Source organism: Sulfitobacter sp. (genome assembly GCF_036960155.1).
Taxonomy (GTDB): Bacteria; Pseudomonadota; Alphaproteobacteria; order Rhodobacterales; family Rhodobacteraceae; genus Sulfitobacter.
Genome location: NZ_JBALWB010000003.1, coordinates 249,612 through 289,985 on the forward strand (window position 1 = coordinate 249,612; position 40,374 = coordinate 289,985).

General features: G+C 53.7%; 39 protein-coding genes, 1 tRNA gene and 2 pseudogenes (1 of these 42 cut by a window edge). 20 read left to right on the forward strand and 22 right to left on the reverse strand.

The window, feature by feature from the left end; genetic code table 11:
* The 3 genes from rlmB to V7775_RS11220 form a co-directional block, all read left to right on the forward strand.
* Window positions 1-258, forward strand: the final stretch of a protein-coding gene (rlmB, locus tag V7775_RS11210; protein ID WP_335751979.1) for a 23S rRNA (guanosine(2251)-2'-O)-methyltransferase RlmB. Its footprint begins 519 nt before the window's first position; only the last 258 of its 777 coding nucleotides appear in the window; its start codon lies beyond the left edge, outside the window; it ends in the stop codon at window positions 256-258.
* A gap of 170 nt (window positions 259-428) precedes the next feature.
* Window positions 429-575, forward strand: coding sequence for a hypothetical protein (locus V7775_RS11215; RefSeq protein WP_335751980.1), 147 nt, complete (start codon window positions 429-431; stop codon window positions 573-575).
* 210 nt (window positions 576-785) lie between these two features.
* The gene (locus tag V7775_RS11220; protein WP_335751981.1) at window positions 786-1,253 is read left to right on the forward strand and encodes a CoA-binding protein; all 468 of its coding nucleotides are present in this window, start codon (window positions 786-788) and stop codon (window positions 1,251-1,253) included.
* A gap of 115 nt (window positions 1,254-1,368) precedes the next feature.
* On the opposite strand, the gene V7775_RS11225 is transcribed toward V7775_RS11220, so the two are convergent.
* The 3 genes from V7775_RS11225 to hisA form a co-directional block, all read right to left on the reverse strand.
* Entirely contained in the window at window positions 1,369-1,674 is a 306-nt protein-coding gene (locus tag V7775_RS11225) for a phosphoribosyl-ATP diphosphatase (protein ID WP_335751982.1), read from the reverse strand.
* Entirely contained in the window at window positions 1,671-2,432 is a 762-nt protein-coding gene (gene hisF, locus V7775_RS11230; RefSeq protein ID WP_335751983.1) for an imidazole glycerol phosphate synthase subunit HisF, read from the reverse strand. The genes V7775_RS11225 and hisF overlap by 4 nt, the downstream gene beginning before the upstream one ends.
* Before the next feature lie 371 nt (window positions 2,433-2,803).
* The gene (gene hisA / locus V7775_RS11235) at window positions 2,804-3,523 is read right to left on the reverse strand and encodes a 1-(5-phosphoribosyl)-5-[(5-phosphoribosylamino)methylideneamino]imidazole-4-carboxamide isomerase (RefSeq protein WP_335751984.1); all 720 of its coding nucleotides are present in this window, start codon (window positions 3,521-3,523) and stop codon (window positions 2,804-2,806) included.
* A 133-nt stretch (window positions 3,524-3,656) separates the two neighbouring features.
* Here hisA and V7775_RS11240 point away from each other — a divergent pair, with 133 nt between their 5' ends.
* Window positions 3,657-4,040 carry a DUF2147 domain-containing protein gene (locus tag V7775_RS11240; protein WP_335751985.1) on the forward strand — a complete coding sequence of 128 codons (384 nt, stop codon included), beginning with the start codon at window positions 3,657-3,659 and terminating at the stop codon, window positions 4,038-4,040.
* Window positions 4,041-4,136: 96 nt separating this feature from the next.
* Here the strand turns inward: V7775_RS11240 and hisH are convergent, their stop codons facing one another.
* On the reverse strand, window positions 4,137-4,775 hold the full coding sequence (gene hisH / locus V7775_RS11245) for an imidazole glycerol phosphate synthase subunit HisH (protein ID WP_335751986.1): 639 nt from the start codon (window positions 4,773-4,775) through the stop codon (window positions 4,137-4,139).
* Complete coding sequence (gene hisB / locus V7775_RS11250; protein WP_335751987.1) at window positions 4,776-5,363, reverse strand: imidazoleglycerol-phosphate dehydratase HisB; 588 nt, start codon at window positions 5,361-5,363, stop codon at window positions 4,776-4,778.
* A gap of 126 nt (window positions 5,364-5,489) precedes the next feature.
* Between hisB and V7775_RS11255 the strand changes: the two genes are divergently transcribed.
* Both V7775_RS11255 and V7775_RS11260 read left to right on the forward strand, forming a co-directional pair.
* Window positions 5,490-5,729, forward strand: coding sequence for an Lrp/AsnC ligand binding domain-containing protein (locus V7775_RS11255; RefSeq protein ID WP_335751988.1), 240 nt, complete (start codon window positions 5,490-5,492; stop codon window positions 5,727-5,729).
* Window positions 5,729-6,061: a hypothetical protein gene (locus V7775_RS11260; RefSeq protein WP_335751989.1), complete on the forward strand. Its 333-nt coding sequence runs from the start codon at window positions 5,729-5,731 to the stop codon at window positions 6,059-6,061. Before V7775_RS11255 ends, V7775_RS11260 begins: the two co-directional genes overlap by 1 nt.
* Here V7775_RS11260 and V7775_RS11265 read toward each other — a convergent pair.
* The 6 genes and pseudogenes from V7775_RS11265 to V7775_RS11290 all read right to left on the reverse strand — a co-directional run bounded on the left by V7775_RS11265 (window position 6,054) and on the right by V7775_RS11290 (window position 12,099).
* Window positions 6,054-6,737 carry a hypothetical protein gene (locus V7775_RS11265; protein ID WP_335751990.1) on the reverse strand — a complete coding sequence of 228 codons (684 nt, stop codon included), beginning with the start codon at window positions 6,735-6,737 and terminating at the stop codon, window positions 6,054-6,056. The genes V7775_RS11260 and V7775_RS11265 overlap by 8 nt on opposite strands.
* Window positions 6,734-8,047, reverse strand: coding sequence for a TRAP transporter large permease (locus tag V7775_RS11270; protein WP_335751991.1), 1,314 nt, complete (start codon window positions 8,045-8,047; stop codon window positions 6,734-6,736). The genes V7775_RS11265 and V7775_RS11270 overlap by 4 nt, the downstream gene beginning before the upstream one ends.
* Window positions 8,044-8,757: a TRAP transporter small permease gene (locus V7775_RS11275; protein WP_335751992.1), complete on the reverse strand. Its 714-nt coding sequence runs from the start codon at window positions 8,755-8,757 to the stop codon at window positions 8,044-8,046. The genes V7775_RS11270 and V7775_RS11275 overlap by 4 nt, the downstream gene beginning before the upstream one ends.
* Window positions 8,758-8,815: 58 nt before the next feature.
* Window positions 8,816-9,805, reverse strand: coding sequence for a TRAP transporter substrate-binding protein (locus tag V7775_RS11280; RefSeq protein ID WP_335751993.1), 990 nt, complete (start codon window positions 9,803-9,805; stop codon window positions 8,816-8,818).
* Window positions 9,806-9,829: 24 nt separating this feature from the next.
* Entirely contained in the window at window positions 9,830-11,071 is a 1,242-nt protein-coding gene (locus V7775_RS11285; RefSeq protein ID WP_335751994.1) for an NAD(P)/FAD-dependent oxidoreductase, read from the reverse strand.
* A 69-nt stretch (window positions 11,072-11,140) separates the two neighbouring features.
* Window positions 11,141-12,099: pseudogene (locus V7775_RS11290) on the reverse strand (LacI family DNA-binding transcriptional regulator).
* Here V7775_RS11290 and V7775_RS11295 point away from each other — a divergent pair.
* The 7 genes and pseudogenes from V7775_RS11295 (at window position 12,059) to V7775_RS11325 (ending at window position 17,787) form a co-directional block, all read left to right on the forward strand.
* Entirely contained in the window at window positions 12,059-12,217 is a 159-nt protein-coding gene (locus V7775_RS11295) for a hypothetical protein (RefSeq protein WP_335752025.1), read from the forward strand. The pseudogene V7775_RS11290 and the gene V7775_RS11295 sit on opposite strands and share 41 nt — an antisense overlap.
* Before the next feature lie 188 nt (window positions 12,218-12,405).
* Window positions 12,406-13,713 carry a histidinol dehydrogenase gene (gene hisD, locus V7775_RS11300; protein WP_335751995.1) on the forward strand — a complete coding sequence of 436 codons (1,308 nt, stop codon included), beginning with the start codon at window positions 12,406-12,408 and terminating at the stop codon, window positions 13,711-13,713.
* Window positions 13,706-14,467, forward strand: a complete 762-nt coding sequence (locus V7775_RS11305; protein WP_335751996.1) for an SDR family NAD(P)-dependent oxidoreductase — start codon at window positions 13,706-13,708, stop codon at window positions 14,465-14,467. The genes hisD and V7775_RS11305 overlap by 8 nt, the downstream gene beginning before the upstream one ends.
* The gene (locus V7775_RS11310; RefSeq protein ID WP_335751997.1) at window positions 14,464-15,441 is read left to right on the forward strand and encodes an alcohol dehydrogenase catalytic domain-containing protein; all 978 of its coding nucleotides are present in this window, start codon (window positions 14,464-14,466) and stop codon (window positions 15,439-15,441) included. The genes V7775_RS11305 and V7775_RS11310 overlap by 4 nt, the downstream gene beginning before the upstream one ends.
* 176 nt (window positions 15,442-15,617) lie before the next feature.
* The gene (locus tag V7775_RS11315) at window positions 15,618-16,124 is read left to right on the forward strand and encodes a thiamine pyrophosphate-binding protein (RefSeq protein WP_335751998.1); all 507 of its coding nucleotides are present in this window, start codon (window positions 15,618-15,620) and stop codon (window positions 16,122-16,124) included.
* Entirely contained in the window at window positions 16,121-16,675 is a 555-nt protein-coding gene (gene comE / locus V7775_RS11320; protein ID WP_335751999.1) for a sulfopyruvate decarboxylase subunit beta, read from the forward strand. The genes V7775_RS11315 and comE overlap by 4 nt, the downstream gene beginning before the upstream one ends.
* Window positions 16,676-17,787: pseudogene (locus V7775_RS11325) on the forward strand (alpha-hydroxy acid oxidase).
* Here the strand turns inward: V7775_RS11325 and V7775_RS11330 are convergent.
* From V7775_RS11330 to V7775_RS11340, 3 genes are all read right to left on the reverse strand, one after another.
* Window positions 17,784-18,899, reverse strand: coding sequence for an aminodeoxychorismate synthase component I (locus V7775_RS11330; protein WP_335752024.1), 1,116 nt, complete (start codon window positions 18,897-18,899; stop codon window positions 17,784-17,786). The pseudogene V7775_RS11325 and the gene V7775_RS11330 sit on opposite strands and share 4 nt — an antisense overlap.
* Before the next feature lie 17 nt (window positions 18,900-18,916).
* Window positions 18,917-19,210 carry a Dabb family protein gene (locus V7775_RS11335; protein ID WP_335752000.1) on the reverse strand — a complete coding sequence of 98 codons (294 nt, stop codon included), beginning with the start codon at window positions 19,208-19,210 and terminating at the stop codon, window positions 18,917-18,919.
* Between the two features lie 368 nt (window positions 19,211-19,578).
* Window positions 19,579-20,730 carry a ferredoxin--NADP reductase gene (locus tag V7775_RS11340; protein ID WP_335752001.1) on the reverse strand — a complete coding sequence of 384 codons (1,152 nt, stop codon included), beginning with the start codon at window positions 20,728-20,730 and terminating at the stop codon, window positions 19,579-19,581.
* A 146-nt stretch (window positions 20,731-20,876) separates the two neighbouring features.
* On the opposite strand from V7775_RS11340, the gene V7775_RS11345 reads away from it, so the two are divergent.
* On the forward strand, window positions 20,877-21,194 hold the full coding sequence (locus V7775_RS11345; protein WP_335752002.1) for an antibiotic biosynthesis monooxygenase family protein: 318 nt from the start codon (window positions 20,877-20,879) through the stop codon (window positions 21,192-21,194).
* Window positions 21,195-21,318: 124 nt separating this feature from the next.
* A complete protein-coding gene (locus tag V7775_RS11350) occupies window positions 21,319-21,705 on the forward strand; it encodes a MarR family winged helix-turn-helix transcriptional regulator (RefSeq protein WP_443070116.1) in 387 nt (128 codons plus the stop codon).
* A gap of 80 nt (window positions 21,706-21,785) precedes the next feature.
* Here V7775_RS11350 and V7775_RS11355 read toward each other — a convergent pair whose 3' ends face one another.
* Complete coding sequence (locus V7775_RS11355; protein WP_335752004.1) at window positions 21,786-22,244, reverse strand: Lrp/AsnC family transcriptional regulator; 459 nt, start codon at window positions 22,242-22,244, stop codon at window positions 21,786-21,788.
* 114 nt (window positions 22,245-22,358) lie between these two features.
* Between V7775_RS11355 and V7775_RS11360 the strand changes: the two genes are divergently transcribed.
* Window positions 22,359-23,564, forward strand: a complete 1,206-nt coding sequence (locus V7775_RS11360) for a methionine gamma-lyase (RefSeq protein ID WP_335752005.1) — start codon at window positions 22,359-22,361, stop codon at window positions 23,562-23,564.
* Window positions 23,565-23,576: 12 nt separating this feature from the next.
* Window positions 23,577-25,952, forward strand: coding sequence for a 1-deoxy-D-xylulose-5-phosphate synthase N-terminal domain-containing protein (locus V7775_RS11365; RefSeq protein WP_335752006.1), 2,376 nt, complete (start codon window positions 23,577-23,579; stop codon window positions 25,950-25,952).
* 361 nt (window positions 25,953-26,313) lie between these two features.
* On the opposite strand, the gene V7775_RS11370 is transcribed toward V7775_RS11365, so the two are convergent.
* The 3 genes from V7775_RS11370 to V7775_RS11380 form a co-directional block, all read right to left on the reverse strand.
* Window positions 26,314-26,388 (reverse strand) — tRNA-Gly (locus tag V7775_RS11370).
* Window positions 26,389-26,467: 79 nt separating this feature from the next.
* Window positions 26,468-26,857, reverse strand: coding sequence for an MAPEG family protein (locus tag V7775_RS11375; RefSeq protein WP_335752007.1), 390 nt, complete (start codon window positions 26,855-26,857; stop codon window positions 26,468-26,470).
* Window positions 26,858-26,860: 3 nt separating this feature from the next.
* Entirely contained in the window at window positions 26,861-30,301 is a 3,441-nt protein-coding gene (locus V7775_RS11380) for a pyruvate carboxylase (RefSeq protein WP_335752008.1), read from the reverse strand.
* Window positions 30,302-30,546: 245 nt separating this feature from the next.
* Between V7775_RS11380 and V7775_RS11385 the strand changes: the two genes are divergently transcribed.
* Window positions 30,547-31,098, forward strand: a complete 552-nt coding sequence (locus V7775_RS11385) for a hypothetical protein (RefSeq protein ID WP_335752009.1) — start codon at window positions 30,547-30,549, stop codon at window positions 31,096-31,098.
* A gap of 5 nt (window positions 31,099-31,103) precedes the next feature.
* Here V7775_RS11385 and V7775_RS11390 read toward each other — a convergent pair whose 3' ends face one another.
* Entirely contained in the window at window positions 31,104-32,249 is a 1,146-nt protein-coding gene (locus V7775_RS11390; RefSeq protein ID WP_335752010.1) for an alpha-hydroxy acid oxidase, read from the reverse strand.
* Window positions 32,250-32,370: 121 nt separating this feature from the next.
* Here V7775_RS11390 and V7775_RS11395 point away from each other — a divergent pair, with 121 nt between their 5' ends.
* Window positions 32,371-34,797, forward strand: coding sequence for an ATP-dependent helicase (locus V7775_RS11395; protein ID WP_335752011.1), 2,427 nt, complete (start codon window positions 32,371-32,373; stop codon window positions 34,795-34,797).
* A gap of 258 nt (window positions 34,798-35,055) precedes the next feature.
* Here the strand turns inward: V7775_RS11395 and V7775_RS11400 are convergent, their stop codons facing one another.
* Window positions 35,056-35,274 (reverse strand): DUF1127 domain-containing protein, encoded by a 219-nt coding sequence (locus V7775_RS11400; RefSeq protein ID WP_335752012.1) that lies wholly within the window; start codon window positions 35,272-35,274, stop codon window positions 35,056-35,058.
* A 510-nt stretch (window positions 35,275-35,784) separates the two neighbouring features.
* On the opposite strand from V7775_RS11400, the gene V7775_RS11405 reads away from it, so the two are divergent.
* Window positions 35,785-36,858: an Mrp/NBP35 family ATP-binding protein gene (locus V7775_RS11405; protein WP_335752013.1), complete on the forward strand. Its 1,074-nt coding sequence runs from the start codon at window positions 35,785-35,787 to the stop codon at window positions 36,856-36,858.
* A gap of 3 nt (window positions 36,859-36,861) precedes the next feature.
* Here the strand turns inward: V7775_RS11405 and V7775_RS11410 are convergent, their stop codons facing one another.
* Complete coding sequence (locus tag V7775_RS11410) at window positions 36,862-37,638, reverse strand: hypothetical protein (protein ID WP_335752014.1); 777 nt, start codon at window positions 37,636-37,638, stop codon at window positions 36,862-36,864.
* 224 nt (window positions 37,639-37,862) lie between these two features.
* Entirely contained in the window at window positions 37,863-40,022 is a 2,160-nt protein-coding gene (locus V7775_RS11415; protein WP_335752015.1) for a calcium-binding protein, read from the reverse strand.
* Between the last annotated feature and the right edge of the window lie 352 nt (window positions 40,023-40,374).

Consider the following 40,374-nt stretch of genomic DNA (forward strand, 5'->3'; position numbering starts at 1 on the left):
ATCCGAGAACTGCAAAATATGGGGTATCTGGTGCTGGGGCTAGACGGTGATGCAGACATCACCATCGAAACGGCGGTTGAAGGTAAACGGGATCGCGCCGTGGCGCTTGTGCTGGGAGCTGAAGGGCCCGGTTTGCGCGAAAAGACGCGTGAGACTGTGGACGCACTGGTACGTATTGACGCGGGTGCTGATTTTGGCTCTCTCAACGTCTCAAATGCTGCTGCAATCGGCCTATATGCTACTAGGGACCACAAATAGGGAGTAGGGCCATAGCCCATCCGACAAAGATTGCGACCTGCTGTCATTGCGGCACGCGGGCAGTACTGCGCCTTGATGCGGGGCACCATACGTTGACCTGTGGCGCGTGTGGTGCGCCGCTCAGCAAACTTAAGGCAATGCCTGTGGCGGCGCGCGAAAGGCCTGATGCCGTGACGCATCAACCAGCGGTACGCAAAACGCGCAAATTGACCAAGGCTAAATCTAAGAAACCGGTGAAGCGGCCCAAGAAGCGCAAAAGCCTGTTTCGTAAGTTTGCAGAAGAAGCGTTTGATCTGGTTGAAGATATCTTTGATTGAGTTTTATCTTCGGCGATATTTAGCTCATGGCTGGGCTGGATTTCGGTTGGACATTTTGTCGCTCTGTTATCCGTGCGCATCGCACCTATATTCAATTCAACGGGTTTGGTTTGGAACATCCAGCCCGCGTTTTGTCCCTGTTCCCACTTTTAACCTCTCGGCATTGTCCGAGAGGTTTTTTTATTGCCCACAGCCTGTTAGGGGTATGGCATGAATTATTCCGATACCTTTCTAAAAGACATTCTCAAGCGCATGAAGCGGGTCGCTGTTGTGGGTGTTTCTGACAACCCAGTGCGTGCGAGTTATTTTGTGGCGCGGTATCTGTCGCTGCGTGGGGTGACGATTATCCCTGTGAATCCCAAGCTGACGGGCCAATCGCTGTTCGGGTCTGTGGCTGTTGGATCTCTTGCCGAGATTGAGGGGCCAGTGGATATGGTGGATATTTTTCGCCGTTCTGAGGCCGTGCCAGAGATCGTGGACGAGGCACTTGAGCATTTGCCGGATCTACGAACAATCTGGATGCAGATCGGTGTTGAAAATGCGCAAGCAGCAGCAACGGCTGAGGAACGCGGCATTGATGTTGTGCAAAACCGATGCCCCAAGATTGAATACCAGCGCCTGTTTGGTGAATTGCGCATGGGCGGCTTTGCGACGGGCATTATTTCAAGCAAGCTGTGATCTGGCAAACTGTGATCTGATCGACGCGCGAACGCGCGATCACATGATTTGGGTCCGCAAGTTTCAACGAATTAGTCCGCAAGCGGTTTAGGCGCTTGTCGTGCCGTTTAATGCCTTAACGGCTTGCTTTTTCAGCAACGCCAGATTGGGATTGACGGCGGGATAGCTCGTCCATGACATCCGAAAAAGGCACATCACGAGCGGCGAGCATGACCAGCAAGTGATAAAGCACATCAGCTGCTTCATCTGTTAGGCCCGCCTTGTCATCTTTGACGGCTTCTATGATCGCCTCAATGGCTTCTTCGCCGAATTTCTCGGCGCATTTTTCGGGGCCTTTATCCAATAACTGTGCTGTCCAGCTGGAGGTTGGATCAGCGGATTTGCGGGCTAGGATGGTTTGGTACAGATCATCAAGGGTCATGTGAGCCTCATCGGGATGCCGGCCTCGGCCATGTGTTGTTTGGCCTGACCAATTGTATATTCGCCAAAGTGGAAGATGGACGCGGCAAGGACTGCGGATGCGCCACCCTCGATAACTCCGTCAACAAGGTGATCTAGATTGCCAACGCCGCCTGACGCGATCACTGGCATGGTTACGGCATCAGAAATGGCGCGGGTGAGGGGCAGGTTAAAGCCCTGTTTTGTGCCATCACGGTCCATAGAGGTGAGCAGGATTTCACCTGCGCCTTTTTCCATCATGGTGATTGCAAATTCAACGGCATCGATACCTGTGGATTTGCGGCCACCGTGCGTGAAGATTTCCCACTTTCCGGGGCTGACTGTTTTTGCATCAATCGCGGCGACGATGCATTGGCTGCCGAATTGATCTGCGGCCTCGGCGACAACATCGGGATTGGCGACTGCGGCGGAGTTGAAGCTGACCTTGTCAGCGCCAGCGAGCAGAAGGGCGCGCACGTCTGCGGGGGTACGCACGCCGCCGCCTACAGTGAGGGGGATATAGCAATGTTCCGCCGTGCGGCGCACCAGATCAAACATGGTGCCACGGTTCTCATGGGTGGCGTGAATGTCGAGAAAGCACAGCTCATCCGCGCCAGCGGCATCATAGGCGATGGCGGCATCCACAGGATCGCCTGCGTCACGCAGGCCGACGAAATTCACACCTTTGACCACACGGCCATCGGCGACATCTAAGCAGGGAATGATACGTGTTTTTAACATGAATGCGGTGTAGCGGGGGATTGGGTGTTGGGCAAGGGATCAGGTGATGTTGCGCCGAGAGAGGTACTCCCTAAAGCAAGCTACGATCAAAAGAGGAATACCCGCGAGCGGGATTAGAATTTGACCGAGCAACAAAGGTAGGCTTAGTGCGTTCCCGATTTCCGCCAGAAAGGTCGGGCTACAATTCACGAGCCCTTTAAGCACGCTGCCACTACATCGTAAGTCAAAAAGCGCCAATGGAAAGGCCCAGAAAAAGAAAAATGAACAGGCCCACTTCAGGATTAACCTTGCATATGAATCACGCGCTTGGCCTGAAAGTAGATTGGCTAGTCCAAAGACAAATAGAAGACCGATCCACATATTCGAAAGGGTCACTTATTCAGTGCTTTGAGTGCCTCACCTAAATCAATTGCACCATCATAAAGTGCGCGACCTGAGATCGCGCCGCTGATTACCCCTGTGGCTTTGAGTGCGGTCAAATCTGCAAGTGAGGACACGCCGCCCGATGCTATGATGGGGATGTTGACTGCGCGGGCCAACGCGGCAGTCGCGTCAATGTTGGGTCCGCCCATCGCGCCGTCGCGCATGATGTCGGTGTAGATGATCGCGGCGACGCCTGCGTCCTCAAATGATTTGGCGAGGTCCGTGACCATCACGTCGGTTTCTTCGGCCCAGCCTTTGGTGGCCACGCGGCCATTGCGGGCATCGATTCCTACTGCAACTTGGTTTGGGAAGGCGCGGGCGGCTTCGCGTACCAGATCGGGGTTTTCGACTGCGATTGTGCCCAAGATTACGCGGGCGAGGCCTTTGTCCAGCCAAGCCTCGATTGTGGCCATGTCGCGGATACCGCCGCCCAGTTGTGCGGGTACTTTGCACTGCTTGAGGATCGCCTCAACAGGGGCTGCGTTCACGGGGGACCCTGCAAATGCGCCATTTAGATCAACAAGATGCAACCATTTACATCCTGCATCGACAAATTCCTGCGCTTGGGCGGCAGGGTTGTCGTTAAACACGGTTGAACGCTCCATGTCGCCGTGGACAAGGCGTACGGCTTGGCCGTCTTTGAGGTCAATTGCGGGATAGAGGATCATGGCATGCACCCTTTGTAAAAGCTTGGGGGCGGTTTTGCATGGAATGGCGCGATGTGCAACGCGACCTAAGGTTAACCTTGCCTGAACGCGTGTGGCTGGGCATGCTGTTGCGCAGTTCTAGGGAGGAACCACGATGAGGATGATTTTGACTGCAGCTTTTGCTGCGATTGCGTTTGCAGGTGCCGCTTGGGCGGACCCGGCATTGGGGACGTGGAAGACGCAGGTCGACGATGGCGCTTATGCACATGTGAAAATGAGCAAGTGCGGCCAAGCCCTGTGTGGTACAATTGCGCGTACTTTCAATAGTGACGGCGAGTACAAGTCCAAGAACCTTGGCAAGAAGCTGGTTTGGGATATGGCCCCGTCTGGCGGCGGTTCGTATAAGTCAGGCAAAATCTGGCAGCCGTCCACTGACAAGACGTATAAGTCAAAGATGTCGCTGTCAGGCAATATATTGAAAGTGTCTGGTTGCGTTGGGCCGATCTGCAAAAAACAGACGTGGAACCGCGTGAACTAAAACGCCGCCATTATTGTAACTTGGATTGATAAACGCGGGTGCAGTGCGCATCCGCGTTTTCTGGTTTGATCTGGAAATATGTCAAAGCAACCTAGGTTAGGGTGCCCATTTCAGGAAGTTGGATATCATCCGCAAGCCTGTTCCTTGGCTCTTTTCGGGGTGGAACTGCATGCCGATCATGTTGTCACGCCCAATGATGGCGGTGACTTCACTGGCGTAATCTACATGCGCCAACCGTTGTGCGGGGTCTGAAACGGCCATGTGGTAGCTGTGTACAAAATAGGTGTGATCGCCCGTCTTGATCCCATCAAAAACAGGGTGGGGGGCATCGAGCACCAGATCGTTCCAGCCCATGTGCGGGACTTTTAGGCTTTTGTCAGTAGGCGCGATGCGGGTGACTTCGCCAGCGACCCAATCAAGGCCTTTGGTATCCTCATACTCACGCCCCCATGTCGCCATGAGTTGCATTCCGACACAAATCCCAAGGAAAGGCCGTCCTTTTTCTTCAACGGCTTCGATCATCGCAGCGTAGATGCCGCTTTTACCTTTTAGTTCGGACATGCAGGCGGGAAATGCGCCGTCACCGGGCAATACAATGCGATCCGCGCGCGCGATGACATCCGCATCAGCGGTTACAGTTACTTCGCCAGCATCCGTTTCGCGGGCCATACGCTCAAACGCTTTGTGGGCCGAGTGTAGATTGCCGCTTTCGTAGTCGATAATTGCGGTGAGCATTTAGAGCATACCTTTGGTCGACGGGATTGCGTCTGATTTGCGCGGGTCGCTTTCCAATGCGTCGCGCAACGCGCGGGCAACGGCCTTGAAGGCAGCCTCGGCGATGTGGTGGCTGTTGAGGCCATGCAACTGATCAACGTGCAATGTGATGCCGCCGTGTGTTGCAAAAGCTTGGAAGAATTCGCGCACCAATTCGGTGTCAAACGTGCCGATCTTTTGGGTAGGCAGATCAACGTTCCAAACAAGGATAGGGCGCGCAGATAAATCAAGTGCTGCGCGCACCAATGCATCATCCATCGGCAACAAGCAGGAGCCGTAGCGCACAATACCGCGTTTGTCGCCAACGGCTTGCGTCAATGCCTGACCCAGCGCGATGCCTACGTCCTCAACAGTGTGGTGATCGTCGATGTGCAGATCGCCTGTGCAGCGTACGGTCATATCAATCAGCGCATGACGCGAAAGCTGGTCCAGCATGTGGTCAAAAAAGCCCACGCCAGTCTCGTTGTCATAGATGCCTGTGCCATCGAGGTTTATCTCAACGCTGATATTCGTCTCGGCGGTTGTGCGGGTGATCTTGGCCTTACGCATGGGAATGCTCCGTTGACGTGTTTGTGCCCTTATAACAGGGCATAACCCAACGCCAAGGGGCGATGGGGGATTGCAGGCAATGTGGCTTCGTGCCAGCCTAGGGTACAGCCACTTCAGGAGCTTTTCATGAGCACATGTGTTTTTATCCAGATCCGCTGCAGACCCGGTACAACCTATTCGGTTGCTGATGCGATTGCCCAGCGTGAGATCCATTCCGAGCTTTATTCAACGTCGGGCGATTTTGATCTGTTGATGAAGGTTTATATCCCCAAAAGCGAAGATGTCGGTGTGTATATCAACGACAATCTGCTGGACATTGATGGGATTGAACGATCACTGACTACGATGACATTTAAGGTATTTTGATGCGTGCCTTAGCCCTTGTACTGCTGATGGCGGCCTCGGATGTGTCCGCTGCACAGCGCGTCTATGAGGGCGACGAAGCGGCGGCCATTCGCTGTGCGAATATGATGGCCATGACGGGTGTCACGTTGAATGCCGCTGGATTGATGGATGATCCGGAAAAGAACGTCTTGGTAGGCATTTCTGTGCTGATCCTAGAGCGTCACGTGAGCGGCAACTGGAATAGCAAAAAACGCGCAATGGCTGCCATGCGTGACCGCCGCGATGTGGTTGAGACATTGGCTGATTACCAGCGCAACGCGCCGGGCTGCCTTAAGCGGTTTCCGATCAACTAGGCGGTTTTTGTGCAAATCTAGGTGCAACTGCACCCGGACAGGTTGCCTCGATCCTTGTTAGAATATCTGTAACAGGCAGGCCCGTAGCCGCCTTGATCGCCTCGCGGTAGGGCGGCAGATTGGTGCATTCTAGTAGGATGTGCTGGTGTTTGGCTGTCTGGGTTTTCGTCAATAATTCGGTGATTTCTGTAGTTGCTTGCGCGCGGTTCAAGGTCGTCAGGTTTTTTGAAATAACCTCTCGCAAGTGATGCGCAGGGGGCAAACCTATGATGCTTTGGGCATACTCAGGGTGATCACCCAAATGCAAAGGACCAAGGCGGGCGGCATCAAATGTAGTGATGCGCAATGCCTCAGGTGCGTGTATCTGCGTCAGATCCTTAAGTGCTGTCAAAGACGAGCTGATAAACGGGCGGTCCGTCAGCGCAGCAAGGTGGTCCTGCCAGTAGGACAGAAACCCGCAAGACGTCACAATGATATCGCCCTGCGCGCGCTGCAAGGCTTCCTCAAAGGGGGTGATGTCGATGTCTTGGGGCCGTCCAGTAACAATGCGTCCTACAGACGCCCCTGCAATTTTGATGATCTGTGGCGCGCGTGCGTAGCTTTCAATGGCACCGACATCCCCCGCGATGCGGGGAAAATCGGTGTCCAATTGTAAAACCGTAACGCGGGGTGTCATCTGGCCTGATTGGCGCTGATTTTGTCAGGCAGCCACGTCGCCAATTCGGGGAAGGCGACAAGGATCACAACCATCAACAGCATTAGCCCGACCATGGGCAGCGCAACCTTTGAGATGTAGGAAATCTCGTGTTTGGTCATGCCTTGCAGGACAAACAGGTTGAAGCCGATAGGGGGCGTGACCTGCGCCATTTCAACAACAACCACGATGAAGATACCAAACCAGATCACATCAATGCCTGCTTGGCGGATCATGGGTTCAACAATTGCCATGGTCAAAACCACCGACGAAATACCATCAAGGAACATGCCAAGGATGATGTAGAACACGGTCAACGCAGCGATCAAAACGATTGGTGACAGGTTCATCTCGTCAATCCACGCAGCCAAAGCACGCGGCAGGCCTGTAAAGCCCATGGAAAGGGACAAAAACGCAGCACCCATCAGGATCAAGGCAATCATTGCAGATGTGCGCGTGGCCCCCATGAGGCTTTCAAGGAACGTGTTAAAGCTAAGAGAACCTTGGAACAGCGCAAGGATGAGCGAGCCAAGAACACCGACAGCCGCGGCTTCGGTCGCTGTGGCCCAGCCAAAATACATCGACCCGATGACGGCAAAAACCAGCATGAGCACAGGGATTAAAAAACGGCTTTCGGCCAGCATGGTGCCGAAAGACATTGGCGGTTCGGGCGGGGGCCGCTGATCTGGCTTCACAAAGTGCCACACAGCAATATAACCCATAAACAGGCTGGCGAGAACCAGACCGGGGATAATGCCAGCCATAAACAACTTGATGATGCTCTCATTGATCGAAACGCCGTACACAATTAGCGTTAGGGAAGGCGGGATCATCAGACCCAATGTAGCCGCACCCGCAAGCGTGCCAATGATCATGTATTCGGGATAGCCGCGTTTGCGCAGCTCGGGGATACTCATCTTGCCAACGGTTGTTAGGGTTGCAGCAGATGACCCTGAAACGGCAGCGAAAATGGTGCAGGCCGCGATATTGGTGTGCAGCAACCCACCCGGTAGCCAGCGCATCCAAGGCGCGAGGCCGCGAAACATGTCTTGGGATAAGCGCGTTCGATACAGGATTTCACCCATCCAAATAAACAGGGGCAGTGCGGTCAGTGTCCAACTGCTGCTTGAGGTCCAGATGGTGGTAATCATGGCGTCCCCGGCAGGGCTGTTGGTGAACAGCTCTAGGCCGACCCACGCGACCCCCATTAGGGCTAGACCAATCCAGATCGAGGACCCCAGCAAGGTGAACAGGACAAACAGAAAGACAACGGTTGCATAGGCTTCGGTCATTCCACGCCCTCCGATACGATGGGGTTCTTGCCCGTTATGATGGTGCGGTACAGGGTATCCCACAGCGCAACGGCCAGAAGGATTGCGCCCACTGACATGGCCAGTTGGGGAATCCAGACAGGTGTATAAACCAACTTGGAAGATGCGCTGCCCATCGCACTGCCCCAATCGCCAATCGGCGTTGCAGGGAGGCTCAGGAAGGTTACAACCCATTCGGGGATTTGATCCTGTCCTTGGGTGCGATCATTGATCATTTCAGACAAGATGGTGGTCTTGACCGCAAAGCGGGCAAAATAGGTGGCGATTACAGCTGCGCCAAACACGGCAAACAGATCAAGCCAGCGCGATGTGTGGCGGTTCCAATTGAGGATAATCGAAACACGGATATGTGCGCCGCGCGTCAGTGCATGGCACAGCGCAAAGAATGAAGTGGCGGCCATGGCGTAGCCTGCAAATTCGGTTGTGCCGGGAAGGGCGACATTGGTCCAGCGTGCCACCATCTGCGCGACGATCAGCAAAAGAATCGTGACCATGAAGCACGCAGCAATGGCGCCGGAGGCAAAATAGACGCCATCCAATATGCGCCAGATCGGGCGCATCACGCGTTCTAATCTAGGGCGGGCGAAAAAACAGATAAACCCGAATAGGGATGGCAAAATAAACAGCCATACCCACAAGGGCAGGCCCAGCACTGGCGACCAGTCACGCATGGAAAATCCTTTGAGTGTTGTTTGGCGCGCCTGAAACCCTCAGACGCGCCAGTGTCGCTTAGTTGGCGGCGTTATATGCGTCGAGGATGGCCTGACCATCAGCGCCCGCAGTTTCCAACCATTCGGCGGTCATTTTTGCGCCAATAACTTTCAGCTCGGCAAGGAATTCTGGCGAAGCATCCGTAACGGTCATGCCGTTTTTGGACAGCTCATCAAAGTAGAAGCTGGACAGTTCAGCAGACTTTGCACCGCATGATGCGGCTGTTTCGTCTGCGGCTTTCATAACGCCAGCTTGAGTTGCCTCATCAAGACCGTCCCACGCCTGCTTATTTGCAACAACGTAGTTGCGCGGCAGCCATGCGTTGACCTTGTAATAGTGGCTCAAGTGCTCCCAAACCTTGCGGTCATATCCAGTAGAACCCGAAGAGATGAACGCTGATGCCACACCAGTTGCCAATGCTTGGGACAGTTCTGCTGCTTCGATCTGAACTGGGATCATGCCCAGTTCTTCGGCGAAGGTTGCAGTGGCCGAGTTATACGAGCGGAACTTGACGCCTTGGGTATCAGCCGAAGAGTTTACTTCTTTGTCAAAGTAGAAACCCTGACCTGGCCAAGGGCAGGTATAAAGCGCAACCAAGTTAAGATCGGAAAGCTGTGCGTTTACAATGTCTTTTGAGACGTCCCACAGTTTTGCATTGTCTTCATAGCTGGTGGCAAGGAAGGGCAGGTTGTCCCAGCCCAGCAGGGGTGCTTCGTTTGCGTGCGCAGACATGAAACGTTCACCGATGTTGACCTGACCGGTCTGAACGGCACGTTTGATATCACCGCCACCGAACAATGAACCGCCCGCATGAACTGTGATGTCGATTGCGCCTGATGTGTACTCGCGCACTTTATCAGCAAAAATCACACCCTGTTCCGAGTGGAAATTGCTGGCCGCGTAGGCCATTGGCATGTCCCACTTTTGTGCGTGGCCATCTGCAAAGGCTGCGCCAGCCATCAGTGCTGTGGCTGCGACTGTTGTTCCAAGTTTTGTAAATGTATTCATTGTGGTCTCCCGGTTATGGTGGCTCTAACGGCCTTTGTATTTTGAGGGGTCAAAGGGGCGCAGATCGATATTGGGGGAGCGCTCCGATATTAGCTCAGCGATGATCCGACCCGTTTTTGGTCCGCCTGTCAATCCGACGTGTTGATGGCCGAAGGCGCTGTAGCTGAGACCTTTGCTATCATTGGCGCCGATAATTGGTAGGCTGTCGGCGGGGGCAGGGCGGTGACCCATCCATTCGATGATCTCGTCATACGCTATGTCCGGCAGTAGTTTTTTGACCTGTCGGCGTAGCATTTCAAGGGGGCCACGGGATGCGGGCGCATCCAAGCCGCCAAATTCGATCACGCCAGCAGCACGCAGGCGGCCCTCCATCGGCGTTAGGACAAACTTTCCAGAAGCAACCATCATCGGCGCACGTGGCATGATAGAGGGGTTGGTTAATTCGATGTGATAGCCACGTTCACTTTCAAACGGGACTTTTACGCCCAATTTATGGGCGATTTCGCGCGACCATGGGCCCATGGCAAAGACGATTCTATCTGCGCTTAGGCGGCCGTCATCTGTTTCCAGTGCCGTAACTGCGCCATCGTGCATTTTGATGTCGTTGATTTGGGTTATCTGTAACTGGCCGCCCTGCGCGACAAAATGATCTGCCAAGGCGGTTACATATGCACCGGGGTCGCTGATGCGGCCATGGTTTTTGCACCTGACAACCGTTTCAAATGCATCACCAAAAACAGGGTCATACGCGGCGTACTCAGCGCCATTTACCACGTCATATTTGACGCCCTGCGCCTCGCGTTTGCCCCAGCCGTAGCTGTCGGCATCAAAATCGTACCGTTTTGCGTAGCCGAAACAATAGTCTTCTGTTGAAATGTATCTGGCCGCCGGAGTGTCAGCCGCCAGTGCTTGATGTTGCTCAACCGTATCATGCAAGAGCATGGCCATAGATTTGGCGTAGTGATCAACGTGGGCATCATTTGCGTAAGACAGATAGCGTCTCAAAAACGGGATCAGGCGGGGCAGATAGGACCAACGCAAAAACAATGGTGCGTCGCGGTCAAGCAGCATACTAGGCGCTTTGAACGCCAAGCCGGGTGTTGTGACTGGAACAACAGCACCGGCAGCCAGAACGCCCGCATTGCCATGGCTGGTGCCACTTGCTGGGCCTGCGCGGTCTACCACAACCACATCATGACCCGCGCGCTGCAGCCAGATTGCCGTTGAAATCCCTACGATCCCTGCGCCAGCTACCAGTATTTGCATTTTGATTTCACCGCCCCAAATCATGTGTTTCAGCGTAACTTGGGCAAAGCGGAGGGTATTGTCACGCCTCTAATTGGTTGGGGCGGGCCCAAGGGATTCGCGGATCTTCACAGATATCTGAAGCTTGACCGGGCCAATGCTCTGGTTGCCTTTGACAAGGTCGATGAGGGTACAGGCCGCTTTTGTGCCCATTTCCCCGTGAGGGACATGCACGGTAGTCAGACTTGGAGTTACAATTCGCGCCAGTTCAATGTCGTCAAAACCCGTGACTGAAACATCGCGAGGGGCTTCGAGACCCAACGCTTTGGCGCCGCGCATGGCACCCACGGCCAAAACGTCATTCCCACACATCACCGCAGTGGGCGGATTTGGGGCGCTCATCAATGCCTTCATGGAGGCTTCGCCGTTGTCGAACCCATAAGATGTTTGAATGACGGGCACATCATCTGCAGATAGGCCGTTATCATTCAGCGCGTCTGTGTTGCCAGCCAACCGATCGGTTGCGCGGTCGTTGCCTTTGGTCACAGCTGAGATCATACCGATTCGGTGGTGACCACGGTCGATAACCTCCTGCGCGAGTAATTTCATAGATGCATGATTATCAAAGCCAATGGCAGGTCGTTCGACCAGGGGAGAGTAGGCCCAAGCAATTAGGGCGGGAACGCCTTGCTGCTCCAGATAGCTGTAAATCTCTGGCGCGCGATCATAACCAATTAGCAATAAGCCGTCAGCGCCCCGCGAAATCAATGCGCGAATTTGTTCTTCTTCTCTGTCGGGGCGATAGGCGGTGCTGGACACAAGAAGAGTGTAGCCTTGTTCGTGTAATTCTTCCTGAAAAGGCTGCAAGCTACGGGCAAAATTGCATTTTCCATCGTCGGAATAATTGCGCCAATTGTAAATGTCCTTTTGGCTGCCATCACCCTTGCACCAAAATTTGGTGTGTATTCCAAAATTTCTACCGCCTTCAAAACCTTTTTACGGGTGGATTTGACAACGCGATCCGTTGAATTCAAGCACCGCGAAACCATCGCCGTGGAAACGCCAGCAGTCTTTGCGACGTCATCCAGCGTAGGTGTTGATCGGTTTGAGGTCATCGTCTCTCTTTTCCGCTTTTTGGATATCACAATGAAGGTAAATGGAAGATAATTAAAGTTCAGGTAATCGGAGGATTGTTCAATGTAAGCGCTTGTATGATCGAGATGTAAGCGCTTACAATGGTTTCTAACACAGCCATTTGAAAGGCTTCGCGTTGGGGCAGGGTAGGTATGCCACACGTGGAGTGCATGCCATTTCATTTGGTCTGTTGCTTGGGATTTAAAATTAGGACCTGATCCATGACACGTGAATACCTTAAGAAAGCCACGCTCACCCCTATGTCGGATGCGTCGGAAACACATGAGATCGTAAAGAATATTCTTGCCGATATCGAAGTTGGCGGTGACGCAAAAGCGTTAGAATACGCCAAGAAGTTCGACCGTTACGATGGCAATGTCGTCCTTACGGCAGAAGAAATCGATGCGGCCTGTGCCATGGTGCCTGAAAAGTTGAAAGCAGATATCCGCTTTGCCCATGACAACGTAAAACGATTTGCCGAAGTTCAAAAAGCCACGGTTTCTGATGTTGAGATGGAAATCGTTCCGGGGTTGATCGCGGGCCAAAAGGCAATTCCGGTTGATGCTGCAGGCTGCTACGTTCCGGGTGGACGTTATAGCCACATCGCGTCGGCGATTATGACAGTTACAACCGCCAAGGTTGCTGGATGTGGGCACATCACTGCCTGTTCCCCGCCGCGACCCGATTCAGGTGTACCCCCTGCGATTGTATATGCCGCGCACATCAGCGGCGCAGACAAGATCATGGCGCTGGGCGGTGTTCAGGGCGTTGCTGCGATGACGTTTGGCCTGTTTGGTTTGCCCAAGGCGAACATCCTCGTCGGACCGGGCAACCAGTTTGTGGCCGAGGCAAAGCGTATTCTATTTGGCCGCGTTGGCATTGATATGATTGCAGGCCCAACAGACAGTCTGATCCTCGCGGACAAAGGCGCGGATGCGCATATCGTTGCAACCGATTTGGTCTCACAGGCCGAGCATGGATATAACTCTCCGGTTTGGTTGGTCACGGATGACCGCGCGTTGGCTGAAAAAGTCATGGAAATGGTTCCGGCGTTGATCGACGATCTTCCTGACGTCAATCGCGAGAACGCATTTGCTGCGTGGCGCGACTATGCTGAGGTGATCGTCTGTGCGGACCGCGAAGAAATGGCCGCATGTTCAGATGATTATGCGCCTGAACACCTGACAGTTCAGGCCGATGACCTTGAATGGTGGCTGGATCGCCTCACGTGCTACGGCTCGCTGTTCTTGGGCGAAGAGACAACAGTTTCGTATGGCGACAAGGCCAGCGGCACGAACCACGTGCTGCCAACATCTGGTGCAGCGGGTTATACTGGTGGTTTGTCCGTTCATAAATACATGAAAATCGTCACATGGCAGCGGGCAACCCGTGAGGGTTCTAAAGGGGTGGCGCAGGCGACAGCGCGCATCAGCCGTCTGGAAGGGATGGAGGGGCATGCTCGTGCTGCGGATGTGCGCCTAGCCAAATACTTCCCCGATGAAAACTTTGATCTGACAGCCAATGGGTGATCCGCGCACTCTCTTTGATTTAACAGGCCGTGTCGCCTGTGTGACCGGAGCCAGCTCTGGCCTCGGTCGCCGCGCGGCTGTTGCGTTGGCCGCCGCCGGAGCGCAGGTGGTGGGCGTTGCACGCAGGTTAGAGGCGTTGGAAGATCTGAGTGCAGAGATAGGAGATAACTGTGCGGCTGTTGCGGCTGATGTCGCAAATCGTGACGGGATAGCGGCACTGCAGGCGGCGGTTTCAGCCCGGTTTGGCGCCCCTGATATCATTGTCCATGCTGCGGGTGTGAACACGCGGCAGGCGGCGGATGATGTCACGGCAGAAGGCTGGGATCAGACGATTGCGCTTAACCTTACTGCACCTTTCTTTCTGTCGCAGGCCTTTGTGCCAGCAATGCGCGAAAAAGGCTGGGGGCGGATTGTGAATTTTGCATCGTTGCAAACAACGCGCGCCTTTCCGGGTGGGATTGCGTATGGCGCGACTAAAGCGGGTATTGCCCAGCTTACCCGCGCAATGGCCGAGGCATGGTCGCCAGACGGTATTACAGCCAATGCAATCGGCCCCGGACTTTTCCCTACCGAACTGACGCAGGCGGTATTCTCTGACCCAGATCGCGCAGCCCGTAATGCCGCCCAAACCTGTGCTGGGCGCAATGGCGCGCTGCAAGATTTGGATGGCCCACTGTTATTCCTGTGTTCGGAAGCATCGTCATATGTGACGGGGCAGGTGCTGATGGTCGATGGAGGGTTTACCGCGAAATGAAAGCATTGGTTTATGATGGCATGGAAACGTTGGCGTATCGTGATATGCCCACCCCCGTTGCAGGAATGGGTGAATACCTGATCCGAATCGAAGCGGTCGGTATCTGCGGCTCAGATATGCACGCCTATCTTGGGCATGATGCGCGTCGTCCCGCACCACTGATCCTTGGACATGAAGCTGCTGGTGTGATTGTCAGTGGTGGTATGAACGGGCGGCGGGTAACGATCAACCCTTTGGTAACATGCGGGGTTTGTTTGGCCTGTACAACGGGGCGCGAAAACCTGTGCCCTGAACGGCAAATCATTTCGATGCAACCCCGCCAAGGTGCGTTTGCGCAATACATTAGCATGCCTTTCACCAATTTGGTGACGGTTCCAGATGACGTCTCACTGGCACATGCTGCATTGGCCGAACCACTTGCAGTCAGCTGGCATGCGGTGCGGCTTGCGCTTGAGGCATTGCATCATGGCTCCGAGCGGCGGGCGTTAGTGATTGGCGGCGGCGCGATTGGTTTGGCGGCTGCGTTAGCATTGCGTGCGATGGGTGTGAGTGATGTAACGATCACCGAGCCAAATGACGTGCGCCGCGATTTCCTCAAAGGGCTGGGCGAAAATGCTGTGGCGCAGACCGAAGGGCAATATCCGGTTGTTATCGACGCCGTAGGCTATGCGGCCACGCGGGCCAGTGCCTCGGCTTTGGCAGCATCAGGGGGCGTGATTGCGCATGTTGGCTTGGGTGAAGACGCGGGTGGTTTGGATGTGCGGCGCATGACGTTGCAAGAGATCACGTTTATCGGCACCTATACCTATACCGATCAAGATTTTCGTGACACTGCGGCTGCTATCTTTGATGGCCGTCTTGGAGCGCTTGATTGGTGCCAATACCGTCCATTGGCGGAAGGTGCTGATGCTTTTGCTGCATTGCGCGCGGGAACAGTTGCAGAACCAAAAATTGTTTTGGACCCATGGAAGTAAGAGGGGGGTGCTATGCTTTGCCCAGCAGAACTTTCCTTGGATCACGCTGACATGACGTCCTGACAAGCAGAGATAGATAATTCGGAGCAAGGGGCGTTTGTGCTCTGCTCCGCAGCGGGCTTTTGCGCCGCGATACCAAACAACACGCTATAACTCCATAGAAAGGCATACCACCAATGAACATCGACAAGAAGATCACAGATGATCTTGTCGCCAACAACGTCTCCTTTGTCACTACCGTGCCCTGCAAACAGCTGGCTGGTGTGATCGAGGAAGTCGACGCGCGCGACGAGATTTTCCACATCCCATCCAACAAAGAAGACGAGGGCATGGGCCTGTGTGCTGGTGCCTTTATGGGCGGCAAACGTCCTGCGATCATCATGCAAAACACGGCCATCGGCGTCACGATCAACACGCTGGCTACACTAATTCAATACTACCGGATGCCGCTGCCGATGATCATCTCTTACCGGGGTGAGTTGCGCGAGCCTGTAGCCTGCCAAGTTGAGATGGCTGTGCACACAAAAGCACTGCTGGCTGAGATGAAAATCCCGACCTACCACTTCCACCACCAGTCGGATGTGGAAGAATTTGATGCAATCCTGAAATACACATTCATGTGCAACAAGCCGGTCGCGATTCTGACGGATGCTAACTTCTGGGGAGGCTACGGGGACCAATGATACGCTCTGAAATTCTGCGCGAAATCGCGCCAATCCTGCGCGACCAATTGGTCGTGTGTAACATCGGTCTTCCCAGCCAAGAGCTGCATATGATCGACGATCAGCCCACCAATTTTTACATGTTGGGCACAATGGGCCTGTCTTCGTCCATTGGTCTTGGCCTTGCTTTGTCTCAGGACAAGACGGTTATTTCCATTGATGGTGATGGTTCGGTTCTGACGAACCTTGGTACGTTGCCAACAATCGCCAACAATGTGGCTGATAACTACATTCTGCTGATCATCGACAACGGGTCTTATGGCTCAACCGGAGATCAACCGACATATGCGGGCAAAAAGACGTCTTTGACGGCTGTTGCATCAGCATGTGGCTGTGAAAATGTGATCGAAGTGCAAGACAAAGACCTTGGTCCTGTTCTGCAATCGGCCATCGACAGCAAGCAGATGACGATCATCGTGTGTAAATGCGACAGCGGCAACATCAAGCTGCCTGTCATCACGATGGACCCCGTTGTGATCCGCGATCGCTTTATGAAAGCGGTAAGCGCTTAAATGGGCGCGAATGCTATCCATTCGGCAGACGACGCACGTCGTATTGCGCGTCGTCGTCTACCTTGGATGGTTTTCGATTACATCGATGGGACAGCGGGAAATTAAACACGGGCCGCGCGCAATCGTGCGGCCCTTGACGCGGTTACACTGCGGCCCTGCATTCTACGCAACGTGAGCGATCGCTCCCTTGCGACAACACTATTTGATGTACCTGCCGAGCGGCCGTTTGGCATTGCGCCGATGGGTATGTGCAACCTGTTTGCGCCGGGGGATGACCTGATGTTGGCCCGTCTTGCTGCGCGCCATAAGGTGCCGCACGGTGTTTCGACAGTTGCCTCAACCCCGCTAGAGAAAACCATCGAAGTGGCACAAGGCCATGCATGGTTTCAAATCTATTTCAGTGGCGACGGGGCAGGGACATTCAAACTGGTCGAACGCGCGCTGCAGGCAGGGTACAAGACGTTGGTCCTGACCGTTGATGTGCCAGAAGTTGGGCGCCGCCCGCGCGAATTGCGCCACGGGTTTACGATGCCATTCAAAATAGGACCAAAGCAGTTTTTAGATTTTGCGCTGCATCCGCAGTGGTCTCTGACCAAGCTGTTCAAAGGCAAACCGTAAATGGCGAACTTTGACATGCCCGGTTATGATTTTGACCGCACTGAAAGCCGCACTGCTGCGGATTGGGACACTTTGGCGCGCATGCGTGAAGCATGGCCACAAAAGCTGGTTGTGAAAGGTGTGCTTGATATTGAGGACGCGATACAGCTCAAGAATGCAGGCGTGGATGCGATCCAAGTCTCAAGCCATGGCGCGCGCCAGTTGGAAAGCGCGCCAGCGGCGTTTGATATGCTGCGCTTGATCCGCAAGCTGTTGGTCCCAAAATGCCAGTACTTTTTGACAGCGGTCTACGCTTTGGTGAGGATGCCCTCAAGGCGATGATGGCAGCGGCCAATTTTATGTTCTTTGGCCGTTTGCTTCAGTTCGCAATTGCGGCGGGGGGCGAACAGGGGTTGGAACGCATTTGGGGCGTGTTGAGCGCCGAGATAAGCATCGCCATGGCCCAAACAGGTATGTCCAGACTGACCGAGGTAAGCACACCTTTCCTGCGCTAGAGTGCTGCGTAGCGCGATTTAAGGAGTGCCTCGGCGTATTCGTCTTCTGGAGTGCTGTCATACACGACCCCTCCACCCACATTTAGTCGGGCTGTACCGCCATCGTGACAAACAACAGTTCGGATCGCCACGTTGAATTGCATTTCACCCGTTGGAGCGACCCAGCCAATCGCCCCACAATAGGCCCCGCGCGCGTCATCTTCTAACGATCGCAAAATTTGCATCGCTCTGATCTTAGGGGCGCCAGTGATGGAGCCACAGGGAAACAGCGCCTCAAATATGTCGAACAACGTAATTTCGGGTAACAACTGTGCGACGATACGAGATGTGAGTTGATGTAAGGTTGCATAGGTTTCGACCTTGAAAAGGTCCGGCACCTTGACGCTACCAACTTGCGATAGTTTACTCATGTCATTGCGCATTAAATCGACAATCATGAGGTTTTCCGCTTGGTTCTTCTCAGAATTCTGGAGCCACGCAATTTGCGCAGCATCCTCTTCTGGTGTCGTTCCGCGCGCGGCAGTCCCCTTCATTGGTTTGGTTTCGATGCGGTCAAATTCATCTATCGAAAAGAACAATTCGGGTGAACGAGATAATAGCGGTGGGCCGCCAAGATCGACAAAAGCACCATAAGGAACAGACTGTTTGAGGCGTAGCCGATGGTAGAGGGCTAAAGGCGTGCCGGAGTATTCGGCCTTGAGTGGAAACGTGAGATTGGCCTGATAAATATCACCTGCCGATATGTATTGTTTTACCTGATCAAAAGCGGCGGCGTATTGGCCTTGATCCCATTGTGGTGCAAAGTTGGTTAGTTTTGCGTACCCCGCTGGTTGATCTGTCAGCGCGGGCATAGGCGCATCGAAAACGCCGAAATGAACCAAAGGCAAGCTTCTGTTCAACGGCATGCGGTCCTGCAGCTTGGGTGAAAACACATAACCAAGTTCATAACTGGCATAACCTGCCAGCCAATAGCCTTTGGCCTTCGCCTCTTCCATCTTTGCAAAGGCAGAGGCGACTTCGTCGGTGGTGTCAGCGCGGATCGTCTGGATGGGATTGGCGAAAGCAGTACCACCCGCCAGTGGGCCGTTATCAAAGACGACCTGCTGTCGCATTGTGTCACTTGTCAAAATTAGAAGTCCGCAGCGATCCGCAGATCCCGTAGGGGCCGCACAATTTTGATTGCTTCAAGATAGAGAGGATGGGCTTTGTATGCCGACAAGGCCTCATCGCTGGCAAACTCCGCATATACGACAACGTCAACTTCACCAGAAAGGGCATCTTCGCGGATGTTCTCGCGGACCTCAAACAAGTCAGAATGCGGGATGTTTCCTAGTATCGACAGGCCCTCGATAATACGGGGTACGTCTGCCTGATCCTTGGCACTGAAGAACACAACATGTCGAATTTTTGGACGGTCAGACATGGGAAATTTCCTTACTTTTTATGAAATTGTTGCCGAATTTCGCGGAAACTTACTGCATCGCACCAATAGTACCAGAGCAAATAATGAAGCCCTAAACGAGGCAAGTATTTTGGTGCAACATATAGGCAATTCAATGCCGAAATAGCCTTAGAGTGTGGGTAAATTTGATGCGGTAAGAAAGGATATTCCGATTTTCTGAGTGTTATGCCCAGACAGGAAATGGCCGCATCATGACCCGGAAAAATGCACCCAGAACGAATACCTTCATTCCTTTGAGGCTCTTTTGTTGTTTTGCGTTTGCGATGTTTGATTTTTTGGTCAGCGCGGCTTCAGCGCTGATTTCCGGTGTGGCGCGTTTGAGAACCGCATTAGTAACCAGCGAAGTGTTCAAAGATCATGTCGTCGGTGGCGATGCCGGCTGACCTGAGTAATTCCTTGGTAGACGCAATCATGGGTGCAGGGCCGACACAGTAATATTTTGGGGTGTTGAGATCGGGGAGATATTGGGCCAGCGTCTCTTGGTCGACCTGATCGGTCGCGCCATGCCATGGCGCGCTGTCACTCCCGAGACCAGTCATGGTCGCGATCAACCGAAAGTTGGGGTTGGCTTTTTGTAAGTCCTCCAACTCGCTCAGGAAGGCCGCAGTTGAAGGTTCATGGTTAGAGTAAAACAGCGTGATCTTGTGCTCTAGGTTAGAATATGTGGCATGCCGGATCATTGACAGGAAAGGCGTGATGCCAATGGCTCCAGCGATGAACACGGCTGGACGTGCAGGATCATCATGCAGGCTGAAACTGCCATTCGGTCCAGCGAGATGCAGTTCAGCTCCATCAGGTAACGCTTTTAGTTCGCGTTTGAAAACGCTGTCGCTAATACGGGTTGCCACAGTCAGTTGCGGTTCGTGGGGTGCGCTCAGGATTGAGAGTATGCGGGATGCCCCCTTGCTGTCCTTGGCTGAGGAATAGGGCAAGGTCACCCGAACCCACTGTCCAGCCGTATGCTCAAACCCCTTTGGTTTGGTAATGTGAAACGCCATGGTGTCGGTCGCAATCGTCTCTCGCCGCACTAGCGTCACGCGGTCTGCTGGCTTCCCTTTGCCCGATAGTCGGATGCCGTGGCGCATGTTTAGACCCATCAGGCACAGGTTTACTGCCCCAGCAATTAGTTCCACGCCCTGTAACACATAAAATAGCGTGTCAAATTGTCCCGCTGAGGCCCTCGCCTCAAGGAGGAACGCCATTGGTACCAAAACCAGCAAGCCGTTCGCGCCGATGAATGGCATGCGTTTCTTCTTTAGGCTGACAAGGTTGTCTGTTCGCCCACCAGCAAGCGAAAACCCTGAACCGCCGACAATTGCCATGGCCGGAATTAGAATGAACATTCCCATTAGGATAGCTCCCTTCACAACGGCAATTGTTTCATAAGACCCGAACAATTCGGAAAAAACGGTTGAGGACCAGAAGATGAGAATGGTTAGAAATCCAATCGTTCCGGCGATGGCATGGATTCGGGTTTTCATGGCTGAGCTCCAATACAGGGTAGATTATATAGCTTGCTATTTATTTACATAGCTCGCTATATATATGCAATACTCCCTTTGGTCCAAACGCCTAAAGGGAGTGACCACCGCCGTATTGAAAACCAAATTAAAGGATCACATCAGTCATGGATGATGCAACCAATTCAAACACCGAAGTCACCCTCATCAACGTCTTTGAGGTTCCCAAAGGGGTGTTAGATGCGGCAATCAAAGCTTGGACCAAAGGCCGTGACTTTCTCCAAAAACAGCCGGGTTATGTGTCGACAGCACTTCACAAATCGATCGCTCCGGATGCCAAGTTTGCGCTGGTCAATATCGCGATTTGGGAAAGCCCCGAAACCTTTAATGCGGCCATTGCAGCAATGAATGCAGCGGATACGTCACCGAAAATCGAAGGGCTGCGCTATGCCGCCGGTCTCTACACCGTCGTCGCAAGAGATTGAGGAGAAGCCCGCAAAACGCCCGATGAGCCAATTGTCTATCTGTGCATGCCGGCCGCGCTATGCAATTGTGCATCTCAATATGACATTTGATCACAATTCATCCGCCGGGTATCTCATACACCACATGGCTCGCCTCTGTTTCGAAGAGTTGCGTAACCGCATCGAACCACTTGGGATCGTACCGGGGCAATTTCCAACTCTGCTCGCTTTGTGGCAACAAGATGGGCAAACTCAACGTGAGCTGGTTGGAAAGCTTGATGTTGAACAGGCAACCATGGCCAACACGCTCAACCGGATGGAGCGAGACGGGTTGATCACGCGGCGCGAGCATCCTGAGGATGGTCGCGCGCGGGTGATCCTTTTGACGCAAAAAGCCAAGGCGATCCGGGACGATGCCTATGCCGCTGCAGGGGACGTCAACGCAAACATGCTTGATGATCTATCTGAAGAAGAGCGTTCGCAGTTCATAGACTTTATGCAGCGCACGATACGGACGCTGCGCAAGTCATAGAGTTTCCAAGATCAGCCATCTTGCTAGGCGCAGTTAGTGTTGGGAAGGCTTAATCTTTGCAATCCACCGCACGCTTCGCGTTAATCAAGCAGTGGAAAGACACCCGTTTTCTTGACCACTCCATATACAAAACTGCTGTCGATTGACCCGATACCACCAATAGGGTGCAGGCGTTTGCGCACAAAACTCTCATAATCTGCAAGGTCAGCGACAACGACACGTAACAGGTAGTCAGACGTACCAGTCATTACAAAACATTCAAGAACCTGGTCCACACGGCTGATCTGTTTCTCAAACTGTTGAACAACCTTTTCGGTATGACCCGTCAGGCTGACCCGGACAAAAACGGTCACGGGTAGACCGTAAGCCTGTGCGTCGATGTCCGCGGTGTATCCTTTGAGCGCACCGCTTTGTTCAAGCAGTTTCACCCGACGCAGGCAGGGTGATGGCGACAGGTTTACTTCAGCGGCGAGGTCTTGATTCGTCATGCGGCTATTGCGCTGCAAAGCTCGGATGATTTGGCGGTCTTTGTCGTCCATCTTGGGCTCCAGTGGCATAATCTACCAATTGGATATCAAATTGAGGCATAATTGGCAATTCATAGACCGTGAGACTGCCCTAATCTGTTCTTGAAACATTCACGGAGTCACGACATGCGCAATCACCCTAACAGCTTTTCAACGATGGCGATTCATCATGGGTATGACCCGATGGATAATGAGGGCGCATTGACCCCGCCATTGCATTTGACGTCGACCTTTGTGTTTGAAACGGCCGAAGCTGGCGGGAATATGTTTGCGGGTGAACAGGCTGGGCACATCTATTCGCGTATTTCGAACCCGACGAATGACTTGCTTGAACGGCGCATTGCCGTATTGGAAGGGGCCGAGGCAGGCCTTGCGCTGGCGTCGGGCATGGGCGCGATCACTGCAACCTTGTGGACCCTTCTTGCGCCAGGTGACGAGATCATCTTGGATAAAACGCTGTATGGCTGCACATTTTCCTTCATGCACCATGGGTTGGCTAAGTTCGGGGTCAAAGTGACCCACGTTGATCTGACGCAGGTCGAAAATCTGGAGGCTGCGATCTCGGATCAAACAAAGGTGGTTTATTTTGAAACACCTGCCAACCCGAACATGCGCTTGGTTGATATTCAGGCTGTGTCGGATGTCGCGCATGCCAGTGGTGCCAAGGTCGTTGTGGATAACACCTATGCCACCCCGTACCTGACCCAACCGATCAAGCACGGCGCCGATGTTGTTGTGCATTCGGCCACGAAATACCTTGGCGGGCATGGCGATGTTGTGGCGGGGCTGTTGGTTGGTTCCGCGGAGTTGGTTGCTGATATTCGCCTCCAAGGCATGAAGGATATGACGGGAGCTGTGATGGCCCCGTTCAACGCAATGCTAATCTTGCGCGGGCTTAAGACGTTGGAACTGCGCATGGATCGTCATTGCAGCAGTGCGGCCACGATTGCACAGATGCTTGAAGTCTCCCCTGTTGTACAAAAAGTCTGGTATCCGGGGCTTGATAGTTTTGAGCAACGCGATCTGGCCCAACATCAGATGTCTCAGTTCGGCGGCATGATTGCGTTTGAGCTGACAGGTGGCAAACAAGCAGGTATCGATATGATGAACAGGCTTGAATTGATCTCGCGGGCTGTGTCCTTGGGCGATGCCGAAACCTTAGTGCAGCACCCAGCCAGCATGACCCATTCGACCTATTCCACAGAAGAGCTGGCCGAGCATGGCATCAGCGAAGGCCTTGTGCGTCTGTCGGTTGGCCTTGAAGGGGTGGACGATGTGCTTGCTGATCTCATGCAAGCCTTGCCGAAGTCTTTTGTTCAAAACGCTGCTTAAAGGAAAACCGTCATGTCCTCGCATCTCAAGACCATCGAGCAACGTCTTTTGTGGCTGTCCCATTGGATGATCCATAACGCGAACCACATTCGTCCCAAGGTGGATGGCATCAAAGTAGGAGGGCATCAGGCGTCTTCAGCATCGATGGTGTCGATCATGACGGCTTTGTACTTTCAGGAGCTAAACCCCGAGGATCGTGTCGCGGTCAAGCCACATGCTTCGCCGATTTTTCATGCGATCCAGTATCTGATGGGCAATCAGACGCGTGAAAAGATGGAGAACTTTCGGGGTTACGGTGGCGTGCAAAGCTATCCGTCGCGCACCAAGGATATTGACGATGTTGACTTCTCGACAGGTTCAGTTGGACTCGGGGTTGCGGTGACATCGTTTGCATCGATTGTGCAGGATTATATCCAAGCCAAGTCATGGGGCAGGGACCAGAAAATGGGCCGGATGATCGCGCTTGTGGGGGATGCAGAACTTGATGAGGGCAACATTTATGAGGCTCTGCAAGAGGGCTGGAAAAATGACCTGCGCAATTGTTGGTGGATCATCGATTATAACCGTCAGTCGCTTGATGGCGTTGTCCGCGAGGGTTTGTTCAAGCGGGTCGAGCAGATATTCGACGCTTTTGGTTGGGACGTTGTGCGCGTTAAATACGGGCACCTTCAACGCGCGGCATTTGAGGAAGCGGGCGGCGACAAGCTGCGCCAATGGATCGATGACTGCCCAAATCAGTTGTATTCCGCGCTGACTTTTATGGGCGGAGCTGTTTGGCGCGAACGCCTGATGGACGCGCTGGGGGATCAAGGCGACGTCACCGCATTGATCAAGCGTCGCAGTGATGCAGAGCTTGCGGCGTTGATGGAAAACTTGGGCGGCAACTGCGTACAGACGATGGCCGACACGTTTGCGTCCATCGACCACGACCGCCCCGTTTGCTTTCTTGCCTATACTGTCAAGGGATGGGGCACGCCGATTGCGGGTCACAAAGACAACCACGGCGGGTTGATGAACAAAACTCAGATGGGCGAATGGCAAGATTACATGGGCGTGCCGCAAGGCCAAGAATGGGACAAGTTCGCGACCATTTCTGACCCCGCTACGTTTGAGGCGGAGCTTGCAAAAGCACCGTTCTTTGCAAAAGGCCCACGTCGCTATCATGATGATGTTATTGAAGTCCCCTTGATCGAACTATCTTCTGATCGTGAAATCTCGACTCAAATGGCGTTTGGCAAGATCCTCGATAATCTGTCCAAGGGCGATAGCGATTTGGCTGCACGGATTGTGACCACATCACCTGACGTCACGGGTACAACCAATCTTGGCCCTTGGGTGAACAGGCGCAAGCTGTTTGCGCGCGATCACCAAGAGGACACGTTTAAGAAAGAAAATATCCCTTCAACTGCCAAGTGGGAATTCACGCCTGAGGGTCAGCATATCGAGCTTGGCATTGCTGAGATGAACTTGTTCCTGCTTCTGGCCGCTGCCGGGTTGTCGCATTCAGTGTTTGGTAAACGCCTTCTTCCCATCGGCACGGTCTATGACCCCTTCGTCTCTCGCGGCTTGGATGCCTTGAACTACGCTTGCTACCAAGACGCCCGTTTTATGATCGTTGGCACGCCGTCCGGCGTTACACTGTCTTATGAGGGCGGCGCTCATCAATCTATCGCGTCCCCATTGATAGGCATGTCCCAAGATGGCCTCGCCGCATTCGAACCCGCATTCGCAGACGAGCTGGCCGTCATCATGGAATGGTCGTTTAACCACCTGCAAAAAGACGGCGAAAGCGATCCTGACGAGCGCACGTGGTTGCGTGACGAAACTGGTGGCTCTGTATATTTGCGTTTGACGACTAACCCGATTGAGCAACCCGGCAAGCGGGCAGATGATGCCTTTCGCCAAGGCGCTATCGATGGTGCATACTGGCTGCGCACGCCCGGTCCAAATTGTGAAGTTGTCATTGCCTACCAAGGTGCTGTTGCTCCGGAAGCGATCAAAGCGGCGGGCATGATCGGTCAAGGCCGCCGTGATATCGGCGTGCTGGCTGTGACATCGGCTGATCGCTTAAATGCAGGCTGGACAGCGGCACAGCGGGCGCGGGCCAACGGGAATAAGGATGCCGCCTCGCACATTGAGACCTTGCTGCAAGACCTGCCGCGCAACTGCGTTTTGATTACCGTCATCGACGGCCATCCCGCGACGCTGTCATGGCTTGGTGGGGTCTGGGGGCATCAAACAATCTCGCACGGGGTTGAGCATTTTGGGCAAACGGGCACAATTGCAGACCTATACCGCCATTTCCGACTAGATGCCGAGGCGCTGGTGGGCTCCGCAAGCGAGCTGTCAAAGGGACGCAAGATCTTACACACCAAGGACGTTGGATAAATTTCGCAACGCGAAAACCAACATTTTGCACCAGTTCCTAGGTTTCTGGTGATCCAATGTTTGACCTCTAGTTGATAGGGGCGCGGGTAAGGTAAACCTCTCGGCAAGGGCGTCTAAGCTAATGCGGTTCACACCCAAGCTTGGACGCGAGGCATTTACGTCTTATCAGTATGTCGCTGGCATCCCGTTGGAGCTGACCCGTGAAGAACTACCTTCTCATGCGTGCTGAAACAGCACGTGCAGCAGTGTTGGGCTTGGATAGCTTGGGCAAGAAGCGCAAATGAAATTGGCACAAGGTAGCAACAACAAAAAGGCCGCCCGAAGGCGGCCTTTTGTAAGTCTTTGAAAAGACTAGTCTAGCTGGAGCGGGCGAAGAGATTCGAACTCTCGACCCTAACCTTGGCAAGGTTATGCTCTACCCCTGAGCTACGCCCGCATCAGCTAGTGAGGGTGATTTAGCCCTCTGCGCTGTAGGCCGCAAGAGGTAAATTCACCTGTTTTGAAAAAACTTTCATTCAGACGATTACGTGGCCGATTATGGTGACCGCAGAGACGGCCATCATCAAGAATGTGAGTACCATTCCAGCCTGACGCAGTGGGAAAACCTGTGGGCTTAGCGACATGCCAACAGCGTGGCACAGGCGACCGACCAATAAGGTTGCGCCCATGGCGTGAATCGCTACCGCAGGCGCACCTTGCAACTCGGCGCACAGCATCAACAACAAGGCAAGCGGCACATACTCGGCAAAGTTAGCTTGCACCCGCATACGTCTGGTCAGGTCCTTGTGGCCTCCATCACCAACAGAGGTACGCACGCGAAACCGCTCACGTCTGACCAGCACGCAGAGCGCTATAAACACCAGCGTCAGCAACCCTGCGTAAAGGGGGGTAATGCTTAAAGCCATGCTCTATTCCAGCTCTACAAGCAGGTCTTTTGCATCGATTTGCCCCCCAGCGGAAACATGCACTGCCTTAACCACTGCATCCCGTTCGGCGTGTAGTCCGGTTTCCATTTTCATGGCTTCGATGGTGAGCAGCAGATCACCTTCTTTAACAGCTTGGCCTACAACCGCACCAACAGAGGCCACAACACCCGGCATGGGTGCGCCGATGTGGTTAGGATTGCCCAACTCGGCCTTTGGACGCTGTTGTGTTGTCGCTTTGACCAGACGGTTTGGCACGCGAATTACGCGCGGTTGGCCGTTCAGCTCAAAGAATACCTTCACTTCACCATCTTCTGTGGTCTCACCGACAGCTTGCAGACGAATCTCAAGCGTCTTGCCGGGGTCGATCTCGGCTGCGATCTCGTCGCTTGGTTGCATGCCATAAAAGAAGGTTGGCGTGGGCAAGGTCCGTACAGGCCCGTAGGTCGCATGACGTTCCATGTAATCAGTGTAGACTTTGGGGTACATCAAGTAACCTGCAAGGTCTTCATCATCGATTTCCAAACCATCCAGCTGCTCTGACAATTCCTTGCGGACAGCCTCCAGATCAACGGGTGCCAGATGCGCGCCGGGGCGATCTGTGTTTGGCTTTTCGCCTTTCAGCACCTTCTTGACGATTCCTTCGGGGAAACCACCGGGAGGTTGGCCCAAATTGCCGCGCATCATGTCGATCACGCTGTCCGGGAAGGAAACGTCGGTCTCAGGGTCTTCGACTTGATCACGTGTTAGCCCTTGAGACACCATCATCAGCGCCATATCACCAACAACCTTGGACGAAGGTGTCACTTTTACGATGTCCCCAAACATGTGGTTCACATCGTGGTAGGTGCGCGCAACCTCGGGCCAGCGGTCATCAAGGCCTAGTGAAGAAGCCTGTGCTTTGAGGTTGGTAAATTGGCCACCGGGCATTTCGTGCAGATACACCTCGGAAGAGGGGGCCTGCATGCCGGTTTCAAACGCGGTGTACTGGTGGCGGACTTCTTCCCAATAGTCAGAAATTTCGCGCACTGCTGTCATATCAAGGCCCGTGTCGCGGTCTGTGTGGCGCAAAGCCTCTACAACCGATCCAAGCGTTGCTTGTGATGTGTTGCCCGAGAACGCATCCATGGCGCAGTCTACAGCATCAACACCTGCTTCAGAGGCCGCAAGAATGGTTGCACTTGCAATGCCTGCAGTGTCGTGGGTGTGGAAGTGGATCGGCAAACCTACTTCGGTCTTCAATGCACGAACCAATTGGCGCGCCTGCGCTGGTTTCAAAAGTCCAGCCATGTCCTTGAGGCCCAAAACGTGCGCACCTGCGTCACGCAGCTGTTTGCCCATGGCGACATAATATTTCAGGTCGTATTTTGCGCGGTCAGGGTCAAAGATATCGCCTGTGTAGCAGATGGTGCCTTCGCAGACCTTGCCTGACTCGAGCACGGCATCCATCGCGACACGCATGTTTTCCACCCAGTTGAGGCTGTCAAATACGCGGAAGACATCTACACCGCTGTTTGCGGCTGTGGCGACGAAATGCTCGACCACGTTGTCAGGGTAGTTCGTGTAACCCACACCATTGGAGGCGCGCAGCAACATTTGTGTCATGATGTTGGGCATCTTTTCACGTATGTCGCGCAGGCGCTGCCATGGGCATTCTTGCAAGAAACGGTAAGCCACATCAAATGTAGCACCGCCCCAACACTCAACCGAGAAGAGCTGCGGTAGGTTAGCGGCATATGCAGGTGCTGCCTTAATCATGTCGTGGCTACGCATCCGCGTCGCCAATAGGGACTGGTGGCCGTCGCGCATGGTTGTGTCTGTGATCAAAAGCTGACGCTGTTGTCCCATCCAATCGGCGACGCCCTGGGGGCCCTTTTGTTCCAGCAGGTTGCGCGTGCCCATCATAGGCTCGGTGCGGCTTTCTGGTGGTAGTGGTGCGCGCAGGGCTGCGGCGGGCAGGGGTTTGTCTTTTGTTTCGGGGTGACCGTTTACGCTGATATCGGCAATATAGGTCAGAACCTTGGTGCCGCGATCAAGACGGGCCTTGAAATTGAACAGGTCCGGTGTCTCGTCGATGAATTTGGTGTGATAAGTATTATCAAGGAAGGTTGGGTGCTTAAGCAGGTTCTCGACGAAGGCGATGTTGGTGCTGACGCCGCGAATACGGAATTCGCGCAAGGCACGGTCCATACGGGCAATCGCCATTTCAGGTGTGGGGGCCTTAGCCGTGACTTTGGTCAACAGGCTGTCATAGTAACGCGTGATAACGCCGCCTGCGTAGGCGGTGCCGCCATCGAGACGAATACCCATGCCTGTGGCTGAGCGGTAAGCAGTGAGGCGGCCATAGTCGGGGATAAAGTTGTTCTGTGGGTCTTCGGTTGTGATACGTGTTTGAAGAGCATGACCTGTAAGAGTGATGTCTTCCTGACGTTCTTTACCTGTTGCTTCGGCAATGGTTTTGCCCTCAGCGATCAGGATTTGGGCGCGCACGATGTCGATGCCAGTCACTTCTTCGGTGACGGTGTGTTCGACCTGAACACGTGGGTTCACTTCGATAAAGAAGAACTTCTCGGTTTCCATATCCATCAGGAATTCAACGGTACCAGCACACTCATAACCCACAAACGCGCAAATCTTGCGGCCTAGTTCACAAACCTCAGTGCGTTGCTCTTCAGTTAGGTAGGGGGCTGGCGCGCGCTCAACTACTTTTTGGTTGCGGCGCTGGACGGAACAGTCGCGCTCAAAAAGGTGATAGATGTCGCCATGGTTGTCGCCCAGAATTTGGACTTCAACGTGGCGCGCTTTCATGATCATCTTTTCCAGATAACCTTCGCCATTCCCAAAGGCGGCCTCTGCCTCGCGGCGCCCTTCGCGGATTTTCTCTTCCAGCTCTTCTTCATTGTAGATCGGGCGCATGCCGCGTCCACCGCCACCCCATGACGCCTTGAGCATCAACGGATAACCAACTTCCTTGGCTTCAATTTTGATGGCTTCCATGTCGTCGCCCAGCACTTCGGTGGCGGGAATGACGGGTACACCTGCCTCAACCGCAACGCGGCGCGCGCTGGCCTTATCGCCCAAGGCGCGCATGGTGGCGGCTTTTGGACCGATAAAGGTGATGCCATTCTGTGCGCAGGCATCTACAAAATCTGGGTTCTCTGACAGCAATCCGTAGCCGGGGTGGATGGCATCAGCACCACAGGCCTTTGCCACGCGGATCATTTCGTCGATGCTCAGATATGCAGCAACAGGGCCTAGGTCTTTGCCGATGCGGTACGCTTCATCTGCTTTGAAGCGGTGCAGCCCCAATTTATCCTCTTCGGCAAAAACGGCAACGGTGGTTTTCCCCATCTCGTTTGCTGCTCGCATAATGCGAATGGCGATCTCACCACGGTTGGCGATGAGGATTTTGCGGAAGTCGGTCATTTATTCAGGCCTTGTTCAGGTAATGATGGTGCAGTTTGTAGGCGCAAGCGGTGGGGGGCTGCAATGCGTGTTTTTGGGTAGAAAGTGTTGTTTCTAATGTATCTGCACCGGCTCTTTGTGCCGTTAGGGCAATCATTGGCAATATCAGGTGCTTAAAGCAGTGCCGTAACGTCACAACGAGGTTGAAACAAAAGCTTGATGGGTTAACATGTTTCGAAAATAGCTTGTAATTGGGAATTTTGGTGATGGGTTTGTTGGGAAAAGCAGTATGTGCCGGGGTAATATTGGCTGGGGTGACCGGCTGTACCGCTCCTGATCCATTTGCTGACAAGGCCCTGTTCAAGGGCGAACCTCTGGACCTTCAAAACATACTAGCGGCTAACCCGAACAAACGGGCGTGCATAGAGTATGAGGCGGCCACCAACAGTTGTGCGTCCCTGATTACTGCGCGGGTTGAGGGCAACACGGTGATTGCGCATGAAGTTGGTGCGATAAAAATTCCGGGTACCGGAAACACTCAGCGGGTAGAAGTTGTGACACGTAGCACACTACGCGGCGGGCAATCATGCTCGCGATCCAGTGATTTGACGGTAGCGGGGCGCGATACGGCGTCGGCACATTTGTTGCAGGCCAAGCGCCAGTTGATTGATGGTTTTGGTGGCAGCGTCTGTAGTACCTATTACCGCTCGGGCCATGGTTATGTTGTCAGCACGCTTGGCGCCAACGGCGAGGCGTTTCCGCCGGGTGACACCCGTTTCCAATTCATCATTGGTGAAGCATCAGTGCGGGCACAATAAATGCGTTAGTGCGGGCTAAGGGGGATTGTGGCTGGTAACTCAGACAAATTGCGCGCCCCGATTTGCCCCATGTTGGATGCCATGTCTTTTGCTAAGATGTCGATCAGATGGTCGATGCCGCGCGGTCCCAGCGCACCCAGCGCATAATGAAACGCGCGCCCCAGCATTACAAAATCAGCGCCCAAGGCAAGGGCGCGCAAGATGTCCAAGCCGCCTTCAATCCCGCTGTCAAAGATAAGGGGCAGTTTGGTTGCGGCGCGAATTTCTGGCAGAGCTTCGATTGCGGCAGGCGCACCATCAAACTGGCGTCCGGCGTGATTGGAGATCCAGATACTATCCACACCAATAGTCTCTAGTCGCATGGCGTCCCGTGGGCGCATCACACCTTTAACCAAAAGGTCTCCGCCCCATTCCTCACGCAGCCAGTTTACATATTCCCAATCAGGTGCTGTGCGTAGCAAGTAGCCAACATGCGCCGTCGGCGAGAGGCCATTGGTGGCAGCGTTGGCATATTTATCAAGCCCACGCATATGGGGCATGCCGCGCTGGGCCATGCCCATCGCCCATGCGGGCCGCATCGCGACTTGTGCTAGCAGACGCGGGGTCAACCGTGGCGGATTGGTGAGGCCAGAGCGCACCTGCCGTTCGCGGCGGCTGGCCACTGGAACGTCAACCGTGAGGACAAGTGTTGAGAAACCTGCCGCCTTGGCGCGCGCCAGCATATCACGGCGGATATCCGCATCACGGGGCGGATACATCTGAAACCATGCGTGCTCTCCCAGATGGGGCGCGATGTCTTCGGGGCTTTGTGTTGCTACGGTTGAAATGGAATAAGGAATATCTGCGCGTGCAGCGGCGCGCGCCAGATGGCCTTCGGCATCCGGCCACATCAATCCTGACATCCCGATGGGGGCAATGCCAAAGGGCAAGGGCATCTGTTTGCTCAGAAATGTGGTGGACAGGTTTGGCGTGAATTCTCCGTGCAGTACCGAGGGCATCATGCCAATCCGGTCAAGGGCTGCGCGGTTGCGCGCCTTGGTTGCCTCATCGCCAGTGCCACTATCAAGGTATTCCCACACAAATTTGGGGATTCGTTGCTGCGCACGGTGGCGCAAATCAGACAAGGCGGGGAATTTAGCGTGAAGGTCCATGAGGGGACTATGATCTGCTCAAGAATGGAATGTCTAGAGGGGGTTGGGAGTGAAAAAGAAAATCCAGAACAATATGGGAACACGGGTTTTCCACAGCGCTAGTTTGCGCTAATTGTTTAGCATGAGTGATTTTGATGAAAATGCCGCCTTTGAAGGTGCCTCTTTGTCCGCGCGCGCAATGGCCGCGCGCCCGCAGCCTTATCTGGACGGGTTAAACCCCGCCCAGCGTGAAGCTGTGGAAACGATGGATGGTCCTGTGTTGATGCTGGCGGGCGCGGGGACGGGTAAAACCCGTGCGCTGACCGCGCGGATTGTACATCTGCTCAATACGGGCCGCGCGCGTCCCAATGAAATTTTGGCAGTTACCTTTACCAATAAGGCCGCCCGCGAGATGAAAAATCGCGTTGGTGCGATGTTGGGGCAACCGATTGAAGGGATGCCATGGCTGGGCACGTTTCATGCGGTTTGTGTCAAGCTGCTGCGCCGTCACGCCGAATTGGTCGGGCTCAAGTCGAATTTCACGATTTTGGATACCGATGATCAGCTTCGGTTGTTAAAGCAGTTGATTACCGCTGAGGGAATTGACGACAAACGTTGGCCCGCACGCATGCTGGCAAACATCATTGATGACTGGAAAAACCGGGCGCTGACGCCAGATAAAATCCCGGCAGCAGATGCGGGCGCTTATGATCACCGCGGCCCCGAAATTTATGCGGCTTATCAAAAACGATTGGTAGAGCTGAACGCGACTGACTTTGGTGATCTGCTGCTGCACATGGTCACAATATTCCAGACCCATGATGACATTTTGAAGCAATACCAGCGCTGGTTCAAATACATTCTTGTGGACGAATACCAAGATACCAACGTCGCCCAATACCTTTGGCTGCGTCTGCTTGCGGCGGGTCATAAAAACATCTGCTGTGTTGGGGATGATGATCAGTCGATCTATGGCTGGCGCGGGGCCGAAGTGGGCAACATCCTGCGGTTTGAAACGGACTTTCCCGGCGCGCATGTTGTGAAGCTTGAGCAAAACTACCGCTCGACGCCGCATATCCTTGGGGCTGCATCTGGAGTGATTGCCGGCAATCTTGGGCGTCTGGGCAAGACCCTATGGACTGAAGCGACTGAGGGCGAAAAACTACGTCTTATCGGCCATATGGGCGCTGACGAAGAAGCGCGCTGGATCGGTGAGGAAATCGAATCCATGCAGGGCGGCACGCGCGGTATGCGCTCGATGTCATTGGATCATATGGCGATTCTTGTGCGCGCCTCTCACCAGATGCGCGCATTTGAGGACCGCTTTTTAACTATTGGTCTGCCGTACCGCGTAATTGGCGGCCCACGATTTTATGAGCGCATGGAAATCCGCGATTCGATGGCCTATTTCCGCGTCGTGACACAGCCTGATGATGATTTGGCGTTTGAGCGCATCGTGAATACGCCCAAACGCGGCCTTGGGAATGTAGCGCAAAAGAAAATCCAAGCGACAGCGCGGGAACACAGCACCAATTTGGTGGAAGGCGCGCGTATTCTGTTGGCCCAAAACGGAATTGGCGGCAAAGGCGGCGCACAATTGCGTCTGCTGATTGAGGGGATTGACCGTTGGTCCTCAAAATTACGTGGCCCACGGATAGAAGTGAAAGATGGTGCTGCGCTGGATGATAGTGTGCTGGATGACGGCGCACCGTTTCGAATGGAATATGGCCCACCCGAGATCAACCATGTTGAGCTGGCAGAGATGATTCTGGATGAAAGCGGCTATACAAGCCATTGGCAAAACGACAAAACGCCCGAGGGTCCGGGGCGTTTGGAAAACGTAAAAGAACTGGTCAAAGCCTTGGATCAGTTCGAAAATCTGCAAGGATTTTTGGAACACGTCAGCCTGATCATGGACAATGAAAAGGAAAACGAGGGCGAGAAGGTCAGCATTATGACGCTGCACGGTGCCAAGGGGCTAGAGTTTCCTTGTGTGTTTTTGCCCGGCTGGGAAGACGGGTTGTTTCCGTCCCAGCGTTCCATGGATGAAAGCGGGCTGAAGGGCCTAGAGGAAGAGCGGCGGCTGGCTTATGTGGGCATCACCCGCGCCGAAGAGCTCTGTACAATTTCATTTGCTTCAACACGATTTGTGTTTGGTCAATGGCAAAATGCTATGCCGTCGCGGTTTATTGATGAACTCCCCGAAGAACATGTTGAGGTGTTAACGCCTCCCGGTCTTTATGGTGGTGGATTCGGTGCCGCGATGCCGAAAAGCACACTGCATGAGGCTGCGGCTGAGGCGAATGTCTATAATTCGCCTGGGTGGCGGCGCCTTCAGGCGCGCGCAGGTACTCGCGGAATGACCGAACCAAGCAAAACCAAAAACGTCACCATCGATATGACTGCAACCAGCAGCTTTACGATGGGAGAGCGGGTGTTTCACCAAAAATTCGGTTACGGCGCGATTATTGGCATTGAAGGCGACAAGCTGGAAGTTGCGTTTGAGAAGGCAGGAGACAAAAAAGTTGTCGCCCGCTTTTTGACTGCGGCGGATGACGTACCTTTTTAAGGCCTGCCTCGATCGGGTGGGGAACATCGGGGAACCGATATTTTCCAATCCTGTAGATCTGTTAAATGCTGATCCCCAAAACTAAAACGGCGGGCCACAGGGAGGTGTGGTCCGCCGCTCTATGAGAGCACCCATCCAACAGGGAGGAGGGAAAGGTGCATCTATAACAGTGCGGGGTCATCGGGGAGGCGAGACACTGCCGCACTGCATATTCACCCGCAGCCCAGTGGGAGGACCGGACAACGGGGAATGCTGTAATTAGTTAACGGCTTCTGCCGATTCTTTGGCCAGGCGGCGGAAGTCACCGCGGGACAAACCCAGATCGGCAAGATCGCGAGATGTCATTGTGGACAGCTCGTTGAACGTCTGGTTGTAAACTTTGCGCTGACGCATCTTCAGAGCGATGGCGTCGAAAAATGCTGCGATGCGGCTAGGCTGCGCGGATACGGCTACGTTGGTGTCTGTGAAGTATGTCATGTTACTCTCTTTTCATCCTTCATGCGTCTTGTTGTGATGAGTATTTAAACTTGTTGAGCGCTAACACAACTACCAATGCTGCAATGCGGCTATGCATTTTATGCATGTGCTACGTTAGGTAAGCCTCTGTTTAGTAGTTGTAAAAATTAGAGCCAGATCACGAATGCGTGTTCATGGTGTGATTTCTGGTGGGGGTAAAAAAATGGCGACGACATCAGGGAGGAGAGATGCCGCCGCCTAAGAAAGGTAACCCTCGGGAGGAGGATGAGGGCCCTTAGATATTAAAGAAAACTATCGGGAGGATTGTTTTCGTAGGTCATTACTACTCCGACTTGCTGCGACTGCACAATAAATAAATACGCAATGCTGCTATGCAGCGAATGCATATGCGTGGTTGCACATAAATGAGGCAGACTGTTCCAGTGGGACGGTGACAAGATTGCGCAGGGGCTTTGACTTGCGGTTTCTGATGAATCTGCGATGTCAGTATTAAGTAATTGGAGTAACGCAATGTCTGTCACGAAATCTGATGTAATAGCGGCCCTTGAGCGGATTAATCTGCCAGACGGGCGCAGCATGATTGCGCATGACTTGATGCGCGCCTTAACGATTGAGGGAAGCGTTGTGCGCTTTGTTATCGAGGCGCCTAGTGCGGACGTCGCGCGCTCTATGGGGCCGCTGCGGGATGCTGCAGAGAAGGTAGTCTCTGAATTGGCGGGTGTGACGCAGGCAACTGTTGCGCTTACGGCGCATGGGCCAGCCGCCAAACCAGCCGCACCGCCAAGCCTGAAGATAGGCGGACACCCTAAACCCCAAGACGGCCCAACAAAGCCAAGCGGCGTAAAGCGTATCCTGGCCATTGGTTCTGGCAAGGGTGGGGTGGGTAAATCTACTGTTAGCTCTAATCTGGCAGTGGCGTTGGTAAAGCAGGGCCGCAAGGTTGGTTTGCTGGATGCAGACATCTACGGCCCCAGTCAGCCGCGTATGATGGGTGTGAACAAACGTCCTGCCAGTCCGGATGGCAAAACGATCATCCCGCTGCAAGCGCACGGCGTAACAATGATGTCCATCGGGCTGATGATGGAAGAGGGCAAAGCCGTTGTCTGGCGTGGCCCCATGCTGATGGGCGCGCTGCAGCAGATGCTGGGGCAGGTCGAGTGGGGTGAGCTTGATGTCCTGCTGGTCGATTTGCCACCCGGTACAGGCGATGTACAGCTGACCCTTTGCACCAAATCAGATCTAACGGGCGCAATTGTTGTATCTACCCCGCAGGACGTTGCATTGATTGATGCGCGCAAAGCGTTGGATATGTTTGCCACGCTCAAGACACCTGTGTTGGGCCTGATCGAAAACATGTCGATGTTTGTGTGCCCCGATTGTGGTTCTGAGCATCAAATATTCGGGCAGGGCGGTGTAGCGGCTGAAGCCAAGAAGATGGGCGTACCACTGTTGGGTACACTGCCTATCGATCTAGAGACGCGGATCGCTGGTGATGGCGGTACGCCGATTGCCGTAGGTGATGGCCCTATGGCGCAGGCGTATGCCCGTATCGCAGAAGGACTGATCAAAGGTGGGATGGCTTAACCCTTAAGGTTGGCCAATTTCCTTATTCTGGATTTGGCGGGAATAAAGTGTGGTGAGCACGCTAAAGATCAACAGGCCTTCTATAATGTAGATGGGCAGTTCCAGCGCCAGCGCATGGCTAGGGCGCGTTAATCCAAACAAAGCGATTAGCGCGCTTAGTGCCGTGTTGATAAGTGCAAGGGCCGCCGCGACGCCCCACAATGACCGCGATATCGGGCCAGTCGCGGTCCAGCTTTGGTGCAGGGAAATTGGCCGGCCTAAAGCAGCTGCAGGCAAAATCAGGCTTAATCTTAGCGAGAGCCACATCAGCAATAGCTGTGTAACGAAGGTCGTGAGCAACATTGATACCATGGCAGGATTGGTTGCCGCGCCAGATCCGATATTTCCCAAAGCCACTAGTGGCATCACAAGTGCGACCCCAGCAACAAGCTGGATGAGGGCGATTGCAAAAACGCGCCAGAGGTATCCAAACACAAGCTGGGTACACATTGGGAGGGGGAGGTGAGAGTCCTTGAGGGTGTAACGATGCCATAGGATGGCCATCATCGCATAGCTCAGGATAAATGCGATAAGTAGGGCTAAGGACAACTCAGCTGACTTGATCGTTTCCAGATCGGGATGGGCCGGATCAAGAGTAAGCAACTCTGGTGCCAGTACCGCAGTGGATAAGCCAACCCCGCACATCAACACCAACGCAGGCGCAACAACAGCGGCAGTTTTTAACGGCCGTTGGGTTACAAGCCCCAGTGCATGACGTAAAAGATTAAGAGCGGAGTTCACACAATACCCATTCGTAACTAACGCACTTCCTTTCTGGACCCTAACAGTGGCTTTAACAAGCTAGCCTGAAATCGCGCACTGCATGTGTGGTGAAAATGGGTCACAGGGATTTGATGAAGAATCCAACGAAAGACGCAGATCGCCCCCTATGGCGCTCAACGTATTGGCGCGATCCGTATACGCAACCGCGTGGACACGGATGAGTTTGGGGTATCCGGCTTTGGTTAGAACACAAAGTCGGATGCGGAAATCGCTGTGACGCCGAGCAGCTTGATGTTCATGTCCGCGATGCCATCTCCATCGACATCCGCCAGAATGAACCCGTCTGTACCATTGGTGCCAAAGCGCAGCTCACCTGCTGTGCCGGAAAACGCAGCGGAGTTAAGGAAGTTAAACTTTTGTGTGCCGCTGGTTACGCTGTTGGCGTCAATATTTCTAAGATCGATTTGATCTTCGCCAATACTGAAATCAACGATGACGTCGGTCAACAGGAGTGTGCTGTCTTCGACTGAGTTGAAATCAAAAACGTCTGCCCCGTCACCACCTGCAAGGGTGTCACTCCCTCCACGGCCTTCCAAAGTATCGTCTCCCGCGCTGCCCCCAATATAATTACCCGAACTGCTGCCTCTCAGCGAATCATTACCTGATCCGCCAATTACCCCTTCGATTGATTGCAATGCGTCATAACCTGATTGTGCGGAAGTAAAATAATAGACCTTTCGATATTCCCAAGAGTAGTTTTGATAGTCCAGGCGAACAAGAATATCATCGGTTATGTCTTGAAAATCAACGATGTCAAACCCGGATGCGCCATCCAGAAAGTCTTTTCCAGCGCCACCGATCAGGGTGTCATTTCCCTGGCCAGCTTTCAATGTGTCGTCTCCCCCATGTCCATTCAGGAAGTCGTCTCCCTGACCGCCGCTCAAAATATCGTCACCCTCAAGTCCATTCAGGGTATCATCCTGACCACCGCCCACCAGTTCTAAGTCTGGCACGATCAAGGAGTGGGTAAGCTCGGATGCGGACATTGCTGTGACGCCAAGCAGTTGGATGTTCATATCCGCGATGCCGTCTCCATCAACATCTGTGAGCACAAATCCATCGGTGCCATCGGTGTCAAAGCGTAACTCACCTGCCGTGCCAGAAAACGCGGCGGAGCCGAGGGAAGTGAATGTTTGATAACCGTTTGCTATGCTGTTGGCATCAATATCGGTGAGGTCGATATGATCCTCACCAATACTAAAATCGACGATGACGTCACCCAACAGGAGCGAATTTTCTTTGGCTGAATTGAAATCAAAAACATCCGCTCCATCACCACCGAAAAGCCGGTCCACACCGCCGCCACCTGCAAGGGTGTCATTTCCAGTGCCTCCAACCAGAAAGTCATCACCTTTCATGCCGAACAAATCATCATTGCCCCCGTCGCCATGGATAATATCGTCGCCGTCATAGCCCAAAATCCGGTTTTCGCCCGCATCACCAACCAACGTGTCACCATTGCCAAGTGAATCATTGCCCGCGTTCGAACCGTAGAGGTTTTCAAATCCGGTAAACGTATCCGTTCCAGCAGACCCACCGACATCTTGTGCTGTCCCTTGCAATCCAAGGTTTACAGTTACCGGCGCATCCGAGTTGTAGTAGCTGAGCACGTCGGTTCCGGCATTGCCCTCTAATGTGTCGTCGCCCTGCATGCCCTCAATCAGATCATTGCCCCCGCCGCCACGTAGAGTGTCATTCCCATCACTAGATTGCGAAGGGGCCACGCCGTAAATCTCATCATTGCTCGCGCCGCCCAAAATCAAATTATCCTGAGAGCTCCCTACCAGCAGATTATCCCCTCCTCCGCTAGTATAGTTTTCGATTGAAATGAGTTTGTTGTTACCTGTTAGCCCGGAAAGGTCATGCGCTTCTCCGAGGTTGAGGTCGACAATCATGTCGGCGCCAACGCTTCTATAGTCAACTAAGTCAATCCCATCACCACCTGACAGTGTGTTATTTCCCTGGCTGTCAGAAAAGGAATCGTCTCCCTCACCACCATTCAGGACATCGTCTCCTTCTCCGCCAGACAGCGTGTCGTTTCCAACCCAGCCATTCAGCGTGTCGTCTCCCTCATGGCCATTCAGGACATCGTTTCCCTCTCCGCCAAACAGCGTGTCGTTTCCAGCAAAGCCATCCAGGACATCGTCTCCCTCATCGCCATTCAGACGATCATTTCCTTCATATCCATTGATGGTATCATCTCCACCAGTGCCATTGAGAGTCTCCGCTTGATCACTGCCATCAATTACTATTCCCGGAACGCTTAAACGGGCGGAAATGATGCCGCTGGCGATCACAGTTGTTGTTGAATCGTCGCGGCTGCTTGTGGGGGCGGTGCTCATCGGGAATGTCTCCAAAACGGAAATAGTCATAAATATAAAGGCGGGCAGGGGGCGTCGTGTAATGAATTTATTCAAGGTTACCGCTGGTATCAGGCACTTACAACTACGAGTTGTCGATTGTGTTGTCTGAGATCGACCTGAAATGGTGCTAGCCCAAACGCGCTAATTCGGTTGGAGGCATCAGCCAGTATTGCGGCAATGCGAAGGTGTCTGTGGGTGACAACCTTATACCCAAACGGAAGCAGGCGCAGCCTTTGTGGGGCTGCGCCTGTTTTTGTTTTACGGGTTTTGGTTTTAGTTAGAGCACGAAGTCGGTTGTGTTCATGGAGGTGACGCCGAGCAGGAGGATGTT

Coding starts and splice junctions, on each gene's coding strand:
- V7775_RS11330 (WP_335752024.1), bottom strand. CDS start 18,899: ATGCGACAGCAGGTCGTCTTTGATAACGGCCCACTGGCGGGTGGTACT.
- V7775_RS11265 (WP_335751990.1), bottom strand. CDS start 6,737: ATGACACCCCGCGTTACGGTTTTACAATTGGACACCGATTTTCCCCGC.
- V7775_RS11225 (WP_335751982.1), bottom strand. CDS start 1,674: ATGACCCTTGATGATCTGTACCAAACCATCCTAGCCCGCAAATCCGCT.
- V7775_RS11335 (WP_335752000.1), bottom strand. CDS start 19,210: ATGTCTGACCGTCCAAAAATTCGACATGTTGTGTTCTTCAGTGCCAAG.
- V7775_RS11280 (WP_335751993.1), bottom strand. CDS start 9,805: ATGAATACATTTACAAAACTTGGAACAACAGTCGCAGCCACAGCACTG.
- hisA (WP_335751984.1), bottom strand. CDS start 3,523: ATGATCCTCTATCCCGCAATTGACCTCAAAGACGGCCAAGCCGTACGC.
- hisB (WP_335751987.1), bottom strand. CDS start 5,363: ATGCGTAAGGCCAAGATCACCCGCACAACCGCCGAGACGAATATCAGC.
- V7775_RS11285 (WP_335751994.1), bottom strand. CDS start 11,071: ATGCAAATACTGGTAGCTGGCGCAGGGATCGTAGGGATTTCAACGGCA.
- V7775_RS11310 (WP_335751997.1), top strand. CDS start 14,464: ATGAAAGCATTGGTTTATGATGGCATGGAAACGTTGGCGTATCGTGAT.
- hisF (WP_335751983.1), bottom strand. CDS start 2,432: ATGTTAAAAACACGTATCATTCCCTGCTTAGATGTCGCCGATGGCCGT.
- V7775_RS11305 (WP_335751996.1), top strand. CDS start 13,706: ATGGGTGATCCGCGCACTCTCTTTGATTTAACAGGCCGTGTCGCCTGT.
- V7775_RS11380 (WP_335752008.1), bottom strand. CDS start 30,301: ATGACCGACTTCCGCAAAATCCTCATCGCCAACCGTGGTGAGATCGCC.
- V7775_RS11355 (WP_335752004.1), bottom strand. CDS start 22,244: ATGGACGACAAAGACCGCCAAATCATCCGAGCTTTGCAGCGCAATAGC.
- V7775_RS11395 (WP_335752011.1), top strand. CDS start 32,371: ATGAGTGATTTTGATGAAAATGCCGCCTTTGAAGGTGCCTCTTTGTCC.
- V7775_RS11400 (WP_335752012.1), bottom strand. CDS start 35,274: ATGACATACTTCACAGACACCAACGTAGCCGTATCCGCGCAGCCTAGC.
- V7775_RS11220 (WP_335751981.1), top strand. CDS start 786: ATGAATTATTCCGATACCTTTCTAAAAGACATTCTCAAGCGCATGAAG.
- comE (WP_335751999.1), top strand. CDS start 16,121: ATGATACGCTCTGAAATTCTGCGCGAAATCGCGCCAATCCTGCGCGAC.
- V7775_RS11315 (WP_335751998.1), top strand. CDS start 15,618: ATGAACATCGACAAGAAGATCACAGATGATCTTGTCGCCAACAACGTC.
- V7775_RS11360 (WP_335752005.1), top strand. CDS start 22,359: ATGCGCAATCACCCTAACAGCTTTTCAACGATGGCGATTCATCATGGG.
- V7775_RS11270 (WP_335751991.1), bottom strand. CDS start 8,047: ATGACCGAAGCCTATGCAACCGTTGTCTTTCTGTTTGTCCTGTTCACC.
- V7775_RS11365 (WP_335752006.1), top strand. CDS start 23,577: ATGTCCTCGCATCTCAAGACCATCGAGCAACGTCTTTTGTGGCTGTCC.
- hisD (WP_335751995.1), top strand. CDS start 12,406: ATGACACGTGAATACCTTAAGAAAGCCACGCTCACCCCTATGTCGGAT.
- hisH (WP_335751986.1), bottom strand. CDS start 4,775: ATGCTCACCGCAATTATCGACTACGAAAGCGGCAATCTACACTCGGCC.
- V7775_RS11260 (WP_335751989.1), top strand. CDS start 5,729: ATGCGTGCCTTAGCCCTTGTACTGCTGATGGCGGCCTCGGATGTGTCC.
- V7775_RS11405 (WP_335752013.1), top strand. CDS start 35,785: ATGTCTGTCACGAAATCTGATGTAATAGCGGCCCTTGAGCGGATTAAT.
- V7775_RS11385 (WP_335752009.1), top strand. CDS start 30,547: ATGGGTTTGTTGGGAAAAGCAGTATGTGCCGGGGTAATATTGGCTGGG.
- V7775_RS11340 (WP_335752001.1), bottom strand. CDS start 20,730: ATGAAAACCCGAATCCATGCCATCGCCGGAACGATTGGATTTCTAACC.
- V7775_RS11375 (WP_335752007.1), bottom strand. CDS start 26,857: ATGGCTTTAAGCATTACCCCCCTTTACGCAGGGTTGCTGACGCTGGTG.
- V7775_RS11350 (WP_443070116.1), top strand. CDS start 21,319: ATGGCTCGCCTCTGTTTCGAAGAGTTGCGTAACCGCATCGAACCACTT.
- V7775_RS11275 (WP_335751992.1), bottom strand. CDS start 8,757: ATGCGTGACTGGTCGCCAGTGCTGGGCCTGCCCTTGTGGGTATGGCTG.
- V7775_RS11345 (WP_335752002.1), top strand. CDS start 20,877: ATGGATGATGCAACCAATTCAAACACCGAAGTCACCCTCATCAACGTC.
- V7775_RS11255 (WP_335751988.1), top strand. CDS start 5,490: ATGAGCACATGTGTTTTTATCCAGATCCGCTGCAGACCCGGTACAACC.
- V7775_RS11240 (WP_335751985.1), top strand. CDS start 3,657: ATGAGGATGATTTTGACTGCAGCTTTTGCTGCGATTGCGTTTGCAGGT.
- V7775_RS11390 (WP_335752010.1), bottom strand. CDS start 32,249: ATGGACCTTCACGCTAAATTCCCCGCCTTGTCTGATTTGCGCCACCGT.
- V7775_RS11415 (WP_335752015.1), bottom strand. CDS start 40,022: ATGAGCACCGCCCCCACAAGCAGCCGCGACGATTCAACAACAACTGTG.